This is a genomic window from Mesorhizobium sp. M0244 (assembly GCF_040321795.1).
Classification (GTDB): Bacteria; Pseudomonadota; Alphaproteobacteria; order Rhizobiales; family Rhizobiaceae; genus Mesorhizobium.
On the sequence record NZ_JAMYSE010000020.1, the window covers coordinates 1 to 57671 of the forward strand.

General features: G+C 62.0%; 51 protein-coding genes and 2 pseudogenes (1 of these 53 running past the window's edge). 35 read left to right on the plus strand and 18 right to left on the minus strand.

What is annotated here, in order from left to right:
- The 4 genes from NKJ08_RS14895 to NKJ08_RS14910 form a co-directional block, all read left to right on the plus strand.
- Nucleotides 1-588: oligopeptide/dipeptide ABC transporter ATP-binding protein (locus tag NKJ08_RS14895; RefSeq protein WP_352782163.1), on the plus strand; the 588-nt coding region annotated here is incomplete at its 5' end.
- Between the two features lie 13 nt (nt 589-601).
- The gene (locus NKJ08_RS14900; protein ID WP_352782164.1) at nt 602-1093 is read left to right on the plus strand and encodes a RidA family protein; all 492 of its coding nucleotides are present in this window, start codon (nt 602-604) and stop codon (nt 1091-1093) included.
- Nucleotides 1094-1123: 30 nt separating this feature from the next.
- Nucleotides 1124-2323 (plus strand): aminotransferase class V-fold PLP-dependent enzyme, encoded by a 1200-nt coding sequence (locus tag NKJ08_RS14905; RefSeq protein WP_352782165.1) that lies wholly within the window; start codon nt 1124-1126, stop codon nt 2321-2323.
- A gap of 57 nt (nt 2324-2380) precedes the next feature.
- Entirely contained in the window at nt 2381-3202 is an 822-nt protein-coding gene (locus NKJ08_RS14910; protein ID WP_352782167.1) for an IclR family transcriptional regulator, read from the plus strand.
- Nucleotides 3203-3405: 203 nt separating this feature from the next.
- Here the strand turns inward: NKJ08_RS14910 and NKJ08_RS14915 are convergent, their stop codons facing one another.
- From NKJ08_RS14915 to NKJ08_RS14930, 4 genes are all read right to left on the minus strand, one after another.
- Nucleotides 3406-4419: a hypothetical protein gene (locus NKJ08_RS14915; protein ID WP_352782168.1), complete on the minus strand. Its 1014-nt coding sequence runs from the start codon at nt 4417-4419 to the stop codon at nt 3406-3408.
- A complete protein-coding gene (locus NKJ08_RS14920) occupies nt 4416-4991 on the minus strand; it encodes a hypothetical protein (RefSeq protein WP_352782170.1) in 576 nt (191 codons plus the stop codon). Before NKJ08_RS14920 ends, NKJ08_RS14915 begins: the two co-directional genes overlap by 4 nt.
- Before the next feature lie 464 nt (nt 4992-5455).
- Entirely contained in the window at nt 5456-5788 is a 333-nt protein-coding gene (locus NKJ08_RS14925) for a hypothetical protein (RefSeq protein WP_352782172.1), read from the minus strand.
- Nucleotides 5789-5928: 140 nt separating this feature from the next.
- Nucleotides 5929-6417, minus strand: coding sequence for a hypothetical protein (locus NKJ08_RS14930; RefSeq protein WP_352782174.1), 489 nt, complete (start codon nt 6415-6417; stop codon nt 5929-5931).
- A 235-nt stretch (nt 6418-6652) separates the two neighbouring features.
- Here NKJ08_RS14930 and NKJ08_RS14935 point away from each other — a divergent pair, with 235 nt between their 5' ends.
- The 5 genes and pseudogenes from NKJ08_RS14935 to NKJ08_RS14955 form a co-directional block, all read left to right on the plus strand.
- Nucleotides 6653-9727: an AfsR/SARP family transcriptional regulator gene (locus NKJ08_RS14935; RefSeq protein ID WP_352782176.1), complete on the plus strand. Its 3075-nt coding sequence runs from the start codon at nt 6653-6655 to the stop codon at nt 9725-9727.
- A gap of 557 nt (nt 9728-10284) precedes the next feature.
- A complete protein-coding gene (locus tag NKJ08_RS14940) occupies nt 10285-10653 on the plus strand; it encodes a hypothetical protein (protein ID WP_352782178.1) in 369 nt (122 codons plus the stop codon).
- A gap of 329 nt (nt 10654-10982) precedes the next feature.
- The gene (locus tag NKJ08_RS14945) at nt 10983-12749 is read left to right on the plus strand and encodes a hypothetical protein (RefSeq protein WP_352782180.1); all 1767 of its coding nucleotides are present in this window, start codon (nt 10983-10985) and stop codon (nt 12747-12749) included.
- 9 nt (nt 12750-12758) lie between these two features.
- Nucleotides 12759-14201 carry a hypothetical protein gene (locus NKJ08_RS14950; protein WP_352782182.1) on the plus strand — a complete coding sequence of 481 codons (1443 nt, stop codon included), beginning with the start codon at nt 12759-12761 and terminating at the stop codon, nt 14199-14201.
- A 681-nt stretch (nt 14202-14882) separates the two neighbouring features.
- Nucleotides 14883-15086 (plus strand): annotated as a pseudogene (locus tag NKJ08_RS14955) (glycine zipper domain-containing protein); the annotation flags it as partial.
- A gap of 148 nt (nt 15087-15234) precedes the next feature.
- Here NKJ08_RS14955 and NKJ08_RS14960 read toward each other — a convergent pair.
- Genes NKJ08_RS14960 through NKJ08_RS14970 form a run of 3 tightly spaced genes read right to left on the minus strand, consistent with a single transcriptional unit; the run spans nt 15235 to nt 17170 of the window.
- Complete coding sequence (locus NKJ08_RS14960; RefSeq protein ID WP_352525553.1) at nt 15235-16143, minus strand: hypothetical protein; 909 nt, start codon at nt 16141-16143, stop codon at nt 15235-15237.
- Nucleotides 16140-16535: a phage holin family protein gene (locus tag NKJ08_RS14965; RefSeq protein WP_352525554.1), complete on the minus strand. Its 396-nt coding sequence runs from the start codon at nt 16533-16535 to the stop codon at nt 16140-16142. The genes NKJ08_RS14960 and NKJ08_RS14965 overlap by 4 nt, the downstream gene beginning before the upstream one ends.
- Nucleotides 16532-17170 (minus strand): hypothetical protein, encoded by a 639-nt coding sequence (locus NKJ08_RS14970; protein WP_352782184.1) that lies wholly within the window; start codon nt 17168-17170, stop codon nt 16532-16534. Before NKJ08_RS14970 ends, NKJ08_RS14965 begins: the two co-directional genes overlap by 4 nt.
- A gap of 629 nt (nt 17171-17799) precedes the next feature.
- Here NKJ08_RS14970 and NKJ08_RS14975 point away from each other — a divergent pair.
- Nucleotides 17800-18045 (plus strand): type II toxin-antitoxin system Phd/YefM family antitoxin, encoded by a 246-nt coding sequence (locus NKJ08_RS14975; protein WP_352525556.1) that lies wholly within the window; start codon nt 17800-17802, stop codon nt 18043-18045.
- Nucleotides 18042-18428, plus strand: coding sequence for a type II toxin-antitoxin system VapC family toxin (locus NKJ08_RS14980; protein ID WP_352525559.1), 387 nt, complete (start codon nt 18042-18044; stop codon nt 18426-18428). Before NKJ08_RS14975 ends, NKJ08_RS14980 begins: the two co-directional genes overlap by 4 nt.
- A 510-nt stretch (nt 18429-18938) precedes the next feature.
- On the opposite strand, the gene NKJ08_RS14985 is transcribed toward NKJ08_RS14980, so the two are convergent.
- The gene (locus NKJ08_RS14985) at nt 18939-19739 is read right to left on the minus strand and encodes an IclR family transcriptional regulator (RefSeq protein WP_352525560.1); all 801 of its coding nucleotides are present in this window, start codon (nt 19737-19739) and stop codon (nt 18939-18941) included.
- A 241-nt stretch (nt 19740-19980) separates the two neighbouring features.
- On the opposite strand from NKJ08_RS14985, the gene NKJ08_RS14990 reads away from it, so the two are divergent.
- Genes NKJ08_RS14990 through NKJ08_RS15005 form a run of 4 tightly spaced genes read left to right on the plus strand, consistent with a single transcriptional unit; the run spans nt 19981 to nt 24491 of the window.
- Nucleotides 19981-21033 carry a substrate-binding domain-containing protein gene (locus NKJ08_RS14990; protein WP_352782187.1) on the plus strand — a complete coding sequence of 351 codons (1053 nt, stop codon included), beginning with the start codon at nt 19981-19983 and terminating at the stop codon, nt 21031-21033.
- A gap of 19 nt (nt 21034-21052) precedes the next feature.
- Nucleotides 21053-22561, plus strand: coding sequence for a sugar ABC transporter ATP-binding protein (locus NKJ08_RS14995; protein WP_352776860.1), 1509 nt, complete (start codon nt 21053-21055; stop codon nt 22559-22561).
- Nucleotides 22558-23523, plus strand: coding sequence for an ABC transporter permease (locus NKJ08_RS15000; RefSeq protein ID WP_352776859.1), 966 nt, complete (start codon nt 22558-22560; stop codon nt 23521-23523). The genes NKJ08_RS14995 and NKJ08_RS15000 overlap by 4 nt, the downstream gene beginning before the upstream one ends.
- Nucleotides 23520-24491 carry an ABC transporter permease gene (locus NKJ08_RS15005; RefSeq protein ID WP_352776858.1) on the plus strand — a complete coding sequence of 324 codons (972 nt, stop codon included), beginning with the start codon at nt 23520-23522 and terminating at the stop codon, nt 24489-24491. The genes NKJ08_RS15000 and NKJ08_RS15005 overlap by 4 nt, the downstream gene beginning before the upstream one ends.
- Here NKJ08_RS15005 and NKJ08_RS15010 read toward each other — a convergent pair.
- Entirely contained in the window at nt 24465-25406 is a 942-nt protein-coding gene (locus NKJ08_RS15010) for an amidohydrolase family protein (RefSeq protein WP_352525566.1), read from the minus strand. The two genes, NKJ08_RS15005 and NKJ08_RS15010, sit on opposite strands and share 27 nt — an antisense overlap.
- A gap of 77 nt (nt 25407-25483) precedes the next feature.
- Here NKJ08_RS15010 and NKJ08_RS15015 point away from each other — a divergent pair, with 77 nt between their 5' ends.
- The 5 genes from NKJ08_RS15015 to NKJ08_RS15035 all read left to right on the plus strand — a co-directional run bounded on the left by NKJ08_RS15015 (nt 25484) and on the right by NKJ08_RS15035 (nt 29729).
- Nucleotides 25484-26803: an alanine racemase gene (locus tag NKJ08_RS15015; RefSeq protein ID WP_352782189.1), complete on the plus strand. Its 1320-nt coding sequence runs from the start codon at nt 25484-25486 to the stop codon at nt 26801-26803.
- Between the two features lie 49 nt (nt 26804-26852).
- Complete coding sequence (locus NKJ08_RS15020; protein ID WP_352454257.1) at nt 26853-27197, plus strand: RidA family protein; 345 nt, start codon at nt 26853-26855, stop codon at nt 27195-27197.
- A 9-nt stretch (nt 27198-27206) separates the two neighbouring features.
- A complete protein-coding gene (locus NKJ08_RS15025; protein ID WP_352776856.1) occupies nt 27207-28214 on the plus strand; it encodes a succinylglutamate desuccinylase/aspartoacylase family protein in 1008 nt (335 codons plus the stop codon).
- Between the two features lie 54 nt (nt 28215-28268).
- A complete protein-coding gene (locus tag NKJ08_RS15030) occupies nt 28269-29447 on the plus strand; it encodes a hypothetical protein (protein ID WP_352782191.1) in 1179 nt (392 codons plus the stop codon).
- Between the two features lie 192 nt (nt 29448-29639).
- Nucleotides 29640-29729 (plus strand): aromatic-ring hydroxylase C-terminal domain-containing protein, encoded by a 90-nt coding sequence (locus NKJ08_RS15035; protein ID WP_352776905.1) that lies wholly within the window; start codon nt 29640-29642, stop codon nt 29727-29729.
- Between the two features lie 154 nt (nt 29730-29883).
- Here NKJ08_RS15035 and NKJ08_RS15040 read toward each other — a convergent pair whose 3' ends face one another.
- The gene (locus NKJ08_RS15040; protein WP_352776854.1) at nt 29884-30960 is read right to left on the minus strand and encodes a tartrate dehydrogenase; all 1077 of its coding nucleotides are present in this window, start codon (nt 30958-30960) and stop codon (nt 29884-29886) included.
- A gap of 80 nt (nt 30961-31040) precedes the next feature.
- Entirely contained in the window at nt 31041-31631 is a 591-nt protein-coding gene (locus NKJ08_RS15045; protein ID WP_352782193.1) for a phosphatidylglycerophosphatase A family protein, read from the minus strand.
- A 231-nt stretch (nt 31632-31862) separates the two neighbouring features.
- On the opposite strand from NKJ08_RS15045, the gene NKJ08_RS15050 reads away from it, so the two are divergent.
- The 3 genes and pseudogenes from NKJ08_RS15050 to NKJ08_RS15060 all read left to right on the plus strand — a co-directional run bounded on the left by NKJ08_RS15050 (nt 31863) and on the right by NKJ08_RS15060 (nt 33469).
- Nucleotides 31863-32483 (plus strand): CDP-alcohol phosphatidyltransferase family protein, encoded by a 621-nt coding sequence (locus NKJ08_RS15050; RefSeq protein WP_352782195.1) that lies wholly within the window; start codon nt 31863-31865, stop codon nt 32481-32483.
- Nucleotides 32484-32554: 71 nt separating this feature from the next.
- Nucleotides 32555-32989 carry an antitoxin Xre-like helix-turn-helix domain-containing protein gene (locus NKJ08_RS15055; RefSeq protein ID WP_352776904.1) on the plus strand — a complete coding sequence of 145 codons (435 nt, stop codon included), beginning with the start codon at nt 32555-32557 and terminating at the stop codon, nt 32987-32989.
- Nucleotides 32986-33469: pseudogene (locus NKJ08_RS15060) on the plus strand (RES family NAD+ phosphorylase). The gene NKJ08_RS15055 and the pseudogene NKJ08_RS15060 overlap by 4 nt, the downstream one beginning before the upstream one ends.
- Nucleotides 33470-33507: 38 nt before the next feature.
- On the opposite strand, the gene NKJ08_RS15065 reads toward NKJ08_RS15060, so the two are convergent.
- The gene (locus tag NKJ08_RS15065; RefSeq protein ID WP_352782197.1) at nt 33508-34527 is read right to left on the minus strand and encodes an LLM class flavin-dependent oxidoreductase; all 1020 of its coding nucleotides are present in this window, start codon (nt 34525-34527) and stop codon (nt 33508-33510) included.
- A gap of 251 nt (nt 34528-34778) precedes the next feature.
- Between NKJ08_RS15065 and NKJ08_RS15070 the strand changes: the two genes are divergently transcribed.
- Both NKJ08_RS15070 and NKJ08_RS15075 read left to right on the plus strand, forming a co-directional pair.
- A complete protein-coding gene (locus NKJ08_RS15070; RefSeq protein WP_023679294.1) occupies nt 34779-35012 on the plus strand; it encodes an AbrB/MazE/SpoVT family DNA-binding domain-containing protein in 234 nt (77 codons plus the stop codon).
- Entirely contained in the window at nt 35009-35413 is a 405-nt protein-coding gene (locus NKJ08_RS15075; RefSeq protein ID WP_352525579.1) for a type II toxin-antitoxin system VapC family toxin, read from the plus strand. Before NKJ08_RS15070 ends, NKJ08_RS15075 begins: the two co-directional genes overlap by 4 nt.
- A 22-nt stretch (nt 35414-35435) precedes the next feature.
- Here NKJ08_RS15075 and NKJ08_RS15080 read toward each other — a convergent pair whose 3' ends face one another.
- The 5 genes from NKJ08_RS15080 to NKJ08_RS15100 form a co-directional block, all read right to left on the minus strand.
- Nucleotides 35436-35642 carry a hypothetical protein gene (locus tag NKJ08_RS15080; RefSeq protein ID WP_352525580.1) on the minus strand — a complete coding sequence of 69 codons (207 nt, stop codon included), beginning with the start codon at nt 35640-35642 and terminating at the stop codon, nt 35436-35438.
- Nucleotides 35643-35660: 18 nt separating this feature from the next.
- Nucleotides 35661-36803: a DegT/DnrJ/EryC1/StrS family aminotransferase gene (locus NKJ08_RS15085; protein ID WP_352525582.1), complete on the minus strand. Its 1143-nt coding sequence runs from the start codon at nt 36801-36803 to the stop codon at nt 35661-35663.
- A 252-nt stretch (nt 36804-37055) separates the two neighbouring features.
- Entirely contained in the window at nt 37056-37979 is a 924-nt protein-coding gene (locus NKJ08_RS15090; protein ID WP_352525584.1) for a carbohydrate kinase family protein, read from the minus strand.
- Nucleotides 37976-38422: an RbsD/FucU family protein gene (locus tag NKJ08_RS15095; RefSeq protein WP_352525585.1), complete on the minus strand. Its 447-nt coding sequence runs from the start codon at nt 38420-38422 to the stop codon at nt 37976-37978. Before NKJ08_RS15095 ends, NKJ08_RS15090 begins: the two co-directional genes overlap by 4 nt.
- Before the next feature lie 2 nt (nt 38423-38424).
- Nucleotides 38425-39654: an ROK family transcriptional regulator gene (locus tag NKJ08_RS15100; protein WP_352525586.1), complete on the minus strand. Its 1230-nt coding sequence runs from the start codon at nt 39652-39654 to the stop codon at nt 38425-38427.
- A 216-nt stretch (nt 39655-39870) separates the two neighbouring features.
- Between NKJ08_RS15100 and NKJ08_RS15105 the strand changes: the two genes are divergently transcribed.
- From NKJ08_RS15105 to bglA, 10 genes are all read left to right on the plus strand, one after another.
- Entirely contained in the window at nt 39871-40902 is a 1032-nt protein-coding gene (locus NKJ08_RS15105; RefSeq protein WP_352525588.1) for a sugar ABC transporter substrate-binding protein, read from the plus strand.
- Between the two features lie 107 nt (nt 40903-41009).
- Nucleotides 41010-42167, plus strand: coding sequence for an ABC transporter permease (locus NKJ08_RS15110; protein WP_352525589.1), 1158 nt, complete (start codon nt 41010-41012; stop codon nt 42165-42167).
- Entirely contained in the window at nt 42167-42949 is a 783-nt protein-coding gene (locus NKJ08_RS15115) for an ATP-binding cassette domain-containing protein (protein WP_352525590.1), read from the plus strand. Before NKJ08_RS15110 ends, NKJ08_RS15115 begins: the two co-directional genes overlap by 1 nt.
- 227 nt (nt 42950-43176) lie before the next feature.
- Nucleotides 43177-45645 (plus strand): glycogen/starch/alpha-glucan phosphorylase, encoded by a 2469-nt coding sequence (locus tag NKJ08_RS15120; RefSeq protein WP_352782201.1) that lies wholly within the window; start codon nt 43177-43179, stop codon nt 45643-45645.
- 146 nt (nt 45646-45791) lie between these two features.
- The gene (gene glgB / locus NKJ08_RS15125) at nt 45792-48008 is read left to right on the plus strand and encodes a 1,4-alpha-glucan branching protein GlgB (RefSeq protein WP_352776847.1); all 2217 of its coding nucleotides are present in this window, start codon (nt 45792-45794) and stop codon (nt 48006-48008) included.
- Nucleotides 48009-48044: 36 nt separating this feature from the next.
- On the plus strand, nt 48045-49310 hold the full coding sequence (gene glgC, locus NKJ08_RS15130) for a glucose-1-phosphate adenylyltransferase (protein ID WP_352525595.1): 1266 nt from the start codon (nt 48045-48047) through the stop codon (nt 49308-49310).
- A 3-nt stretch (nt 49311-49313) separates the two neighbouring features.
- Nucleotides 49314-50759: a glycogen synthase GlgA gene (glgA, locus tag NKJ08_RS15135; RefSeq protein WP_352782202.1), complete on the plus strand. Its 1446-nt coding sequence runs from the start codon at nt 49314-49316 to the stop codon at nt 50757-50759.
- Between the two features lie 3 nt (nt 50760-50762).
- The gene (locus NKJ08_RS15140; protein WP_352776845.1) at nt 50763-52391 is read left to right on the plus strand and encodes an alpha-D-glucose phosphate-specific phosphoglucomutase; all 1629 of its coding nucleotides are present in this window, start codon (nt 50763-50765) and stop codon (nt 52389-52391) included.
- A 234-nt stretch (nt 52392-52625) separates the two neighbouring features.
- The gene (gene glgX / locus NKJ08_RS15145; protein ID WP_352776844.1) at nt 52626-54632 is read left to right on the plus strand and encodes a glycogen debranching protein GlgX; all 2007 of its coding nucleotides are present in this window, start codon (nt 52626-52628) and stop codon (nt 54630-54632) included.
- Nucleotides 54622-56250 (plus strand): beta-galactosidase BglA, encoded by a 1629-nt coding sequence (gene bglA / locus NKJ08_RS15150; protein WP_352782204.1) that lies wholly within the window; start codon nt 54622-54624, stop codon nt 56248-56250. Before glgX ends, bglA begins: the two co-directional genes overlap by 11 nt.
- A 12-nt stretch (nt 56251-56262) precedes the next feature.
- Here the strand turns inward: bglA and NKJ08_RS15155 are convergent, their stop codons facing one another.
- On the minus strand, nt 56263-57671 hold the 3' portion of the coding sequence (locus NKJ08_RS15155) for a pilus assembly protein TadG-related protein (protein ID WP_352782206.1). It continues 376 nt past the right edge of the window; the window shows 1409 of its 1785 coding nt (coding positions 377-1785); its start codon lies off the right edge, out of view; it ends in the stop codon at nt 56263-56265.

Here is a 57671-nt window from a genome sequence, read left to right on the forward strand (position 1 = left end):
GCCGACAGGGTCGCTGCCCTGCTGACCCTGGTCGGCCTGTCGCCCGATCACGCCACGCGCTCCCCGCACGAAGTCTCCGGCGGCCAGCGCCAGCGCATCGGCATTGCGCGCGCGCTCGCCGTCGAGCCGGAATTCGTCGTCGCCGACGAGCCGGTCTCGGCGCTTGATGTGTCGGTGCAGGCGCAGGTGCTCAACTTGCTCGGTGAGTTGCAAAAGCGGCTCGGCCTGACGCTGCTGTTCATCGCGCATGATCTCTCGGTGGTCGAATACCTTTGCGACGAAGTGGTGGTGATGTATCTCGGCCGCGTCATGGAGCGTGGTCCGAGCCGTCTTCTCTACGCCGCGCCGCGGCACCCATACACCAGGGCATTGCTGGCGACGGCACCCGTACCCGACCCGACCCGCCGGCGCACCCACGTCGCCTTGCACGGTGACATTCCAAGCCCGATTGACCCGCCTTCCGGCTGCGTCTTCCGCACCCGCTGTCCGGAGGCAATTGCCGCCTGCGCCGGGATCATTCCGCCCCTCGACGATATCGGCGGCGGGCACCACGTGGCCTGCATCCGGCACAACGAAAAAACGATCTGATTGGAGTTTGTGTATGACTTTTTCCGAGCTCATGAAGCGACCGGAAAGCACGCCCTACGACCGGCTTGTGGCGCTTGGAATAACGCTGCCCGAGGCGCCGCCGCCGATCGCCAATTTTGTCACACACGTGCAGGAGGGCAAGCTGCTGTTCCTGTCCGGCCAGGGGCCGAGCGAGGCCGACGGCCGGGTCCATACGGGCAAGGTTGGTGCCGAGGTCACGGTCGATCAGGCCTATGCCCATGCGCGGCTGACCGGTGTCAACCTCATTGCCGTCATGCACGCAGCGCTCGGCGATCTACGCCGCGTGCGGCGTGTGGTGAAGTTGTTCGGCATGGTCAACGCCACGCCGGATTTCGCCGACCACCCCGCGGTGATCAACGGCTGCTCGGACCTGCTCATCGATGTTTTCGGCGAGCGCGGCACGCATGCCCGCTCTGCGGTCGGCCACGGATCACTGCCGGGAAGAATCAGCGTCGAAATCGAAGCCGTCATCGCCATTGATTGATCGGATCACGAATAGCCGGAGCACAAGACCATGCCTGTCGACGATATCCGCAGCCATCTGGGCCTCAGGCCCGTCATCAACGTCTCTGGCACGATGACCTCGCTCGGCGCCTCCATTGTCGTTCCCGCGGCTGTCGAGGCTGTGTCCGGCATTCTCACCGAGTTTGTCGAAATGGCCGATCTGCATCGCAAGGCCAGCGCCGTGATCGCCGAATTGACGGGCGCGGAGGCCGGCTTCATCACCGCGTCGTGTTCCGCGGCAATCACCCTGGCGGTGGCGGCCAGCATGACCGGCCCGGACCTTGCCGCGATCGAACGGCTGCCGGATGCCGCGGGACTGAAAGACGAGGTCGTCATCCAGTCCGGCCACATGGTCAGCTACGGCGCACCGATCAAACAGGCGATCCGTCTCGCCGGCGCCAAGGTCGTGCCGGTCGGTCAGGCGACCAGCGCCTCGGCATATCAGCTCTCAGGCGCCATCACCGAGCGCACTGCTGCAGCAGTCTACGTCGTGTCGCACCATGTCGTCGAGTATGGGCAAATCCCGCTGAAGATGTTCGTCGAAGCCGCCCATGCACGCGGGGTCCCGGTCATCGTCGACGCAGCGTCCGAATACGACCTGGCGGGCTTTCTCGCCAGCGGAGCCGATCTGGTGCTGTATTCGGGTCACAAATTCCTGGGCGGCCCGACATCCGGCATCGTCGCAGGCACGAAAGCGCGGGTGCGCGACGTCTATCTGCAGAACCGAGGCATCGGGCGCGGTATGAAGGTCGGCAAGGAAGGCATCGTCGGTGCGCTCGCTGCTCTCCAGGCCTGGAAAACGCGTGACCATGACGGTATCCGCGCTCGCGAACGCCGAGCGCTCGATTGCTGGGCGCAAGCGCTCGAGGGGCGGCCCGGCATCACCGCCGCCATCGTACCCGACCCGACCAGCAATCCGCTCGATCGCTTGAAGGTGTGGGTGAATGCCGCCGAAGCCCGCATTACGGCCTGGGATCTGGTCGACCGGCTGGCAGCCGGCAATCCGCCGGTGGTCGTCCGCGACCATGAGGTCGAGCACGGCTATTTCTTCCTCGATCCATGCAATTTACATCCCGACGAAGAATTCGTCGTGGCGGCACGGCTTGCCGAGGAGCTTGATGGCGCGCGCAAGTCGAATGCGATCATCGCCACACCATGGAACGAGCGTCTCATGGCCCGCGAGGCCACGATCCTCAACTGGCCGGATTGAGGGTGGCTGTGGTAAATGCCCCGGCTGCCTTACAGTGCACGCAAAACCGAGAATGCCATGCCCACGATAGCGCCCGACCTGCACCTGAACCCTGCCGAAGGCGCACGCGAACCCCGCCGCTCGCGCACCAGCGGTATCGACCGTGCGCTGCAAATACTCGATTATCTGCAAAAGCAGGGTCGGCCAGCAACGGCGTATGAGATAGCACACGACATCGGCGCCCCCCTGTCGACGATCTACGTCATCGTCGACGATCTGGTCGAAAAGGAACTGCTGGACCGCAAGGACGGCGGCCTGCTCTGGCTAGGCCCGCGGCTTTATCAATACGGCCTGACCTACGCTCGCACATTGGATCTGCTCAACGTGGCAACGCAGGAGATGCACGAACTGGCTCAGAGTTCGAAAGAGACGATCCAGCTATGCGGCCGTGACGGTGACCATATGGTCGTGCTTGCGATGGAAGAGGGCAAAGATCATTTCCAGGTTACATCTCGCGTCGGGACCCGGACGCCGCTGAACTGGACTGCGTCGGGCCGGCTGCTCGTCGGCCATTTGCCGGAAGCCGAACGCCGCGCAATTTTCGCCCGATCCGCGATCGCCTCTCCGACCGGACGGGCCGAGACGGACAAGGATGTGCTCGCTCGGGCGGCGGCCGCAGCACTGGAGCAGGGCCTGTCGATCCAGGCTGGTGAATCCGACTTTTCAGTTGCCTGCATTGCGGCTCCCATCCGTGACAACCAAGGAGCCTGCCGTGCCACGATCTCGATCGTCGTCCCGGACGTGAAGCTGAAGCAAAAGAACCCGGATTTGATTACGATGGTCAAGACCAGTGCGCGCCGCATCGAGTCGCGGCTCGGTTGGCGAACTGACCGGCCGTAACGAACGCCCGGCGCGGGTCGATAAAATCGCAGGACGGTGCGCTTCTGAACATCCCGAAACGACGGGGCCGAGTCTCCAGGCGTTCCAATCAAGCCTGCGCTCGCATCTTCAAGCTGGACGGTCTGGTGGTTTTCTGTGCCTCACAGGCTTGAGCAGTGAAACGAGAATGTCCTCTCTGGCCTGTTGATCAGACGCTCCCGTCATCAGGCAACCGAATACAGCGTCATCGCCGCATCGAAGCCGCGCTGACCTCTCGGGTCGAGGGCTGCCCTGATCCCCAGAGATCCGGGGCCTCGTGCGGTGTGGCCGCGCGCGCCGAGCCTCGCGTCGCCGAAGAGGCCCGAGGCGATGTCGAAGCCCAGAGTGTACATGCCGGGCGGCTCTGCAGTGCGGGCAGCCTTAAAGGCATCCGTCGAGGTCTGCTCCGCGATCTTCGCGCCGACGGTCGCGAGGCCGAGTTGCGCATTCCGGGCGACAATGAAGAACGCCGAATCCTCGCAGCCAACGCGCTCGTCAGCATCAAGGCCATCCATGAAAAGCTGCTTTCCCGGGCCCCATGGCGTGTCTGCGCCGGGCATCGCGACGCCAATATCAAACCCGGTCTTGGCGGGGCCGTCTGGCTCTAATTCTCGCATCTCGCTCAACAACGCGTCGCGGCTGACCATCATTTTTCCCTTGTCCGCATAAACGCTTTTCAGCCCCTTGGCGCCTTCCGGCAATGGATCGGGCGTCAGCCCTTGTGGGAAGCGCCGCTGCTGGTTCGCGGCGAAATCAACCGGCAGGCACGCTGTTTTAGGATCGTTGATCGCCGCGGCGGCGGCTTGCGCGATGATGTCTATATCGACTTGGAAACCACGGAATGCCTCCTGAACCGTCTGCAGGGTTGTCGGTGCCGTGAAGGTGAACTTACCTGGATTGAGCGTAATGAAGTCCATCAGGTTCATCTGGTCTAGCCGGCTGCTGCGCTCCTTCGCGCACTCAACCAGAACATCCTGAGCTTGCCGGACCTGCGCTGCGTTCGGCGGGATCGGTCCATCTGCGATGGAGATTGGAGCCAGGGTGACGAAATAAGGAACGGCATTGGCGTTCGGATCGGTCTGGAACGCGTTCAGCCATTGCTGGAGAAGCCCATACATCTGGCTGGGATCCGTTACGTCCCCCATGATCAGATTGATTTGGGCCGCCTTCGTGGTAGACGGTCGTGCGTACGTCTTCATGGAAAATGCCTCTGCATGCTCTCCATTTTCATCTTGGCGTCGGCAGAAAACAGCCCGTAGGACCCCGACAACTCCATCGAAACGGCTTGGGCCTCCTCGGAACTGGCTGTATCCATCTGCAGGACGGCTAGGAACATCCCGCCGCGGCCTACCCCGTTCACGAACATGTTTCCGTAGCGTGATTGGAAGAGTTCGGGATTGCTCGATATCGCCGCCGCCGAGCCGCTCAGCTTTGGTTCGTCGATGCCGTGAAAGGGCAGCGTTACCTTGGCGGAGATGAGCAGGAACAGCGAACTGCTCTGGATCTTTGAGCTTTGGGCGAAGTCAAATCTTCCTGACGCGGAGAAGCACCCGCACCCGCCGCTCGCTTCGACATTGATGCTCAGCGACTTTTCGAGTTCGGCGGTGGTGTGAATGCGGCGTATGTCGAATGAAGATATGGACCCCATTGCATCATCGACGCCGGAAAATGCGCCATCGACGACATGACCCATCGGACTACCCGTCGCAAGATCGACACCTTTTCCATAGTCGTAGCCGGGAGAGTAAGGTACGGTTACTTGAGTAAGCATTTCAATCTCCTGATTCGTCTATTGGCATTACTCTTGAATAAACCAGTTCAGCTGAGTATAATCTGGCACAATTGTGTCTACTGCCAGAGTGCAGGCTAACGGCCAGTTGGCGGCCGTCCTCCGCGCTATTTCTAGCAGGAAGGCTCAAGCGTTGTGGGGAGGCGCTATCCCAACCCATCTGTCGAGTTCCCTTTCGGAACCAAAATTACAGGGCCAGGCGCTCCGCCCCGGAACAACTCCCAGACGTCTTTGATGTCCATGACCTTCTCTGCAAGTCTTCAAAGAACGATCCGACCGGAATCGATCCATGCGTGTCAGGAAGCTCGATCGGAACCGGATCGCTCGCCGAGCTTGAGTTCGGAGCAGTTCCTGGCGCGGAGAAGCCACCACCTCACCGGAGGCACCAGACATCCAAAGCGGAGCAGGCGCGATCCCGCTTCGAGTGTGGATCGCGCATGCTAGAGCTAGTCTGATACGGATTGGACAAGGATGGTGATGTCGTAACTGGCATCCGCGCCCTGCACGTTTTTCACGGTTTGGAAATCCATGATCGCGGACAGGTCGATCATCCCTATCTCGTCATCGCCTGAAAGGTCGGTCTCGATAATATTGAGGTAGAATTCACCGGCTGGAACGACCTGGTTGATGTCGAGATTGTAGTCGTTTCCCGGAGTGAAGGATCCAATCGGGAAGCGAACAGGACCCATCACTCCAACGAGGTCGTCAGAGCCTGTATAATCATTCGTCGAATGACATTTGATGCGGCCTATGTTCAGAGAGTAGGGACGCATGGTCATTGCTCCATCAACTTGTTGCGAGATGGAATGCTCACCTGCCCGAGCTTACGAATGGCTTACGAGGTCGTCACAGCCCGCTGCTTTCTGCTCGCTGAGGTGTTGTCGGCGACCGTGGACATCACCTGATGCCTGTCGCGCGGTCAGTCGACCCGGTAAATGACGTAGTAGGCCGACCCCTCGATCGCCGAGCGGGCGATTTTGGCGATTGGACCCAAGCCTTGTTCTTCCTTCTCCATGGTGACGGAGCCGAGTGGATCATTGCCATTAAGAGGGCCGTCTTCATCCCAAAGAGAGAGATTCTGGCTATACTCGAACGGCAGCACGAGGCCGGGTTCGAACGACTGGTCCGCATTGACTTCCCTGGTGGTTCCGGGAGAGGGCCAGACAGCGTCATCGACATTGCCTTCAGTCCCGGTGGTGATGAACAGATTGTCCGGATCGGCCCGTATGGCGTCGATCACTCCAAGAACGCTTGGCAGTGACTTGATCCCTTGCAGCAGGCTGCCGGCGAAGTCGTTCTGGGACGGCGTCAGGCCCATGATGGCGTCGACCAGCGCCTGGTTGGCCGCGAAGTCGGTTCCGGTGGCGGGCTGGACACAATAGATGGTTTGAACGGTTGCGGTCGGCACGGGTTTTCTCCTTGAGTTGGAACGATGCCGACAGTGACGGAGCCGCGCTTACGTTTGGCTTACATGCTGAAATGACGCGCACTCGGCCCATCATCTGCTATAAGAGTGCAGCCTGGCGGATCTGGATGCGGCGGTGCACGGCGGCCCGATAGCAAAGCTTTCAATGCCAAGACCCGCGGGAATCTCGCGGCGGCCGCGTATTGCTGCACTGGTCGACAGGTGCCTGGAATCCGGCATGTGCTGGATTGCTGCCCCTGGCGGATACGGGAAGACCACCGCGGTCATCGATTACCTCCAGGAAAAGCGGGCTCCGCATGTCTGGTATCGCGTCGATGACGAGGACCAGGATATCGCCCGCCTGTTCTACTATCTGGCGATGTCGCCTGGGGCGCAGGAACTCAGTCTTCCTGTTTTCGGAACCGAATATGCGGAGGATGCTGCTGCATTCGCGCGTCTGTTCTTCCGCGCTTACTTGGCGCAGATGGCGCCGGACACGGTCATCGTCCTTGACGATATTCACCGTGCCGATACACCAGAATTCCGCGAAGTTCTGGCTGTCCTGCTGCGAGAACTGCCCAACACGGTCCGGTGCATCTGCATATCGCGTACACTGCCTGGTGGGGGCGTGGCCGAACTCGCGCTCGCAGGCAAGCTGCCGGTCATCGGCCAGACCGCACTGGAATTCTCGGAGGACGAAGCACGCTGCCTCGTCGGCCTCAGGGAACCAGGCCATGAGAAGGGGATCGATGTCACCGCCGCCAGGGGGTGGGCGGTCGGCCTGGTCATGATCGCCAACCAATCAAGTGCCCCGCAGTTGATGAGCGCCATGCCTCTGGGGCAGGGAAACTTCCAGGAGGTGGTCGGCAGACTGTTCCTGCAGAACGTTCCAGGCGACGACCAGAACACCCTGCTGAAGCTTAATCTGCTTCCCGAAATCAATTCCGGTCTTGCCGACGCCTTGCTCGGACCCAGAGTCGGCGGCCCGGTGCTGGAGCGGCTCTTCCAAATGCAGCTGTTGGTTACCCGAACAGGCCTCGGAAGCGGAGGATTCCAGTTCCACGACCTCCTGCGCGATTACCTGTCCAGGCTCTTCGAAGCGCGGCTGCCGCCGGAAGAGCAGGCAAGTCTGCGCGAAAGGGCAGCTCGGGTCCTGCGCGACGCAGGATTGGTCGACGCTGCCGTATCGATGGCTCTCCAAGCAGAAGCCTGGCCGCTTGCCCGCGAGTTGGTTATCGAGCACGCCGAGGCGATGCTGTCCCAAGGCCGCAGGGCTACCTTGATCGAATGGGGCACCAGATTTCCTGCTGAAGAACTGGAAGGCTGGCTTCTCCACTGGATCGGGGCCGCTCATGTTCCTGACGACGCCGCAGCCGAGCGATGGTTCTCGCGGGCTTGGGAGGCGTTCGAGAAGGACGGCGATTTGCGGGGGCAGTGGCTGACCGTGATCCGCGCCGTGCTCGTAAAGACAAGCAGCTGGCGGACGCACGGGGGCCTGGACGGGTGGACGCGAAGGGCAGCCGCCATCCTTCGCGGAAGGCAACCCGATCTTGTCCCGAGAGAGCGGATGCTGGTTGGTGTCGGCATGTTGCGCGCGGTGGATTACGGGGAGGCCGACGAGGAGACCGCACAGGCAGGAGTGAAGATGGCCGACGAACTCCTGCAACAGCTGTCGAACCCGACTGGTGAAGTTCCGGTTGACCTGAGATTGCTTGCCAGTGAAGCCCTTGTTGATCATGCGGTCTGGTCAGGGCGGCAGGACATCTTCGAACAGGCGGTCGACAGCGTCGCTTCCGAATTGAACGACCCGAAGGTGACGCCTTGGGTGCTCGGCATGTGGTTGGTCTCTTTCGGCGCCGCCAGCGGAAGGTATTTTTCATTCTCGAGGCGCGGGTTTCCATATGCCTCGGCCGAAGACGCCCTTCGCAAGGCAATCGAGATGGGCGAGAGGGAAGCCCTGAGAAGCGTCGAGTTCAGCGGTCTCTACCATCTCCAGCTGCTGCTCAAGCTGCGTAACGATTTCGCCGGCTTCGCAGATCTCGTGACGAGGCTCAGCAAAATCGCGGACAGCCGCTTCACAACTCAGGTGGCTGTAGTCGCCGATTGCCGAGCCGCCATGCATGCGCGGCAAGGCAGCTTCGTCGAAGCCTACAGGGATTGCGACACGTTCATGACCGCGATCGAAGAGGCGAACGAGCCGATGGTCGAGCGCTGGCCGCATTATGTCACCAAATTCCAGGTTCTTCTCGCCGACAGAAGGCCCGCTGAGGCCGCCTCGCTGTTGGCAGATATCGTCGACCGGCTGGACGGTGGCCCGCGGGAACGGGTGAAGATTTGCATTCTTGCCGCTGCCGGTTTTGAAGAGAAATGGAGGGGCGGAGCCGGTTATGAAGAGAAACTGACGGAGTTCATGACAGCCCTGAGGACCGTCAACCCGTCTGCAATCCTACTCAACCTGCCCGATCTCCTCGCCGAATTGCTGGCCGATGCACTTGACCGCGGAATCGAAGTGGATCTCTGCCATTCGGTCATTCAGACGCGGCGTCTCGTCCCGCCAATGAGACGGCCTGCCAAATGGCCATGGCCACTGAAGATCTTTGTGCTGGGCGGCTTCAGGATCGAGCTCGACGGAACTCAGTTCGATCTCGGATCAAAATCGCCGACGCGTGCCCTCGACATCCTGCGGGTTCTCGCCCTGGCGCGCGACCAGACCTGTCCCCTCGAAAGCATTCATGACTGGCTTTGGCCCGACCTTGACGGGGATCAAGCCAAACCGGCGTGCGAGCAAGCCCTTCACCGCCTGCGCAAGACGCTCGGCAAGGGCGACTTCATAGTTCAGAGGGAGGGGCGCATCAGTCTGCCCCCGGACAAGGTGTGGGTCGACCTTGCCGATTGGGAAACCCGTCTCAACCGCGGTCTTTCCCGGAAAGGGGATACGACAGTCCCCGAAAAGGAACAGCTTCTGGCGAGATTCCCCGGCCCGCCACTGTCGCCGGGTTCTCTTCCGTCTTGGGCGATACCGGTGGCCGACAAGGTTCGGGACGGCTATATCGACCTGGCGATCAACGTCGGAAGACATTGGGAGAATGCCGGAGAAGGTTTCCGGGCGCGAGAAGCCTACCTGAGAGCACTCGAGTACTACCCGGATTCGGAAAGAGTGTACCAAGCCCTCATCAGGGAACGTCTGTCCAGCAGTGATCCTGCCGCAGCTGTAGACGACTTCTCGCGTTACGAGAGGGCGGTTGGAGCGAACGGGGAATACAAATCCTCTCACGTGATCCGCACGCTGGTGCGCCCGTATCTGAAATCCTGAACGCCCAAAGACCCGAAGCCACCCGTAAGCTGTGTCTTGCCAGCGTGCTCCGAACCTCTTCTTTGCACGGCCCGATAATTTCACGGGCAATCCCTGGCCGATCGTGTGCGGGGCGGTTTTGTCCAACCAGCAATCCGGGTCGGAAACACTGAGACCCCGGAGCGATAAACTCTGCGCTTGGGCAGCGTGCCTGCGTAATGCTGGATTCTACCCAGCAGCGTGCAGGACTACTCGCGCAGCGAGCGGGCGGGCAAGATAGACCGGCGGAATCGGGCTTTCGATACAATCCACTCGCTTGTGGTTTCTTCCTGAGCGAATGGATCCAAAAAATTTCGATCTGTAAGCCATCCGTAAGCTGCGGTCAGAGAAACTCAATCCGTCGAAACCAAACAACCGCTTCGTCCGGCCCCTCGAGAGGCTACCCCGCTCGCGAAACCGCGCATGCAAGCAGCCCGATGAGGATCAAAAACATGTCTACATGGCAGGATAGAGCATACCGGATATTAAATCTTTTCGAGGGTTCGGCCGACGAAGCTGGTGACCGAACCTGGCAGATCATGAACCACGTTCTCGACGAGAACAATCAGGACGACTACATCAGCAGAGACTTCTACAACGTCCAGCAGACCGCAGGCGGGCTGCCGGAAGGCGTCACCTTCGAAGTCTTCCTGTCAGCGGTGTCCGGTCATGTCAGGGACGAGCTGCAGGGCGGAAGCTTCGACGAGGAGCTTGGCGATGATGACGTTCGCACGGCAGGCCTCTCTTTCGACGACAACATTCGCCGGCATATCCGGTTCCTCAACGGAGTGGTCCACCAAGGCGCTCCCGGCGAGGTTCATCTCGGACTATGGGAGAGAATTCTGCAGGCCCGCGACAATGGCCGGAGCATCCACTCGCTGTACCACGACTATCTCGTCGATGCCTAACCGGCCCAGACACTCACGGTTTTTGTCACAGGCACAGGTCCGCAGGAAGCCATCGCCCTAGCGACACGTGCCCGGAAGGGACAGCAGCAAACTTCGGCTGGGAGATGCTCGGCAGCCAAGGAGGCGGCTGGGCCCGGCAAGGACATTCCTGACCTGGTGATTGTCTGATCGGCCGATGTCCGAACGAGACGTAACTTGCTCTTGGGCCTGGGCTCTCGGATCGACGGAGCGCGGGCTTTGCACATCCGCAACCTGACGTTGGTCTTTCCCCCCGTCCGCGTGACGATCCATGGTCCAGCGCCGCAACAAACGAAACAAGGAGAGTTCTCATGCCTGGTAACGATCTTCAGGTCACCGGCGGCATCACGCAAGCACTGCTTGACGCGCTGAACCAGATACACACCGCCGTTGCGGCCCAGCTTGTGAATCCCGACGGCACGCCGTCTGGCTCGGCAGTCTACATGCACCTTCCAGTCGGCCAGCCGATTGACCCGAAGATGTATGCCAATCCCTGGACGCCGGCCGGCGGCAGCGCCTACGGCGCGGTTTCCACCACGGGCGCCTTCTCAGCACCACCCGCGCCCCCTTCGGCCGGAACGCCCGCGACGCCGGCCGGTCAGCTGTCCGCAATGCCGGCACCAGATCCCAGGCTGCAATTGGCGATCAGCAGCGCCTTCAACACGGCTCAGCGGGTTGATGACATGTTGATGGTCACCAACAAGGGGGTTGCGGTGTCGTGGCCTCAGCGCACCGTCAGTATCGAGTATTTCACAGCCCTGGCCGGCATGCAGGCGGAACCGATCCCTGAGCCCTCGACCGATATCAAGAAGCGCATCGCCGATGCCCAGAAGACATTGTATCTGATGGATGCCGACGGCAATTTTACCGGCTACACGCCGCGCCACACCGCCTACAGGCACAACCAGAAGGTGCTGGCAGATGCGCGCAGCGAGTTCGCGCTCGCTTACTCCCAAGCCATGTCCGATCCTATCCAGGGACAGGCATGGCCGGTCACCAGCGCCAGATACCAGAACGTCGTCGACCAAGCCTATAACGACTTCAAGGATATGGGCGGGCAACAGATCGACGACGCGATTGCAACCCTTCAGTCCGTCGGCGGCAGCGCCGCGGCCGCCCTGATTGCCAAGGCCCGCAAGATGTACGACGAGTATAGCGTTGGTCTCGGTGGCGCCGTGGCAATCAAGGTGCCCTGGTCGTATATCGATCCGGTCTCCTGGTGGGATCACACCAACGATGACTTCGGGGTGATGAAGATCACCGCCACATCGAAACAGTACCAGGCGAGCGGTGGCGGCGGCCAACACAGCTTCGGACACAGTTTTTACAACAACGAGTCGTCATCAACATCGGGGAGCGTCGGCTACAGCGTTCTGGGTTTCGGCGCCTCCGCCAATGCATCACATAGCGAGACCAGCCATAACGACGGGTGGAATGCCGACCAGTCCTCCTGGCAGTCGCATCAGGACAGCAGCTCTTCGGCAACTGTCACGTTCGAGTGGTTCATGGCCAGCATCGAACGGCCATGGCTGCTTGGCGATCTTTTCCACATGGACGGCTGGTATCTCGCCGGTCAGAAGAAGAATGCGATCAGCGACGGGACCATCGAAGGTCAGATCGGCGACGTGCCCAAGCTGCTCCCGATGATCCCGAAGGGTTTTCTGATTGTTCGAAACGTGAAGATTAGCGCTAATTCCTGGGGCAGCATGGGCAGCGCATTCCAGAGCGCCGTCGACAGCGCCAGCGGACACACTGAAAGCAGTTCCACCTCCTATGGCGGCAAGGTTGGTTGGTGCGGTATCGGCGGATCGGTCCAACATTCCAATTCGGACAGCAGCGGCGCATTCAGCAACCAGCACGATGCATCTCAGGGATTTTCCTTCAGCAGCAATGAACACGGTGGAACGCTTGAACTTTTCGGTTCGCAGATCGTGGGCTGGGTAGGCCAGATACAGCCGGCCGCGCCGCGCAAGGACGACCCTGCACTCAACGCCGGAGTCGTGGCCAACCCTGCGACAGCCGCCAATGCCGGGGCGCCTGTGACACCGGCCGACGCGCCCGCTGCTCCGCAAGGCTGAGGTGTCCCTGTGAGCACGAACAGCGATCAGCTCGCGATCCTTGGCCAGCAAGTGGTGGACACGTTAATCGCGACCTACAACCCCAACAATGACCCGTCGTTGGCGCTTGCCATTCATCCGGGGCAGGCGCTAGCCGATGGCATCGTCCAAAATGGCGTGACCAATCCGCTGCGGTTGTCGGAGTGGCTGGAAGACCAGTACGACTATCCGCTATGGCTGAAACGGTCCGATGCCTCCTTCGTTTCCGCCTCGTCTGTCGGCAGTCTTACCGCCAAGTCTGCCTATTTGGCGATGATCCCATGGGCGCAACCGGGGGTTCCGGTGGACGCTCCTTCCTATGCGCGCATCGCCGCGATGGTTGCCGAGGCACGAAAAGATATCGGGGACAATCCCGATGCGCTGCCATTCAGCTGCGAGCCGACAGATTTCGCCGAGCCCAGCTGCACGGCCTGGCATGTCTTCGATCAAAGGATATCCCGCACTGCCGCAACCACGACCGAGACACCCGGCGCGATTAAGGCAAACCCCCTCTTATGGAAGATGCGAGTGTTGACAAAAGAAGGGGTTTCGAACCTCACCGCAGTTTCCGAGGCGGTCGAACGGCGCAAGGCATTTGCCGCCGAATTAGCTATCGTGCCAAGGGTTCAGGCGGTCAGAAAGCTGCGCACGCAGCCACATCTCACGGACTACGCTACCCAGCCGGTCGAGTTTCTCGGTATCCAGGATGCAGCAGGCACCGCGGTCAATCTGAGCCAGTTCAGCGCGAACCATCTGGATGGTCTCACCGCTTCGCCGCTCCACGCCCGGGCGCTGGCCGACAACCTGCCAAGATTCAGTCGAATTCGCGCTGCCCGGCGACACCTCACAGCCCAGGCAGATCAAGTCTCGCCGCCCAGAGAGCAGCCAAATGCTTCAAACACGCAAATGCAGTTGGACACGTCGCTCGTGAACCGATTGGCCACAATCCAGCTTCACGATCTCATTAGAAACCCCGTCGTAACGGAGGTAACTACCTCGGACAGTGAACTGCATGTGCATTTCGAGTACTGCATGCTCACCATCAGCCGGCGGATCGCCGGCACGAGATGGTGGCATCCCGACCTCATCGACGAGGAGGATTGGTACGTACCGGGAATGAAGCGCGGCGACATGATCAAGGCTTCGACCGACGACGCCTATGCGCATTGCCTGCCTCAGGGCCTGCTTCTGGTTCGAAACGTGGAATTCAGCGGCTCGTGGACCGCCGAAGCCCGCACGACGATGCAAAACGCCGTCTCGTTTCTGGGTCCCTTCCTGATGCAGGCGCCAACCAGCTCTACATCCAGCACGTCCGACCTCGAACAGATGAGTGTGCTTGGCGTGGGCGTTCAGGTAATAGGCGAGCTTTGTTTTCCATTGCCGCCGCTCCCGCCGATGGATGATCCAGCGGAATCGGAACGTCCCGTTGTCTAAGCAATCCACGACGCTCAATGAAGAGGGCAAATGCGTTGTGGCCGAGCCGGGACGACGTACCCTAGGCGACCGATGTCATTGCGCTGCACTCTGCGGTGCTGGCACGCTGCGAGCAACAACTAGACCAACTTCAAACAGGGCTTGCCAAAGGCATTGCAGCTGGCGATTCCGAGGCGATGCGTGACTTGATCGAAACCGTTACTGCGTTTCGAGATCCATCGAGGGCCGGCGGAATTGAAGTCGAAATCGCTGGGCCTCTCACCGTACTCCTGACGAGAATGCCGTTCCTTACGGCGTCGAAGGACAGTGGGGAAAGGTGGTCGCGAGAGCGCGCTGTCGCCTTTCCCACAACCATCAGATCGGCCGTTCCGGCTTCGCAGGCAACTGAACGAAACGGGTAGTTCCAACCGCGATCAGAGTAGGGCCTTCGCGGTTCGCTTAGATTTCATACTCCGCTTCGAGTGAACGTCAAGATCAAAGCGTGGCGAGCTACTCGAAAACCATCGGCGTATCTGATGGGACACTGAGCTGTTTGCCATTCACAAAGAGACGCAGAGCCCAGCCCCTGGATTTTCAGCTAATTTCTTCGCGCGTCGGGGGAGTTAAAGTGCTTGCGTTCAACAACTCGGCACGTTGTAGGAACAGGGCTCTGCGCGACGTCTCAGCTCTGCGGGCTGCACCAACGCGGAAAAAGGCGCTGTAATCGGTGGTGTTGGCGGTGCCGCGCTCGGAACAGCAGCTGGCGGGAACGACGTGCGAAATGCGGTCGTTGGCGGTGCAATCGGGGCCGTCGCCGGTACGTTGATCGGAGCGGCGGCCGACCGCCGCGGATACTGTCGATACCGGGATCGGAACGGGCGAGTCTTCGAGGCGCGATGCAGGTGATCGCGTTTCGTGTCTTGCCCCGCCGTGACGCTCGCAGGGCGTGAACGATGCCTGACCCGCCCGCGAACGCAATCAAGAAAAGCAGACCGGCGGTCAGCCCAACAACACGTGACACCGCCAACGACCGACCCCGGCGCTATTGTGCAGTTCAGGGGGACTCGTCCGACTCCGGCAAACGATCGCGAATGGCTTCCTCGGTTTTGCTTGCCGTCGATTTTACGACTTCCCCGACGCGGTCGACCAACGTCTCGGCATCGCCGCTGGTGCCCTGTCGGTCAGCCTCTTCTTTTGCGGTCTCATAGGCTTCGGCGGCGACCTGCTTGGCCTGCTCCAGGCCCTTCTCGAAGACGTCCTCGGCACTGTCACGAAGCTTGTCACGGTAGGCGCCAAGTTGCTCGTCTTCCGTGGCGGTGTGAGGCAGCATCACGCCGATGGCGGTGCCCACCGCAAGGCCCACCGCGGCTATCGCCAGAGGTTCGCGCTGGAACAGGTCCTGCGCCGACTGACGCGCCCGTGCGGTCACATCGCTGGCGGCTGAGCCGAGCTGTCCTGCCGTGCTTCTCACTCCTTCTCTGGCGTTACCCGCAAGGTCTGCCACAGCTTTAGTGGCGCCGCCTGCAACGGAAGCAACCGAACCAGCGGCATCGGAGAGCGTGGTGCCGATTCCGGAACCTTCGCTCTCGGCACCGTACTCGTCGCCGCTCGAGCCCTGCCATCCCTCGCCGCCCAAGCTGCGCCGGTCAGAGAAATCCCTGGCGGGGTCAGGTCCTCTGCGGGTCTGATAGACACCTAGTGCTGAACTGTCCACGGACGTGCCCTTGCCGAGCATCAGCCAGGCCAGGCCGGCGCCGACCAAGGTAAGCGGCAGCGGATTGTCCCTGACCTGCGCCTTGAGGTTGGTGAGCATAGCGGATCCCTCACCGCTGAACATCCCGGTGAATTCGTCGATCAGCTGACCCGGTGTCATCTTGCTGCGGATCGAGTCTGCGGTATCTGCCACTTTGGCGCGGGCAATATCGGCATCGCGTTCCAGCTCGGCTGCGGATTTGTCGGTCATCTTATCTGTTCCTTGATCACGCGTGCGTCGCGCTTGAGTTGGTCTTGTGTGCGGTCGGGCGTCAGTTCGGAGGGAGCCATGCTTGCTTTGCCGGAGCGCAAGAGTATGACTCCCAGTATCGCCACCACGACGCCGACCAGCAGCGAAGACCATCCGGCTCCCAGTCCGGCGCTCGCCAAGGCAATCACCAGCGCCTGCAAAAGCACCATCAGGGCGGCGAGCAGGCAAATGGCGCCTCCTATCACCTCCACCGCGCCGGCGCCGGCCTTGCTCACCTTTTCCGACATTTCAGCCCGCAACAGCCTGCTTTCGGTTTGAAGCAGCGTTGTAACCTGCTGTGCCAGATCGCCGACAAGGGTTGTCAGGCTGCGAGTGTCCTGATTGTCGGTCATGGGTTTTGCTCCAGACTTGCATCGGCCCAGTCATCGCCGGACTGATCTGAGCGGGATAACGTAGGCTCAACTGGCTCTGCCGATCGCCGTCCGAACTCATTCGAGCTCGAATCCGTCTCGGACGCCCGGCCTGCTCCCGACTGATCCGGAGTCCCGGTCGAAGAAGATGGCGGCGAGCTCTTGATGAACCGTCCTAACGCCAAGCCAGCCAATACCGAGCCAGCGATCAGCGCCCCGGAGTTTTCACGGCCGAAGGACTGGATTTCGCCGAGCACCTCATCGAACGGCTTATCCTTTAATGAGGATGAAAGCCGCTCAAGCCCGCCTGCGGCATCGAGGGCGAACTTTGAAGCGGTCCGTTGATCATTATTGGCCAGATGCTCGCTTGCCGCGCGCAATGCACCGCTAAAGGCCTTCAAGTTGGCGCTCACGTCGCGTTGTGTTCCCTCTGCCTTGTCGAACAATGCTTGCTTGGCTTCCGAAGCGTAATCGCTGGCTTTCCGAGTGACCTCGTCGCGAGCGTCATGTAGCGCCTCGGTCGCGGTCTGCTTTTCTCGTTGTACTCTTTCCGAAAGCTCGCTTTTGGCTGTCTCGAAATCGGCCGTCTGACGGCCCTGATCGTTTTGGTGCTGCATGGTGTCTCCTAGTGGAATCCGAGGAAGGAGAGGATCGCAAGCACGACGACGACAAGGCCGATGAGATAAATGACACTGTTCATGGCGCAATCTCCTCCACTTCGCACAGAACTTGCCTGGGCTTCCTGAGTTCCCTTCCGGCGAATCTTTTTTGGTAAGCGCTGCCTGACCGTTCTGAGGCCTGCTTCGCCCCTGCGAAACGGCGTCACGAAAGACGTTTTCTCGCGCCGTCCGCAATGCCTCTGCGAGGGCCGTGATCGGCAAGCCGTGGCAGCTGCCACGGCTTTTCTTCACCAGTCGATCGCAGGCCGCGCGATCATCAGCACCTCAGGTCCTTCGGAAACAAGGCGTGCACAAACCGAGGCACCGATGACCCCATTCTCCGGCTGCGAGAAAGCATCGTTCATCCCAGCCAGGAAAGACGCTACCGCGCCGTCGGCTACGACATTAATCTCTCACGTGCCGCAGAAGGTCTGGTGCACACGCTCGTGCGGTGGTGGTGGATCGGCGTAGTGTGCCATCACCGGCTGCTCCTCGAAGGGACGGGCCAGGACGCACTTCTTACGGAGCCCACTTGAAGGTCAGGCACGAATAGACTAAGTTGGATAGACTAAGTCATAGGGCCTGCAATGCACACCGTCAATATCCACGAGGCCAAGACGCATCTGTCACGCCTTATCGACAGGGCGGCCAAAGGCGAATCTTTCATCATCGCGAAATCCGGCAAGCCGATGGTGAAGGTCATTGCGATAGACGCTCCTGCGGCCGGCGAAACGCGTCGCGTCGGGTTTATGGCCGGGCAGTTTTCTGTTCCGGACGATTTTGATCACATGGCCGGTGAGGAAATCGAGAAGCTGTTCGGCGGCGACGCATGAAACTTCTGCTCGATACCCATCTTCTGCTCTGGGCGGCGGGCGAGCCCGACAAGCTCCCGCCTGCCGCTCTCACGCAGATCGAGAATCGCGACAACGACCTGATGTTCAGCGCCGCAAGTCTGTGGGAGATTGCGATCAAACGCGGTCTGGGCCGCGCTGACTTTACGGTCGATGCGCGGCTTTTACGTCGGGGCCTGATCGACAATGGCTATCATGAGCTGCCCATCACCGGCGAGCATGCCATTGCCGTGGAGGGGCTTCCACCCATCCACAAGGACCCCTTCGATCGGATTCTGATTGCTCAATCGATCGTGGAGGGCATTACATTGCTGACCGTCGACGATCTGGTCGCGCAGTATCCCGCGCCTATCCGCAGTCTTTAACGAACCTGCGCCCTCAGAGCGCGCGCGGGGCGATACGGATTGATCGTGCCGTCGCCTGCGGTCGGCTGCTGGAGTTACCCGGCGGGTCAGAAGGGCCTTGCCGCAGCAACGACGGCTATCTCGAAAGCAAGATCGTCGATGCGCCGACATTCGAAGGCCCGCACGCCGGCGGTGGGTTCACCATGAGGAGTGTGAAAACCGTACAGGTTCGAGCCTTGCTCGAATTTAGCGAAAGATCAGGTGCAAAGGCTGGAGCAACACCCCGTAGCGATTGATGTCCGTGAGCAAGACACGCCTGTTGTCCAGTTGTCTCTGACCCTGGGCCTGTAGGCTACACAAGCGCAATCCGCCTCGCGCTGAAGATAGCCGGCACCCATCGGGAGAGGGAGGAGGGCGGGAGATAGGTGCCGGCCTAGACGGGAATCGGGTCCGCCGCCGCAACAGCGTAGCTGAGCCTTGGCTTGGTGAACGAACGGAGCCTATCCTGGACCTTCGCGCGCCGATTTTTTACTAGCTTCCCGCCAACGACAACCCAGTGGCGCGCTCGCATAGCAGGGCAAGCAATTCGCTGCGCCGCGCTTCCGGCGTGTCGACGGGCAACACGAAGCAAAGAGTCTTGTTGATGGCCCCGTTACCGTCGCGGATGGGCGCGGCCATGCACCACGTGAAGCGGTCGGCCAGAGCAGCCGTCTCGCTGAAACCTTGCTGGCGCGCAAGAGCGACATCGCCGAAGAACTCAGCTGGCGCAATGACGCGGCCGTCGGGAAGCGTGTAGTCGCCAGGCGGAATGAAGTCCCGTATTTCCTGCTCGCTCATATGGCCGAGCAGCAGTCTTCCGGACGCCGTCCACGGGATCGGCACCTCGACTCCGACATCGCTTGAAATCCGGAACGGGCCAGGCGAGTCCCGGCAATCAAGGACGACATATTTGTTCCCCCGCAGGCCGCACAGTTGGACGGTCTCGCCCGTCTCCGCGGCTAGTCTGTCCAGGGTTTCGATGATGCGCCGGTAATGGGCATTATGATGTGAGTAGGCCCAGCCGAACAGATGCATCGCCTTTCCGAAATAGACATAGCCTTCCGTTCCGACGTTCTCGAGCATTTCGGCTTCCAGCAGGCTGTTGACGATTTCATAAGTGGTTGAACGCGGCGCGCCGATCATCTTGGCGATATCGCCGACGCGCATCGGCGCTCGGTGCCGCAGAAGGGCCTCGAGTAGCATGATGACGCGGTCGATCCCGCGACGCCGTTCGCCATTGCGCGGCTCGGCGCCGGCTTGCGTTTCAATTAGACCAGTGACGCCATCGCTCATGTAGGCCGCACCCGCGCAAAAATCATTTCGGCCCTCGTCTCAAGACGCTTGAAAGATGTCAAGGCTCAGTCTAGCATCCCATTTGTCCGATATACAGGCTTATTGTCTGAAATATCGGACAATAACGAGCCAGGCGCAGAAAGTCCTGACGAGAAAACAGGCGGTTTCCGGGAAGCGGCAACCGGCGGGTTTTCTCGTCCCGACCCCGCACGTCCAGGCATAACTTCAGAAGGGAACAATCATGACGAAATCATCGTTTTTCGCGTCCGCCAGTGCCCTTTGCCTCGGTCTTCTCCTTAGCCTCGGCGCCGGTTCGCAGGCCAACGCCGCCGCTAAATGCATCAAGGGCGATCGCAAACCGCCATATACGATCGGCTGGGCCAATATCTATTCAGTGCCGACCTGGATGAAGCAGACACAGGGCACGATCGAAGCCGAAGTCGAGACTTTGAAGAAGCAAGGCTTGGTCGACAAGCTCGTCGTGACCGATGCCCAGGGTGACGCCAACGTCCAGATTCAGCAGATCCAGTCGATGATCGATTCCGATGTCGATGCCATCATCTTGATCGCTGGTTCGTCGACCGCGCCGGCGCGCGTGCTGGCGGACGCCTGCGCCAAGGGCATCGCCATCATCAACTTCGACAGCCTCGTCGATACCGACCAGGTGACCGCCAAGGTCAACACCGATTCCTCACAGTGGGGCGATCAGGCGGCCAAGTTCCTGATCGACGCCATCGGCGGCAAGGGCAAGATCCTCATCCTCAATGGCCCAGCCGGCGTTTCGGTCAGCGACGACCGGCGCAAAGGCGCCGATGCCGAGCTTAAGGCCCATCCCGATGTGAAGGTGCTTGCCGAGACGAACACGCCCTACAATGTCGCGCCCGCCCAGGAGGCCGTCACCAGCCTGCTTTTCGCCAACCCCGAAATCGACGGCATCCTGTCGCTGGGCGGCGCGTTGTCGGCGGGCGCCGTGCTCGCGCTCGACAAGCAGGGCCGCGACCAGGTGCCGATCACCGGCGAGAATGCGCGCCAGTTTCTCGAACTGTGGAAGGAAAAGGGCCTGAAGAGCTGGGCGACGATGCAGCCGAACTGGCTCGGCGCCTTCGCCACCTACACCGCCGTCCATGCACTGGAGCGCGAGGATGTGCCGGCTTTCGTCAAGATCCCGCTGCCGGTGATCGACAATTCCAACATCGACGAATACCTCGCCCGGGCGAAGGATTTCCCGGCTGACGGTTACATCTATTCGCCGTACGATGAGGATCTATTCAAGAAGCTGCTGGCCCAGAAATAAGCCCTGAAGGGTTGTAGCATTGACAACCACGGCTCCGCTTCTCGCCGCGCGGGGGGTGTCGAAGTCCTTCTTCGGCAACCCCGTTCTGCGCAACGTTTCCATCGCTCTCCAGCCGGGCCGCGTGCATGCGCTGCTGGGCGAGAACGGCGCAGGTAAGTCGACACTGATCAACCTTTTGTCCGGCGCCTTGCGCCCGGACGGCGGGGCGATCGAGGTCGATGGGCGCCCGGTCTCGCGCATGACCCCCGCTAATGCGCGACAGTCCGGGATCGCCGTTGTCCAGCAGGAACTCAGCCTGACAGCCAGCCTGTCCATTGCCGAAAACATCGGGCTCGGCGCCTATCCCAAGCGGTTCGGCTTGATCGACTACAACGAGCTTGCCGTCCGGGCCAGGGCCGCATGCGATCTTGTCGGGCTTTACGAACCGCTATCTACGCCGGTGGGGCACCTGTCGCTCGGCCGCCGGCAGATGGTGGAGATCGCCAAGGCGCTTTACCGCCGGCCGCGCGTGCTCATTCTCGACGAACCCACCTCATCGCTATCGGCAACTGAGACAAAAATCCTCACCGACCTGCTGGGGAGGCTTCGGGGCGAGGGCATCGCTATTCTCTATATCTCACACCGACTGAACGAGGTGATGACGCTGTGCCAGCATGTCACCGTGCTCAAGGACGGGACCTGCACGGCGGACTGCTCGCTGGAAGGAACCGATGCCGCCGGGCTGGTACGGCTGATGGTCGGCCGCGACCCCGGCGATCTCTTTCCACGATGGCGGCCTTCGCCATCGCCGGCCGACGCCATCTCGGTTCGTAATTTTTCGGCCGGCCTGATGCGCGACGTCGATCTCGACATCAGGACGGGCGAGGTGCTTGGCATTGGCGGCCTGGTCGGGCAGGGGCAGGAAGATCTGCTGCTTGGCCTCTACGGCGCGATCCCCGCCAAGACGGTATCCGCGACGGTAAACGGTGTTCCGGGTTTGCCCGGCGGCGTGCCGAAAGCCAATGCGCTCGGCCTCGCTTATGTCCCGGCTGACCGCAAGCGCGAAGGCCTGCACCTGATCCATCCCATCATCACCAATATGATGCTGCCCGCCTTCGCAAGGCTGCCGGCGCTGAAGCTGCGCAGCCGGCGTGCCGAGCGCGATATGGCAAGGGGCCTCGCCGCCCAGCTTGCCATCAAGGGCGACCTCGACCGCCCGGCGCAGGCACTCTCAGGTGGCAACCAGCAGAAGGTCGCGCTGGCGAAATGGATGCCACACGATCCGCTTGTGCTTCTCCTCAACGACCCGACGCGCGGTGTCGATGTCGAGACCAAGCGTGAGATCTACATGATGCTTCGCAAACTCGCCGCCGCCGGCAAGGCGATCGTGCTGCTCAGTTCCGACACACCCGAACTGGTGCACCTTTGCGACCGTGTCGCCGTGGTCCGCGAAGGCCGCATCGTGGCCATGCTCGAGCGCGACGCACTGAGCGAGGAAGCCATAGTTTCCGCCGCAATGGGCGCCGAACAGCAGAAAGTTGCGGCATGAGCACGGTTGCATCCTCAAGCCAAGCCGGCGCACTCTACTGGCCGGTTCAGCTGCGCCGCAATGTCGGCGTGCGCAGCCTGTTCGCTGTGGTCCTGGCGTTCGTCATTGCCTACGGTTTCCTGTTTCCCGGCCTCTTGACAGCGTCCGGTTTCGCCAAATTCACCCAGAGCTGGTTTCCGCTGGCGCTGGTCGCCATGGCCCAGGCGATCCTCATGCTCACCGGCGGTATAAGCCTGGCCATCGGTGCAATGGTCAGCCTGGGCGCGGTGATCGCTGCGACGACGATGACCGGACCGCTGGGCGTAGCCGGCGGTGCCGCAGCGGTGGCGCTGACCGGTCTCGGCATCGGTGCCGCGATCGGGTTCATCGTCGTGAAACTTCGGTTGCCAGCGATTGTGGTGACGCTCGCTGGCTCCTTTATTATCGGCGGCGCTGCGCTGCTCATCCTGCCGAGGCCGGGCGGCGCCATACCCGAGTGGCTGTCGGACCTGCTTGCCGGCAACACGCCGGCGGCATTCGTGCTGCTGGTACTCATCGTGCTTCTGTGGAAACTCTATCTCGCCACGCCGCTTGGTTTGAGCATCTATGCTGCAGGCGAAAATCCCGTCGGCGCCTACCGCTCCAGCGTGCCGGTCGACGGTGCCCGAATCGCCGCCTACGCGATTAGCGGCCTGCTTTGCACAGGCGCCGGCCTGTTCGTCGCCGCGCAAACGGGTTCGGGCGATCCAGTCATCGGCACGGCGTTCACGCTGAATTCCATTGCCGCCGCAGTGCTCGGCGGCATCGGTTTCCTTGGCGGCCAGGGTACCATGCGCGGCGCTCTTGCGGGCAGCCTGCTGCTCAGCCTGATGATCAGTGTCATGTTCTTCCTCGGCTTCACGCCGGTCGCCCAATATGTCGCCCAGGGCCTCATCATCATCGGCGCGGTCGCCATCCCGCAATTCCGCAAGGTGCAGCAATGACAGCACGGAAAGAGAGCGTGAGCGGCAGGCGCGCGCTGACGATTCTGCGCAGCCGGCCCTTCCTTACGATCGCTATAGTTGCGGCGGTGTGGATCGCGGCGAGCTTCGCTTCACCTGGCTTCGGCGCTTATGGGCATTTGCGCTATTTGGTTGAATTGGGCGCGGTGGTCGGCCTGGTTGCGGCGGGCCAAACTTTCGTGGTGATTGCCGGCGGCATCGACCTTTCCGTCGCGGCGATCGTCACTGTTAGCGCTGTCAGCCTGCCGCTGCTTTCGTGGCAGGCGGATCCGACAGGGCTCACCGCCGTTCTTGCAGTTCTCACGCTGACGACCGCAATCGGCCTGGTGAACGGGCTGGGCGTGGCGCTGTTGCGCGTTCATCCGATGATCATGACACTGGCGATGGCGACATTCCTGCAAGGTCTGCTGATCATCATCGCCGGCGGCAGTGCCGTGACCGCCGAGAACCCGCTGGTCCGCTGGCTCGGCAATGCGCGGCCGGTCGGTATTCCGGCAGGCGTGCTTTTGTGGGTGGTCATTTCAGTTATCGTTCTGACCACGATGCATGCGACATCCCTTGGCGCCCGGATATTCGCGATGGGCGCCAATCCGCTCGCCGCGGCGCTGTCCGGGGTTCCCGTCGCCTCGACCACGCTCGCGGTCTACGGCATCAGCGGCTTCTGTTCGGGACTTGCCGGTGTGTTGGTCCTCGGCATGAACGGACAAGGCTATGTCGGTATCGGCGATCCTTATCTGCTCGCCTCGATTGCCGCCGTGGTGCTTGGCGGCACCTCGATCCTCGGCGGGCTCGGCACCTATGCCGGCACCATCCCCGGCGCCATCCTGCTGGTTACGATCACGGCGCTGATCACCGTCGTCAACGCATCGCCCGGCTGGCGCAGTATCCTGTTCGGGTCGCTGATCCTAGGGCTGCTGCTTCTCTCAGGCAGAGAGCAGGCCCGCCGATGACATATCGTCCAGCCGATAAATGCGCCGTGCATTGCCGTAGAACAGTGCCGTCTGCTCGTCCGCGGAAAGCTCTCCTGCAATGGCCTTGAAGCTGTCATACACCGCATCGAACGATGCATGCAGGCCGGCGACCGGAAAGTCGCTGCCGAACATCGCGCGCCGGGTACCGAAACAGTCGATGCAATGCATGACAACCGACCTTAGGCTGTCGAGCGTCCAATCATGATCGTAGGCGACCAGATCCGATATCTTGATGGCGACGTTCTCGCGCTCCGACAAAAGCCGCAGCCCTTCGCGCCACACCCGCATCCCGTCCGCATCGCGATCGATCGGGCTGCCGCAATGGTTGAGAACAAAGAGCTGGTCCGGAAAGGCCGCTGCGAGGTGCGCCGCGCCGGTGAGCTGGCGCGGAAACACCATCAGGTCGAAAACCAGCCGGTGGCGCCTAAGCAGGGACAGGCCGGCACGCCAGGCCGGATCGTCCATGATGCCGTCACGGGGGGCAAAACGACGGGCGGGATCCGGATCCCAGCTCAGTATGTCGCGTATGCCGACGACACGGTCGAATGCCGCCTGCGCCTCGACCAGCGTCGGCGCTTGGCGGTTCGCCAGTGGTACGTGAACGACATAACGGGCGGCCACGCCGCGCGACTTGTCGAGGGTTTCAAGCCACCGCGTTTCACCGGCGCAGTCATCCCCGGCCCAACCGGCTTCAACATGGACGGTGGCGACGACATTGTGCTGGCCGGCGTCGCGCAAATAATCTTCAGGAAGGTAGTTTCGCCGCAAGGGGCCAAGCTCGCCCAGACCGCCGCGTTCGCCAGCCGTGGGCGTGAGCCAGGGATGGCGGCCGAGGCCGAGATCCCAAAGGTGATGGTGGGCATCGATGATCGGTCCGGAGTAACGCTTTGGCACGCATCTCTCTCATGGTGTGGCCGGCATCGAAAATCGATCCGGACTTCATCCTGCGAAAGCGAAAGGACTAGCATCGGATGACCGAAAACTCACCCGTACTGTCGCTCGCGACCCGTGAAAATTTCCTGCTCGACGATCGTATCCGCGGCGTGCCGCCTGGCACCCTCGGGCTGGACAGCAGCCTTGTCGCATCTGAGCGCTGGCATCCAGCGCATGGACGTATGTCGTTGCCGGTGTTGACCCTCGACGAGGAGGCCTTCATCGCCAATCGTGATCTGTTCCTGGGGTATGCGCGAGAACAGGGCGCCGTGATCGCCCCGCATGCCAAGACCCCGATGGCGCCTGACCTTGCCCGGTCCCTGATCGAGGCCGGAGCATGGGGCACGACCGTCGCCGACATAAGGCAGGCCACAGTGATGCTCAGAGCCGGGCTCTCTCGGCTGATCATCGCCAATGAGGTCGGCGGACCAGGTGGTGCGAACCGACTTGCTGTCCTTGTCGGCGCCTGGCCAAGCGCCGAGTTCTACGTTTTTGCCGACTCTTTCGACGCCGTGAATGCGCTTGCTGAAGCTTGGCGCGCCAATGCGACGCTGCCGCCATTGCGCGTGCTCGTCGAACTTGGTGCGGGGAGGGCAGGCGCCCGGACCACCGGCGAAGCCGAGGCGATCGCCGACGCGGTTGTAGCAGCCGGCGGGCGGCTGCTGATCGCCGGCGTCGCAACCTACGAAGGTGCCGCGGCGCAAGCCGATCCTGGCCGCACCGATGAGGCGATATCCGCCCTGTTGGCAATGACAGCCGATATGTTCCTGCGGCTCCGCGCCCGCGTCGGCGGCGACACCCCGCTGATCGTCACCGCCGGCGGCTCGGTGTACTTCGACAAGGTGGTCGCAGCGCTTTCGCCCCTCGTTTCCAGGGACGGCAATGCCACATTGGTGCTGCGCAGCGGCGCCATCTTCTTTCACGACCATGGCGTCTACGACAGGTCGCTCGGCGCACTCGATGCCCGCGACGGTTTTGCGATCGGCGGCGTCAGTGCTTCCGCACGAAATTCGTTCCATCCGGCTTTGCGCCTGTGGGCCGAGGTACTGTCGCGGCCGGAGCCCGGCCTTGCTATCTGCGGTATGGGCATGCGCGACGTGTCGTTCGACCAGGGCTTTCCGACGGTCGTGACCATCTTTCGTTCCGGCAAGCAGCTGCCGAAAGCGCGTGCCGAGATCTTCAAGCTCAACGACCAGCACGCCTTCCTGACAATTGCGTCGGGCGACGATATTGCCGTTGGTGACGTCGTTGAATTCGGCATCTCGCACCCCTGCACCTGCCTCGATCGCTATCGCGTGATCTTCGGCGCCGACGCGGCCGGGTATGTCCGCCACGCCTTTCCTACCTATTTCGGCTGACCAGATATCGCGGCCAATTCCAACAAAGAGAACCTCGAAAGGATCTGATATGATCAAGTACTTCCAGTCCGGCTCCCGCATGTCTCAGGCGGTCGTCTATGGCGGCCTCGTGCACATCGCAGGCCAGGTGGCAGACGACCGCAAGGCCGGCATCGAGGGTCAGACGAGCGACGTGCTCTCCAAGGTCGAGGCGCTCCTTGTCGAGGCCGGCAGCAGCAAGTCGAGGCTAGTGGCGATCAACATCTTCCTGCCGCAGATCGCCGATTTCGATGCCATGAACAGCATCTACGATGCCTGGGTGGATCCTGCGCGCCTGCCGGCGCGCGCCTGTGTCGAGGCGCGTCTGGCCGATCCCGACCTCCGCATAGAGGTCACTGCGATCGCAGCTGTCTGAGCCGCCGCCATGCACACCGGCCTCAGCCATACGCTCGACTTCGACCGGCACGGCAAGACACTCGGCCATCTCAGCATTCCGTTTTCGATCGACCGTTCGCCCTATTTCCAGGTCAAGGTCCCGATCTGCCTTGTCCGCAACGGCAAAGGCCCGTCGGTGCTTCTAATGGCCGGCAATCACGGCGACGAATATGAGGGCGAGCTGTCGCTGGCAAAGCTGATCCGCCGGCTCGATCCGAAGCGGATTAAGGGCCGCGTCACCATCCTGCCGATGGCGAACGTGCCGGCGGTGATGGCCGCAAAGCGCTGCTCGCCGCTCGACGGCGGCAATCTCAACCGCGCCTTTCCCGGCGACCCGTCGGGCACGCCGACCAGCCGGCTTGCCAATTTCCTCGAGACGGAGCTGTTCCCCAGCCACGACGTGGTCTTTGACATCCATTCGGGCGGCACCTCGATGGAACATCTGCCGACCGCGCTTGTCGAGCGCAACGCCGATCCCGAACGTCACAGGCGCGGGGTGGAGCTGATGCTGTCGCTCGGCATGCCATATGGCTTCGTGGCCGACAACGGCCAGGCCTCACCGACCTCCATGGGTGCGGCGCGCCGGGCCGGCGCCATCGGCGTCAGCGGAGAATTCGGCGGCGGTGGCACTGTCACGGTCGATACGATGGAGACTACCGCCCGCGCGATCGACAATCTGCTGATTGCGCTCGGCGTGGTTGAAGGGCCAGTTCTTGGCGCGGAGTCAAAGCCGTCGGCGCCGACGCGACTGCTTTCGCTTTCGCGGCATAGCCAAGGTCTCTATGCCACCCGCCGCGGCTGGTTTGAACCCGCCGTCAAGCTTGGCGACAGCGTGAACGCCGAACAACTGGCGGGCTGGTACCACGACCTCGAACGGCTCGACCTCGCCGAGGAAGCCCTGCACTTCGCCGAAAGCGGCATTGTGCTTTCGCGCCGGCTGCACACGATGTGCGAGGCGGGAGACTGCCTCATGCAGGTCGCCGAGCCGGTCGACTGATAAGAAGCCCTCCCGACCACACGCCCATGTCGGGATCAAGACTGAGGATAACCAATGCAACTCTCCATGTGGACCTATCCTTGGGATGTCCAGGATCTGGGCTTGGAGACGGTCGAGCGCGATCTTGTCGAGCGTGCCGGGCTCAACATGATCAGTCTGGCGACTTCGTATCACGCTGGCCGGTTCCTGCAGCCGCGCAGCCCGCGCCGGAAAGCCTATTTTCCGGAAGACGGAACCATCTATTTCAAGCCAGACGCGGCACACTGGGCCGACCTTGCCATCCAGCCCAAGGTGGCGGACGTGATCTCCGAAGGCGGCGACGTGCTTGGCGAGCTTGTCCGCAGACGAGACACCAATGGGCTGGGTGTTTCGTGCTGGACGGTCTGCCTGCACAATACCCGCCTCGGCATGCTTTATCCGCAGGCCGTCACCCGCAATGCCTTCGGCGATCCCAATTATTACAACCTCTGTCCGTCGCATCCGGATGCGCGCGCCTATGTCCGCGCGCTGGTCGCCGACGTTACGCACACTTACAAGCCGGACAGGATCGAGCTCGAAAGCCCGTCCTTCATGGGCTTCGCCCACGAATACCATCATGAGAAAGATGGTGTCGGGCTGACGCCGGAAGACGATTTTCTGTTGTCGATATGTTTTTGTCCGTCCTGCCTTGCGCGCGCGGCCGGGGCCGGCGTCGACGGCCAAGTAGCGCGCAAGCTCGTCGGGCAATGGATCGTCGAGACCTGCGAGCGCGCCGTGCCCGAACGGCGCTTTCCAGATTTTCCGAGGAGCGGCCTCGACACTTTTTTGCCATGGCCGGAACTCCATGGCTACCTGCTGTGGCGGTTCGAACCGGTGACCAGCCTGGTCGCCGAACTGCGCGAGGTGGCCGATCCGGCGACCCGCGTTGTCATCATCGATTTGAAAGACGGTTGGCTTGGCGGCTGCGATCTCGCGGCGCTCGGCAAGGTCTGTGACGGGGCAATCCTGTGTGCCTACGACATGCAGCCCGGCGATGTCGCCAGACTGATGGCGGCCGGACGCGCAGCCCTTGGCGCGGAAAAATTCCTCGGCGCCGGCTACCGGCTGTTCTATCCGGAAATGGCAGGCCCCGACATCCTCACCGCCAAGGTAAAACCTGCGATGGCGCTGGATGTCGACGGCATCAATTTTTACAATTACGGCCTTGTCCCTGCCGCACGACTCGATTGGGTGAGTGCCGCACGATCCGTTTGAAAAACCGATCCGTTGGCGCAGTCTGCTAGGACCGACCTCGCTTTGCCTTGGAGCTTTATGAGCGTGCCGACTATTCGCTTCGGTCACATTGGCCGGCGGCGGCCGGACAAGCTGGAAAGCATGGCCGTGAAGGTCCATGCGGATCGAAGATTATAGGCTCTAGCGTATTTTAGTCTTTATACGCTTCCGAGTATACGTAGCGGCGGTGCCGCCTTGGTCAGGCCGGACGGCTTTGTCGCGTGGCGGTCAACGCACGGTGTGCCTGATCCTGTACAGGTCTGATCGAAACACTTGATGGGTTCGGTTTCCACACACAGGCACACGAACACCATCGGTGAGCGGCGGCGAGTGCAGATGCCTGCCGCCTTCGGGCATGACTTGCTTGCTGATGCCATCACTGGGAATGACAGCGATGTCCGGGCGCTTGCTCCTTTTCCTACTCGTTGTCGCCGAGTAGTGCCGCGCAAACCGCTTCGGTGACCTTGTCGGTGGTGGCGGTTCCGCCGAGGTCGGGCGTGTGCAGTGAGGCGTCCGCGGTCACGCGCTCAATGGCGCGCATCAGGCGCGCCGCGGCAGTCGGCTCGCCAAGATGCTCCAGCATCATCACCGCCGACCAGAACGTGCCGATCGGATTGGCAATGCCCTTGCCGGTGATGTCGAAGGCCGAGCCGTGGATCGGCTCGAACATCGACGGAAACCGCCGCTCGGGGTTGAGGTTCGCAGTCGGCGCGATGCCGATCGATCCGGCAAGCGCCGCCGCAAGATCCGACAGGATATCGGCGTGGAGATTGGTGGCAACGATGGTGTCGAGCGAGCGCGGATTGAGGCTCATGCGCACCGTCATTGCGTCGACCAGCATTTTGTCCCATGCGACATCCGGGAAATCGGCCGCGACCTCACGGGCGATGTCGTCCCACAGCACCATGCCGTGACGCTGGGCGTTCGACTTGGTGACCACGGTCAACAGCTTGCGCGGCCGTGACCGCGCCATCTCGAAGGCGAAGCGCATGATGCGTGTTACGCCGGTGCGGGTGAAGATCGAGACCTCGGTGGCGACTTCCTCGGGCAGGCCGAGATGCGAGCGCCCGCCCTGACCGGCGTATTCGCCTTCCGAATTCTCCCGGACGATGACCCAGTCGAGATCGCCTGCCGCGACACCACGAAGCGGGCTCTCGATACCGGGCAAGATGCGGGTCGGGCGGACGTTGGCATATTGGTCGAAGGGCTGGCAGATCGCGAGCCGCAGCCCCCACAACGTCAGATGGTCAGGCACGTCGGGCGCGCCAACGGCGCCGAAATAGATCGCGTCGAAGGCCTTCAGCCGCTCAGTGCCTTCCTTGGGCATCATCACGCCGTTGACCTTGTAGTAGTCCGAGCCCCAGTCGAAGTGCTGCACTTCGAGATTGAAACCACCGTCGCGCGTGGCGCAGGCGGCCAGCGCACGAAGGCCGGCTGCTACGACTTCCTTGCCGATCCCATCGCCTGGAATGGCTGCGATTCTATAGCTTCGCATTGGTCCGGTCCTCCCCTTGTGCTGCTAAACTCCCATGGACCATCGTCCTGGCCGTTGGCAGTCGAGACCGAATGTCGCCGTTAAGGCAAATGGTCAATCAAGCCGTTCAGCAGGAGCAGCAGCACCCCGGCGGCCACAGCCGCAGCCGCGTCGTCCAGCATGATGCCGGCCCCGCCCTTGTCATGCGCGATACGGATGGGCCAAGGCTTGACGACGTCGAAAAACCGGAAAGCAAGGAAGCCTGCTGCCCACCACAGCGGGTCGAGCGGCAGCATGGAAAGTGTCACGGCGGCGCCGAAGGTTTCATCAATGACGACGATCTGCGGGTCCTCCGTCCCGGTACGGGTGACAACGTGCGACGACGCCCATACGCCGACGGCGAATAGGGCCGCATAGGTAAGCACGGTCAGCCAAGGCGATGCAGGTATCAGAGCCGCTGCAACAGCCACTCCAACCATTGCGCCGGCCGTGCCCGGCCATATTGGAGACAATCCTGCGCCGACAGAGGTTGCGAGCAGGTAGGCGAGCTTGGGTGGAAATTTATGCATCGAGTTTCGGCCGGCTTCCCACGGATGGCAAGCATCATAGTCACATCGTTCGGCTGCTGCCGCCAGACCGCGGTCGATTTGCACAACCGTCACAAGGGCATTGCCCAAACGGTGAAATGCCATCGGGCAGTTGTCGCTGTGCCCGGACGTTCTGTTTCGCCGTCAGCTTGGCAAGCACCTTAATCCGTTGGCCGCATTCGCCAAAAGAAATCGCTGTTGCGGCGAGTTGAGAACGTTGCCGAGCCCGGTTCTGCGCCCGCGTTGACCAAGTCGAACGGTAGCGACGGTGGAACAAACCCGCAAATTGCTGGTAAAGCTCCGTGAAACGACATCATCAGAGGAGCCGAGTCATCCATGATCGCCGGTCTCATGAAAAGTCGCATCGACCCGCTGTGGGAGCAGGCCGCCTCTCCGCTGATCGCGATCGGCATGACACCGAACCAGGTTACGGCCGGCGGGTTCGTGCTCGTCGCGCTGTCCTCGGGTGCCTACCTGTACCCCCAGTCAAGCGTGGCCTTCGGCCTGTGCCTGGCGTTTGCCTTCACCTTCGACGCCCTGGACGGCGCGGTCGCCCGCCGGAGGGATATGATCACCAAGGCCGGTGGCTATTTCGACGCAATGGTCGACCGGTACCAGGAACTGGCGGTCTTTGCGGCAATAGGCTGGGTCGCCGATCTGTGGGCGATCGCAATGTTCGCGTTCGCCGGCGGCATTCTCACGAGCTATGCCAAGGCGCGGACGGCGCTGGAAATCCCTGTCGAAAACTACGGGTGGCCGGATTTCTTCGAGCGGATGGAACGTCTGGTGTTCATTCTGCTCGCCGCCGACGGGGTCGCAACCGCCATGGGGGCCGCTTCGCCGTGGATTCTGGCGGGAGGGTTGGCGCTGTACGCGGTGCTGGCCAACGCCACAGCGCTGCAACGGATCAGTCGCGCATGTGCGATGCTCAAACGGGCGGACGGGAAGCAGCCGTGAGACCGCAGGAAAATACTTGCATTTGGCCTCACATGAGGCTATATCATGCTTCACATGAATGGAGAGCAGTGATGTTGGCATTTGGAAATATAGCCGACGTGCTGGGGCTGCCGCCCAAGGAGACGGCTGCACGGTCGCCATTCGGACTGATGGCTCGAATCGAACACGGATTGCCGTTGGGTGCGCTTGAACGCGTCTCACAATTGCTGGCACCGGCCGATACCCAATTCAAATATCGCCTCGTCCCAAAGGCAACTTATGAGCGCCGCAAGAGAGGTGCTCTTCGACTCTCGTCGGAAGAGGGCATGCGGGTGGCGCGGGTGGCGCGCGTATGGAACCTGGCGCTCGACGTTTGGCAGATCGAAGGTGAGGCTCGTGACTTTCTGTTTCGGCCTCATCCCATGCTGGAAGACCGGCGCCCGATCGACGTGGTCATTCAAAGCGAGATCGGTGCCGAACTGGTGCTCGATATCCTTTCAGGCCTGAAGTACGGCACCGCTGCTTGACGGCGCAGATACTCGATCGCACTCTGCAGTGCTTCAGGATCGGTGATCCAGCCGGCACATATCCGATCTTCGATGCGACGGGCTCGACGATAGCGCCTGGCCGCTGGAACACCGCCCGGCAGCCCGTTGATCTACACCAGCGAGCATTATTCGACGGCCTTGCTGGAAAAGCTGGTGCACGGCAGCGGCAGACTGCCGCCCAACCAGCATTACATCCAGATCATGCTTCCGCGCGGGCTGAGCTACGAAATCTTTTCTCAGCCGTCGTTGCCCGGATGGGACATGATGCCGGCAACGGTTAGCAAGGAATTCGGTGAGACATGGTGTGTCGAGCGCCGCAGCGCGATCCTGATCGTGCCAAGCGTCGTCGCTCGCCTCGACAACAACGTTTTGCTCAATCCGGCCCATCGGGAGTTTTCCCTGATCACAGCCAGCCTGCATCAACCCGTATACTGGGATAGCCGCCTGTTCGGCTCCTGAGCCGGGCAGAGGGGCAGGTTTCTACTCAACACATCGCGTTAGCGCCAACCCAAGCCCGGAGCGACATGGGTCAGGATCGCCTCGATGACATGGACGTTGTAGTCGACGCCGAGCTGGTTAGGAACGGTAAGCAGCAGCGTATCGGCCTCCACAATGGCTTCGTCGCCCTTTAGCTGTTCGATGAGCACGTCCGGCTCGGCGGCGTAGGAGCGGCCGAACACGGCGCGCCTGTCTGCCTCGATGTAACCGAACTGATCTCCGCTCTCATTGCCGCCGAAATAGGCGCGGTCGCGATCGTCGACTAGGGCAAAAATGCTCCGGCTGACCGACACACGCGGCTCGCGCGTGTGACCGGCCGCCTTCCAGGCCTCGCGAAAAGCCCGGATCTGTTCGGCCTGCTGGATGTGAAATGGCTTTCCGCCTTCGTCGAATTTGAGCGTGGAACTCTGCAGGTTCATCCCCAGTTTCGCCGCCCATTCTGCGGTGGCGTTTGTGGCGGCGCCCCACCAGATGCGCTCGCGCAGGCCCTCCGAGTGTGGTTCGACGCGCAGCAGGCCGGGCGGATTGGGAAACATCGGCCGCGGATTGGGCTGGGCAAAGCCTTTGCCCAGCAACAGTTCGAGCAGCACTCCGGTGTGTCTCCGGGCCATGTCGGCATCGCTCTCACCCTCTTGCGGAGCATAGCCGAAGTAGCGCCATCCGTCGATCACCTGCTCCGGCGAGCCGCGGCTGATGCCCAGCTGCAGACGCCCTCCGGCGATCAGATCGGCTGCGCCAGCGTCCTCGGCCATGTAGAGCGGGTTCTCATAGCGCATGTCGATGACCGCCGTGCCGATCTCGATACGGCTGGTCTTTGCGCCAACCGCCGCCAGCAGCGGGAACGGCGAGGCGAGTTGGCGGGCGAAGTGATGCACGCGGAAATACGCGCCGTCCGCACCCAGTTCCTCGGCGGCGACGGCCAGGTCGATGGACTGCAAAAGCGCGTCGGCTGCTGTCCGCGTCTGCGATTGCGGCGAGGGCGTCCAATGCCCGAACGAGAGAAAACCAATCTTCTTCATAAGAGAGCCAGCTTAGAGGGAGACAGATGCAGATTATGCTTCGGCGCGGAGCAAAGCATCCCAAAATTCCGCCCTGACGGGAATCTTCAAAGCCGCTCCGGCAGATTTGTGGAGAAGGGCAGGGGAGGAGTTTTGGCAGTTCTGAAGGCGAACGTGTGATCGCGAATGGCGGGATGAATGTGGATATAGCGGTTGAAATCCACCATGACCGGTAATACCTTGTTGGCTGTTGGTATTACCGAGGTGTGAACATGACCACCAAAGTCACAGCCAAGGGACAGGTGACCATCCCAAAGCCGGTTCGCGAACTGCTTGGGATTGTTCCGGGCAGCGGAGTCGATTTCCGCCGCGCCGATGACGGCAGCGTCGTGATAACGCGAAGTGACAAGAAGCAGCCCGCGAGCCGCTTCGCGAAATTGCGCGGCCATGCCGGCAAGGGCCTCGGTACCGCCGCGATCATGGCACTGACGCGTGGCGACGTGTGACGCTAGTCGACACCAACGTTCTGCTTGATCTTGTTACGGACGATCCGGACTGGGCGGACTGGTCGATCGCCCAGCTTGAGGCGCAAAGCCTGAATGGCCCGTTATTGATCAACGATGCTGTCTATGCAGAGCTTGCCGTCCGATACGAGCGCATCGAGGATCTCGACGCCTTTGTTGATGAAGCTGGTCTCGAAGTGGCTCCTATGCCACGGGCAGCACTGTTCCTCGCGGGAAAGGTTTTTACGCAGTACCGGAGATCGGGGGGATTGCGCACCGGCGTGCTGCCTGATTTCTTCATCGGTGCTCATGCCGCCGTCAATGGGCTGCCGCTACTCACGCGCGACGTTGGCCGCTACCGTACCTACTTTCCGTCGCTCAAGCTGATCACACCAAACTCGTGAATAGCCCGCCGAACACGGTCCGCTAGGAAGGTGCCGCGAACGCGAGCAATATCGCGATTAGGATCAAGAGCGGTCCCATCCATTTAAAGTGGGTCCCAAAGTTGGTCCACCATGCTTGCTGCTGGCCGGGTCGAGCTTGAGAGGGGTCCGCGAGAAATCCAAAGCCGACGCCAGCCATCCACAACCCGGCGCAGAACATGATGAACTCGTCGATGTAATCCGCGACCACTCTCTGAAACTTTCGAATTTATGCTGCCGCCACATGCGCCGAATTCGAACCGATATAGTTACGGATCGTTTCGATGATCCGGTCCTGGTCGGCCTCGCTCAGATAGGGATGCATCGGCAGGCACAGGATGCGCTTTGGCAGGTCTTCCGAAACCGCAAGACCGGTCGGCGTGCGCGGATAATCGCGATAGGCGAGCTGGCTGTGCAACGGTTTCACATAGTAGATGACCGACGGAATGCCCTTATCGCCGAGATGTGCCTTGAGCCCGTCGCGCTTCGGCGTTTCGATGGCGTATTGCGCCCAGGCCGAGCGGCCGCCGCCCAGATTACGCGCCGCCTTGACGATATCGCCGAGACCTTCGGCATAGCGATTGGCGACCGCTTGCCTTGCCACCATCTCGTCTTCGAGAATGGCCAGCTTCTCGATCAGGATCGCCGCCTGCAGCGTGTCGAGCCGCGAGTTGATGCCGACGCGGACATTGTCGTATTGCGTTTCGCCCTTGCCGTGGAAGGCGAACGAGCGCAGCTGTTCGGCCAGCGCATCGTCATTGGTGAACATCGCACCGCCGTCGCCGTAGCAGCCGAGCGGTTTTGCCGGATAGAAGCTGGTTGAGCCGACGGTGCCGAACGAGCCGCACATCTTGCCGTCAGCCGAGCCGCCGGTCGCCTGCGCCGCATCCTCGATGACCATCAGGCCTTCCCGGTTGGCGATGGCCACGATCGCCTCGTAATCGGCGGCGAGGCCGAACAGGTCGACGGGAATGATCGCCTTCGGCTTCAGCCGGCCTTCCGCCTTGATCATGGCGATCGCCGCCGCGAGACTGGCGATGTCGATATTGTAGCTGTCGGCATCGACGTCGACGAACACCGGTTCGGCCTTGGTCAGCGCCACCACTTCGGCTGTGGCGGCAAAGGTGAAGCTCGGCACGAACACCGCATCGCCCGGGCCGATGCCGGCAGCAAACAGCGGCAGCAGCAGCGCGTCCGTGCCGTTGGCGCAAGCGACCACATGCTTGGTGCCGATATAGGCGGCGAGCTTGTTTTCGAATTCGGTGACCTGAGGCCCCAGAATATAGCGGCCCTCGTCGACGACGCGGTCGATTGCCGCCTTCAGCCTGTCGCGGATGCGTTCGCGCTGCGCGCCAAGATCGATGAACTGCATGTCGGCCTCAAACGGTTTTAGCCAGATAACCGGCCGCTGGTAGCAGACTTGGCACGGCCGAGAAAGCCGCAGGGCAAAACCCAGAATTGCTCAAGTGTCGCAGCCTGTTACCTCTGATTTCCGATCTGCCCTCTTAAACGCGGGGAAATCCGGGATTCGGCCTGCTGATGTGGCCTTTGTATCCCGCCTCACCAGCTGGGCGAAACATAAAGTGATCGCCGGCAAGCAGTCCATGAGGCTGTTGTCAGCCGGTCAGGCGATTTCATGCCGCCACGGTGGGTTGGCGCCGGCCCGCGATACCGTCACCGCCGCGGCTTTGGCGCCGAGCGTCAGCGCCTTGTGGATGGCTTCTTCCGGCAGGCTGGCGATTGCCGTCTTCGATAGCAGGCCCTGCTCGTGCAAGGAGGCAAGAATGCCGGCATTGAACGTGTCGCCGGCGCCGACGGTATCGACCACCTTCACCTTGTCCGGCACGACCGTGACCCGGTGCTGGCTGCTGTAACCGACCGCGCCTTCGCTGCCGTGGGTGACGACGATCAGCTTTGGGCCGCGATCCAGCCAGTTGCGGACGACGTCCTCATGCGAGCCGGCTTCGCCGAACCAGTTCAAATCCTCGTCCGACAGTTTCACGATATCGGCCATCGCCATCATGCTGCGGATGCGCCTGAGGTGCCTGGCCTTGTCGGGAATGAAGTTTGGCCGGATGTTGGGATCGAGCATCGTCACGCGGTGCTCGTGCTCGCGCCGCATGAACTCCTCATAGGCCGATCCGGCGGGTTCCGAGATCAGGCTGATGGCGCCGAACAGCATCGCCTCGATCTCGCTGCCGAGTTCCGGCAGGTCCTCGATGGTCAGCATGCGCCCGGCCGTGTTCTCGTCGTAGAACGTGTAGGTCGCCTGGCCGTTGGTGAGCCGCACGAAGGCAAGCGTGGTCGGTCGTGGTGAGGTGTGCGCATAGGTCGAGCTGACCTTGCTGGCCCCCAGCGCCTCCCTGAGCTGGCCGCCGAACAGATCCGACGACAGGCCGGAGAAGAAGCCGGCCGGCGCGCCAAGCCGGCCGAGCGCAATTGCCGTGTTGAACACGGCACCGCCGACATAGGGGGCAAAGGCCGGCTCGCCGTCGGTTGTGGTGCGCGGCAGCATGTCGATCAGGGCTTCGCCGCAGCAGAGAATCATGAATTGTTGCTTTCCGGCGGATAGATCACGCCCTTGCGAATGATGATGTTGGCGTAGAGCCGCGGCTCGCTCGTCGCGACGATCGCGTGCGCGGCCTTGACCCGTGCATAGAAGTCGGGGCCGGCAAGCGCAACCACCTTGCGGCCCGGCGCACGTCTGGCGCAGATCGCTTCGATCTCATGATGAACCGGATCGGCGAGCAGGGGATCGCCTTTGGCCGAGGCGCGAAACAGCGCCTGCGGCACGGCGTCGTCGACAGGCAACACGCTCAATACGGCATCCAGCACCGGGACGAGATGATGACCGTCGGCGCGGATCAACCGTTGTGCCTGTTGCTCGGCCGGGTAGTTGCCGTCGACCAGCGCGATCTCGTCGCCATGGCCCATTGCGCGCAATATCGCCAGAAGCTCCGGGCCGAGCAGCGCCGGGATGCCGATCAGCATGCTCAGAAGCTCCGGGAAATCGTGGTCGAGCCGATGAGGAAGCGCTCCGATAGCGGCAGGCTGGCACCACCCAGCGCCCGCGCATGGATGCCGACCGTTCCCTCGCGAACGGCTGGAAGCCGCAGACCTTCGCCGTCGATCCTGCCGATGGCCTGGATGACCGCATCGACAAGCCGCCTGCGCACGCCGAGCGGCATCCATCCGTCGATCACCGCGGCTTCGAAATCGATGACGGAGGACGCCGCAACAATGGCATAGGCGAGCGCCTGCGAGGCGCTTGCGATCCAGTCGTCGAGCTCGGCGCCGATCTCGCCCCAGTCCTGCGGCGAGGTCCACAGATGCGACGCCTCGACGCCACGCGCGTTGAGCGCCTTTTCCAGCGTGGCGATCGAGGCCACGTCGATCAATTGCGTCGGCTTGCCGTCCGGCCCGGGCACCGGCATCGAGCCCAGCGCGCCGGCATTGCCGGTTGGGCCGCCAAAAAGCCGGCCGTTCAGCACGATGCCGCCGCCGGCAAAGGCGCCGATATAGAAATAGACGAAATCGCGCGCCGCGCCCGCCGTCTGGCCGAACACGAGCTCGGCGCCGCAGGCCGAGGTGGCATCGTTCTGCAGATAGACTGGAAATTCGCATTGCGCCTGGATGTCGCCGCGAATATCGCGATGGCGCCATTCGTCCATGATTTCGCGCGGCGCGCCGGCGGTGTCGGCCCAGTTCCACAATTCGAACGGCATCGCGATGCCAAGCCCGGCAATGCGTTTGTCCTGCGCCGGGGTGAGTTCGCCGCGCATCTTCTTCATGCCGCTTGTGACGAATTCCACCGTCTCGCGCGGCGCCGGATAGCGGTAGGAATGCTGCAGCATCGAGCGTACGTTGCCGAGGAAATCGATCAGCACCAGCTCGGCGCTGCGGCGGCCGATCTTCAGGCCGATGAAATAGGCGCCGTCGGGATTGAGCGCCATCGGGATCGAGGGCTGGCCGATCTTGCCGCGCAACGGCGCCTGGCGGACGAGCAGGTCGTCCTCCTCCAGCTCGCGCATGATGACCGAGACCGTCTGCGCCGAAAGGCCCGTCATGCGTGCAATGTCGGATTTGGCCAAGCTGCCGTGCTGGCGCACCAGCGACAGCACCAGCCGCTCATTGTGGTCCCGCATGCCGCTCTGGTTGGTTCCGCGGTGAATATGGCTTTCGGCTGCCTCGGGCGAACCGTGCCTCGCAATGCCGGTCTCCACCCTGTTCCTCCGTCGTTACCCTCAATGCTTTTGGGTCAGAATGGGGGAACGATGCAAGGCTGTCAATAATAAATAAGAGTGATTTAATTATTGACAGGCGATCGCGATTGGTGTTTCGTCAGCATAAGGGCGCTCGACTGGGAAGAGTGCGCGAACGCCTGCATGATGGCTCCGGGTGGCCCGGTGCTGCATGGCTTGTCTGGGAGGAGTACCTTGATGAAAACGTCCGTACTGAAGTCTGCGTTGCTCGGCGCGACCGCAAGTGCCCTTGTTGTATTGGCCGCTCCTGCATACGCCGCCGACATCGGCGCCTGCCTGATTACCAAAACCGATACCAATCCCTTCTTCGTCAAGATGAAGGAAGGTGCCACAGCCAAAGCCACCGAACTCGGTGTCAGCCTCAAGGCCTATGCCGGCAAGGACGACGGCGACAATGAAGGCCAGGTCGCAGCGGTCGAAACCTGCATCGCGGATGGCGTCAAGGGCATTCTGATCACCCCTTCGGACAGCAAGGCCATCGTTCCGACGATCAAGAAGGCGCGTGACGCCGGCATCCTCGTGATCGCGCTCGATACACCGCTTGACCCGATCGATGCCGCCGACCAGACCATGGCCACCGACAACTTCGAAGCCGGCCGGCTGATCGGCGCCTACGCCGCCGCCAAGCTCGGCGACAAAGCCAAGGATGCCCGTATCGGCTTCCTCGACATCAATACCAAGCAAGTCACCGTTGACGTGCTGCGCGACCAGGGCTTCATGAAGGGCTTCGGCATCGACGTGAAGGATGTCAACGTGATCGGTGACGAGGACGATCCGCGCATTGTCGGCCACGACTATACCAACGGCAATCCGGAAGGCGGCCGTCAGGCCATGGAAAACCTTCTGCAGAAGGACCCCACGATCAACGTCATCCACACCATCAATGAGCCCGCGGCCGCGGGTGCCTATGAAGCTCTCAAGGCGGTCGGCAAGGAAAAAGATGTTCTCATCATGTCGGTCGACGGCGGCTGCCCGGGTGTGAAGAATGTCGCCGAAGGCGTCATCGGTGGAACCTCGCAGCAGTACCCGCTGCTGATGGCGTCGATGGGCGTGGAAGCCATCAAGAAGTTCGCCGACTCCGGCGAGAAGCCGAAGGTGACGGAAGGCAAGACCTTCTTCGACACCGGCGTCACGCTGATCACCGACAATCCGGTGGAAGGCGTTCCCTCGATCGACACCAAGGAAGGCCTGGCCAAGTGCTGGGGCTGATTTGACACGCGCTGACTAAGAGCGCGAATATCGTTTTCGTGCGGGAGGGCGGTCTCCAGGCCGCCCTTTTGCGCGAAGGAGGAAACAACATCGCGGGAGGAATCGAGATGACCGACGCATCGGCGAGCGCCGGGCGACCGCAAGAGTACGAGAAGGTTCTCGCTGACAGTGACGCGTCCGTGGCGAGCTTCGATACCCACAGCAAGTCGCCGATTGAAAAATTCCAGCATGCGCTCCATGCGAACCAGGCGGCTGTTCCGCTGATCGTGCTGGTGGTGTCGATCCTGATCTTCGGTATCCTCGCCGGTCCCAAATTCTTCAACTGGTTCGCGCTCACGCTGATCCTTCAGCAGGTGGCCATCACCGGCATCATCGGGGCGGCGCAGACCCTCGTCATCCTCACCGCCGGCATCGATCTTTCGGTCGGCGCCATCATGGTGCTGTCGTCGGTGGTGATGGGGCAATTCGCGTTTCGCTATGGCTTGCCGGTTCCGTTGTCCCTTCTCTGCGGCTTCGGTTGTGGCGCGCTGTGCGGTTTCATCAATGGCGTCCTTATCGCCTACATGAAGCTGCCGCCCTTCATCGTGACGCTTGGCACCTGGCAGATCTTTTCGGCTGCCAACTTCCTCTATTCCCGCAACGAGACGATCCGCGGCCAGGACGTCGAGGCCCAGGCTCCGCTTCTGCAATTGTTCGGCAACAAGCTCAAATGCGACGGGCACCTCTGGCAGAACTTCGTGTGCGACTACGTACCGCCGGTCAGATGGCTGTTTGACGGCCTGTCCCTCGTCGGGGCGACCATCACGCTCGGCGTCGTCACCATGGTGCTGCTCGTCTTGCTGCTCTGGTATATCCTCAATTACACGGCCTGGGGCCGCCACGTCTACGCGACGGGCGACGATCCGGACGCGGCCGATCTGTCCGGCGTGCGCGTGCCGCGCATGCTGGTCCAGGTCTATACGATCTCGGGCTTGATCTGCGCCTTCGCCGGTTGGGTGCTGATCGGCCGCATCGGCTCGGTGTCGCCCACGGCGGGCGCTTTCGCCAACATCGAATCCATCACCGCCGTGGTGATCGGCGGCACCTCACTGTTCGGCGGCCGCGGCTCGATCCTCGGCATGATCTTCGGTGCGCTCATCGTTGGCGTCTTTCAGCTCGGACTTCGGCTTATTGGCACCGATCCGCAATGGACGTTCTTCCTGATCGGAGTTCTCATCATCGGTGCCGTCGCGGTCGATCAGTGGATCAGAAAGGTTGCAGGCTAATGTCGCGCGAACCCATCCTCACAACCCGCGGTCTGGTCAAGCGTTACGGCCGCGTTACCGCGCTCGACAATGCGGATTTCGATCTCTACGCCGGCGAAATCCTCGCGGTGATCGGCGACAACGGTGCCGGCAAGTCGTCGCTCATCAAGGCGATCTCCGGCGCCATCACCGCTGATGAAGGCGAAATCCGTCTTGACGGCAAGGTTACGTCCTTCAAGTCGCCGATGGAGGCACGCGATGCCGGCATCGAAACCGTCTACCAGAACCTCGCCCTGTCACCAGCGCTCTCCATCGCCGACAACATGTTCCTTGGCCGTGAGATCCGCAAACCTGGCTTGCTCGGCCAATGGTTTCGGATGCTGGACCGCCGGGCGATGGAAAAGCGCGCCCGCGACAAACTCTCCGAACTCGGCCTGATGACCATCCAGAACATCAGCCAGGCCGTGGAAACGCTCTCGGGCGGCCAGCGTCAGGGCGTAGCGGTGGCGCGCGCTGCCGCCTTCGGTTCGAAGGTCGTCATCATGGACGAGCCAACGGCGGCCCTCGGCGTCAAGGAATCTCGCCGCGTGCTCGAGCTGATCCTCGACGTCAAGAAGCGCGGCCTGCCGATCGTGCTCATCTCGCACAACATGCCGCATGTCTTCGAGGTGGCGGACCGCATTCATATCCATCGATTGGGCCGTCGCCTCTGCGTCATCGATCCCAAGCAATATACGATGTCCGACGCCGTCGCCTTCATGACCGGAGCGAAGCTTCCGCCAGAGGCGGTGCTGGCGGCCTGATGCATGTCGCCCAAAAGTGCGCAGCGGTTTGGGACAACGACATGCAAAAACAAGAACGTGAAGCGCGTCGGTTTGGATCTCTGCGGCGCGCTTTAATTTGCCAAATTGCCGCGGGGTAAGCCGACCCGTCGCCGCCTAATCGATTGAACATATAGCGATATGCGCTAGCATGGGCTGGGAGGAACGGTGAAAGCCGGTATGATCATAGCAACCGCACGAGAGGCAGCATGACGCGCGCGATGACAACCGAAGCTCCTCTGCCCACACTCGAAAACCCGGATCCCAAGACACTCGCCGACGAAGTCTTGCAGGCCCTCAAATACAGGGTCGGCAAGGGCACCAGCGTTGCAACGCAGTACGATTGGCTCACCGCCTCGATCAAGGTTGTGCGTGACCGCATCGTCGATCACTGGATGCAGGCGACGCAAGAGGCCTACGCCCAGCAGGAAAAGCGCGTCTATTACCTGTCGCTGGAATTCCTCATCGGCCGCCTGATGCGCGATGCCTTCTCCAATCTCGGCCTGATGGACAATATGCGCGAGGCGCTGTCGTCGCTTGGCGTCGACCTCGACATCATGGCTGCGCTCGAACCGGACGCGGCCCTTGGCAATGGCGGTCTTGGCCGGCTCGCCGCCTGCTTCATGGAAAGCATGGCGACCGTCAATATCCCCGCGCATGGCTACGGCATTCGCTACGCCAACGGCATGTTTCGGCAGGAGATCCATGACGGCTGGCAGGTCGAACTGCCCGAGACATGGCTCGATCACGGCAACCCCTGGGAGTTCGAGCGCCGCGAGCGCTCCTTCGAGGTCGGCTTCGGCGGCTCGGTGGAATCGATCACCTCGAAGGACGGCAGGCTCGAGCGCCATGTCTGGAAGCCGACCGAACATGTTCTGGCTGTCGCCTACGACACGCCGGTGGTTGGCTGGCGGGCCAACCGCGTCAACACGCTGCGGCTGTGGTCCGGCATGCCGATCGATCCGATCCTGCTCGACAAGTTCAACGCCGGCGATCACATCGGCGCACTCGCCGAAAGCAACAAGGCCGATGCCTTGTCGCGCGTCCTTTACCCGGCCGATTCCCACAAGGCCGGCCAGGAGCTGCGGCTCAGGCAAGAGTATTTCTTCTCCACCGCCTCGCTGCAGGACATCGTCCAGCGCCATCTCAGCCAGTATGGAGACCTTAAGTCGCTGCCCGACAAGGCGGCGATCCATCTGAACGACACCCACCCGGCGATCGCCGTGGCCGAGCTGATGCGCCTGTTGATGGATGTCCACGGCATGGATTTCGACCAGGCCTGGAGTATCACCAAGCGCACCTTCGGCTACACCAATCACACGCTGCTTCCCGAAGCGCTCGAAAGCTGGCCGGTGCCGCTGTTCGAGCGGCTGTTGCCGCGCCACATGCAGATCGTCTACGCCATCAACTCCGAAGTGCTGCTCGAGGCGCGCGCCTCCGACCAGTTCTCGAACGAGCAGATCAGCCACATCTCGCTGATCCAGGAAAATGGCGAGCGCCGGGTGCGCATGGGCAATCTGGCCTTTGTCGGCTCGCACTCGATCAACGGCGTCTCGGCGCTGCATACCGAGCTGATGAAGGAGACGGTGTTTGCCGATCTCCACAAGCTCTACCCGGACCGCATCAACAATAAGACCAATGGGATCACGCCGCGGCGCTGGCTGATCCAGTGCAATCCCGGCCTCACGGCACTCACCCGCGAGGCGATCGGCGACGGCTTCCTCGACGACATCGACGAGATAAAGGGGCTCGACCCTTTTGCCGAAGACGCCGCCTTCCGCGACAAGTTCGCTGCCGTCAAACGGGCGAACAAGGCACGGCTGGCCAATCTCGTCGCCGACCGGCTCGGCATCAAGGTCGACCCATCGGCGCTGTTCGACATCCAGGTCAAGCGCATCCACGAATACAAGCGCCAGCTCTTGAACATTCTCGAAGCGGTCGCGCTTTACGACCAGATCCGCTCCCATCCGGAGCGCGATTGGATGCCTCGCGTCAAGTTCTTCGGCGGCAAGGCGGCGCCCAGCTATCACAACGCCAAGCTTATCATCAAACTTGCCAACGACGTCGCCAGGGTCATCAACCGCGACCCGGCGGTGCGCGGCTTGCTGAAAGTGGTGTTCGTGCCGAACTATAATGTCAGCGTTGCCGAGATCATGATGCCGGCCGCCGATCTTTCGGAGCAGATATCGACCGCCGGCATGGAAGCGTCCGGCACCGGCAACATGAAGTTCGCGCTGAACGGCGCGCTGACCATCGGCACGCTCGACGGCGCCAATGTCGAGATCAAGGAATGCGTCGGCGACGACAACATCTTCATCTTCGGCCTGACTACCGATGAGGTCGCCGAGCGGCGCAACAATGGCTACGATCCGCGCGCCGTGATCGAGGGATCGCCTGAATTGGCGCAGGCGCTTGCCGCGGTTTCGTCCGGGGTCTTCTCGCCTGACGATCCGGACCGTTATCGGGACCTGATCAACGGCCTCTACCAGAGCGACTGGTTCATGGTCGCTGCGGATTTCGATGCCTACGCCGCCACCCAGCGCGATGTCGATGCCGTCTGGCGCAACAGCCCGGACTGGTACGCCAGAGCCATCCGCAATGTCGCCCGCGTCGGCTGGTTCTCGTCCGATCGAACGATCCGCCAATATGCGAAAGACATCTGGCACGTGCCCGCCTGATATGATTGCATGAGGCCACGAACAATGTAGCCCTAGTGGAGTGAATTTGACCTTCGCATCCGATGGAGGGTCATGCGGCATGCGAATGTCGAATTAAAAACTCCACTAGAAACATACACTTGGTGCCCGGGGAGGGTCACTGCCTGATGAGCAAGCCGCGCGCGACCGTTGCGACAAGCGGGCCGGATGGACTGGCGCCAGCCGGCGATGTCGCGGCGATTGTCGCCGGCACGCATGGCGACCCGTTTGCCGTGCTCGGGGTGCATGAGGCGGAGAAGGGCTTTGTCGCCCGCTGCTTCGTCCCTCATGCAGAGTCCGTCACCGCCTATACGCTGACCGGCAAGAAGGCTGGCGAGCTGTCGAGGCGCGACGATCGCGGTTTCTTCGAAGGCAGACTGTCGCTGCGCAAACGCCAGCCGCTGCGCTATCACGCCAGGAATGCCGGCGCTGACTGGTGGCTGACCGATCCCTATTCTTTCGGTCCCGTACTCGGCCCGCTGGACGACTATTACATCGCCGAAGGGTCGCATCTCAGGCTGTTCGACAAGCTCGGCGCCCATCTCATCGATCATGAGGGTGCGTCCGGCGTGCATTTCGCCGTGTGGGCGCCCAATGCAAGGCGCGTCTCGGTGGTCGGCGACTTCAACGAGTGGGACGGCCGCCGGCACACCATGCGCGACCGTCGCGATACCGGCATTTGGGAGCTGTTCATTCCCGACATCGGCGCTGGCCGCCCTTATAAATACGAGATCATCGGGCCGGATGGCGTGAGATTGCCGCTCAAGGCCGATCCGTTCGCCTTCAAGTCCGAACTGCGCCCGGCCACCGCTTCAGTGACGGCGCTGCCGCCGGCGCATGAATGGGGTGACGAGGCGCACCGGAACTACTGGCGCAATGCCGACCTTAGGCGCGAAGCCGTATCGATCTACGAGGTCCACGCCGGCTCATGGCGGCTTCACGACGATGGCAGCTTCCTGTCATGGGACGAACTCGCTGACCGGCTGATCCCCTATGTCGTCGAGACGGGTTTTACCCACATCGAATTCATGCCGATCTCCGAACACCCTTATGACCCGTCCTGGGGCTACCAAACGACGGGTCTTTATGCGCCGAGCGCCCGCTTTGGCGATCCGGACGGTTTTGCCCGCTTCGTCGACGGCGCCCATCGTGCCGGCATCGGCGTTATCCTCGACTGGGTGCCTGCGCATTTCCCGGTTGACGAACACGGGCTGGCAAAGTTCGACGGCACCGCGCTCTATGAGCATGCCGATCCGCGCAAAGGCTTCCATCCCGACTGGAACACCGCGATCTACAATTTCGGCCGTCGCGAAGTGGTTTCGTTCCTTGTCAACAATGCGCTGTTCTGGGCCGAAAAATACCACATCGATGGTCTGCGCGTCGACGCGGTCGCCTCGATGCTTTATCTCGATTATTCGCGCAAGGCGGGCGAATGGATACCCAACGAGAAGGGCGGGCGCGAGAATCTCGAGGCGGTCAGTTTCCTCCAGCGTATGAACAAGGAGGTCTACGGCCACCATCCCGGCGTGATGACGATCGCCGAGGAATCGACCTCGTGGCCGAAAGTCTCGCAGCCGGTGCATGAAGGCGGACTGGGCTTCGGCTTCAAGTGGAACATGGGCTTCATGCACGACACTTTGGAGTATTTCTCCAAGGAGCCGATCTTCCGCAAGCATCACCACAACGACATCACCTTCGGCCTGGTCTACGCCTTCAGCGAGAATTTCGTGCTGCCGCTGTCCCATGACGAGGTCGTGCACGGCAAGGGCACGCTGCTTAACAAGATGGCCGGCGACGACTGGCAGAAATTCGCGACGCTGCGCGCCTATTACGCCTTCATGTGGGGCTATCCCGGCAAGAAGCTGTTGTTCATGGGCCAGGAGTTCGCGCAGCGCCGCGAGTGGAGCGAGGCGCGCGCGCTCGACTGGAACCTGCTCGATTTCCGGCTCCACCGTGGCGTCTGGCAGACGGTGCGCGACCTCAACTATCTCTACCGCTCGCGCCCGGCGCTGCATGCCCGCGACTGCGAGCCGGAGGGCTTTTCCTGGCTGATCGTCGATGACAGCGCGAATTCGGTGTTTGCCTGGCTGCGCAGCGCGCCGGGCGGCAATCCGGTCGCCGTCATTTCCAACTTCACGCCGGTGCCGCGCGACAATTACCGCGTGCCGTTGCCGCAGCCCGGAAAATGGCGCGAGATCATCAACACCGATGCCACGGACTATGGCGGTTCCGGCAAGGGCAACAGCGGCGCCGTCGAGGCCCAGGCGGAAGCGGGAGGAGGCATTTCGGCGACGATGCTTTTGCCGCCGCTGTCGACGATCATGCTCGAATTCGTCCCGGACTGAGCTATGTCCTTGAACGAATAATGTGGGAGGATAAGAATGGCTGAAATAAAACGAACCCAGCCGCTGGCACGCGACGCCATGGCTTATGTGCTGGCCGGCGGCCGCGGCAGCCGGCTCAAGGAACTGACCGACCGCCGCGCCAAGCCGGCGGTCTATTTCGGCGGCAAGACGCGCATCATCGATTTCGCGCTGTCCAACGCGCTCAATTCCGGTATCCGCCGCCTCGGCGTCGCCACCCAGTACAAGGCGCATTCGCTGATCCGCCATTTGCAGCGCGGCTGGAACTTCCTGCGGCCCGAGCGCAACGAGAGCTTCGACATCCTGCCGGCCAGCCAACGCGTCTCGGAAACGCAATGGTATGAGGGCACCGCCGATGCCGTCTACCAGAACATCGACATCATCGAGGCCTACGGGCCGGAATACATGGTCATCCTTGCCGGCGACCACATCTACAAGATGGACTACGAGCTGATGCTTCGCCAGCATGTCGAGGCTGGCGCCGATGTCACCGTCGGCTGCCTCGAAGTGCCGCGCATGGAAGCCACCGGCTTCGGCGTCATGCATGTCGACACCAAGGACACCATCATCTCCTTCATCGAAAAGCCCGCCGATCCGCCCGGCATTCCCGACAAACCGGATTTTGCGCTGGCCTCGATGGGCATCTATGTGTTCAAGACCAAGTTCCTGATGGAGCAATTGCGTCGCGATGCGGCGGAGCCCGGCTCGAGCCGCGACTTCGGCAAGGATATCATCCCCTACATCGTCGAGCACGGAAAGGCGATCGCCCATCGTTTCGCCAAATCCTGCGTGCGCTCGACCGCCGAGAACGAGGCCTATTGGCGCGACGTCGGCACGGTCGACGCCTATTGGGAAGCCAATATCGACCTGACCGACATCACGCCGGAACTCGACCTCTACGACCGCGACTGGCCGATCTGGACGTATGCCGAATTGAAGCCGCCGGCAAAGTTCGTCCATGACGAGGATGGCCGCCGCGGGTCGGCCGTCTCGTCCCTCGTCTCGGGCGATTGCATCGTCTCGGGCGCTTCGCTGAAGCGAAGCCTGATCTTCACCGGCGCGCGCATCAATTCCTATTCGACGCTGGAGGAGGTCGTCATGCTGCCCGACGTTCATGTCGGCCGCAACGCCAGGCTGAAGCGCGTGGTCATCGATCACGGCGTCAGGATTCCGGAGGGGCTGGTGGTCGGCGAGGATCCCGTCCTCGACGCCAAGCGTTTCCGCGTTTCGGAAAAAGGCATCTGCCTGGTCACGCAGGACATGGTCAACAGGCTGGGATCGTAGTGCATGCAGGTTCTGTCGGTGACGCCCGAGATCTTTCCGCTGGTCAAGACCGGCGGGCTCGCCGACGTAACCGGCGCCTTGCCCGTGGCACTGGCCGGCAACGGCGTCGCCATGCGCACGCTCGTCCCCGGCTATCCCCAGGTGATGGACGCCTTCAGGAAAAAGAAGGCGGTTCAACAATATCCGCTGCTGCACGGCGGCAAAGCTTCGGTGCATGCCGTCCAGATCGCCGGGCTCGACCTGTTCGTGCTCGACGCGCCGCATCTTTTCGACCGTCCCGGCGGCCCATACGGCAATGCGACCGGCGCCGACTGGCCGGACAATTGGCGGCGGTTCGCGGCGTTGAGCCGGGTCGGCGGCGACATCGCCGGCGGCGCTATCTCGGGCTACCTGCCCGATATCGTCCATGCCCATGACTGGCAGTCGGCGATGACGCTCGCCTACATGCGCTACGGCAAGGCGATCGGCACGCCGTCGATGATCACCGTGCACAACCTCGCCTTCCAGGGCCAGTTCGGCGCCGGCATCTTTGGCGAGCTTGGCCTGCCGGCGGCGGCGATGGCGCTCGACGGCGTCGAATATTATGGCGGCGTCGGCTTCCTCAAGGCCGGCCTGCAGGCCGCCTGGGCGATCACCACGGTCAGCCCGACCTATGCGCAGGAAATCCGCTTGCCCGAATTCGGCATGGGCCTCGACGGGCTGATCAACATGCGCTCCGTCGATCTCCATGGCATCGTCAACGGCATCGATACCGAGATCTGGAACCCGGAAACTGACAAGCATCTGGTTTCCAACTACACAGCAAAGACGCTCAAGGCGCGGATGCCCAACAAGGCCGCGGTCGAGGATCGCTTCAACCTCGATCGCGACGACAGCCCGATCGTTTGCGTCGTCAGCCGGCTGACCTGGCAAAAGGGCATGGACATATTGGCGGCGGCCGTCGACGGTATCGTCGCGGCAGGTGCGCGGCTGGCAATCCTCGGGTCCGGCGATGCCGGTCTCGAAGGCGCATTGCTTGCAGCCGCAGCCCGCCATCGCGGCCGCATCGGCGTCGTCGTCGGCTATGACGAGGGGCTCTCACACACCATGCAGGGCGGCTGCGACGCCATTATCATCCCGTCGCGCTTCGAACCCTGCGGGCTGACGCAGCTTTACGGGCTGCGCTATGGCTGCGTGCCGGTCGTCGCGCGCACCGGCGGCCTTGCCGACACGGTCATCGATGCCAACGAAGCCGCCATCTCGGCCGGCGTGGCGACCGGCTTCCAGTTTGCGCCGGCCAATGCCGGCGCCCTGCTGCATGCCATCCGCCGCCTTGTCGAGGCGCATGCCAACCCCACGGTCTGGACGTCGATGCAGCGGCAAGGCATGAAGGCCGATGTGTCGTGGGACAAAAGCGCCGAAAAATATGTCGAACTTTATCGCTTGCTGCTTTCGAAAAGGGCTGCCTGACGCATGATCCGCACTGTCGCTACCAAACCCTATACCGACCAGAAGCCCGGCACCTCCGGGTTGCGCAAGAAAGTCCCGGTGTTCCAGCAGGAGCACTATGCCGAGAACTTCATCCAGTCGATCTTCGACGCGCTGGAAGGGTTCGAGGGCAAAACCCTGGTGATCGGCGGCGACGGCCGCTTCTATAACCGCGAGGTCATCCAGAAGGCCATCGCCATGGCCGCGGCAAACGGCTTCGGCAAGGTGATGGTCGGGCAGGGCGGTATATTGTCGACGCCTGCCGCTTCGCACGTCATCCGCAAATACAAGACCTTCGGCGGCATCATCCTGTCGGCCAGCCACAATCCGGGCGGCCCGCATGAGGATTTCGGCATCAAATACAATGCCGGCAATGGCGGCCCGGCGCCGGAAAAGCTGACCGACACGATCTTCGAAAAAACCAAGGTGATTTCCAGCTTCAAGATCGCCGATATAAACACGGTCGATATCGATACGATCGGCACGGTGAAGGCGGGTGACATGACCGTCGAGATCATCGATCCGGTCGCCGACTATGCCGAACTGATGGAAAGCCTGTTCGATTTCGACGCCTTGCGGCTTCTGTTCAAATCAGGCTTCCGCATGCGCTTCGATGCCATGCATGCGGTGACCGGTCCCTATGCCAAGGAGATCCTCGAAAACCGGCTCGGTGCGCCCAACGGCACCGCCCGTAATTTCATCCCGCTGCCGGATTTCGGCGGCCACCATCCCGATCCCAATCTGGTCCACGCAAAACACCTCTATGACGAGATGATGGGACCGGACGCGCCCGATTTCGGCGCCGCCTCCGACGGCGACGGCGACCGCAACCTGATCATCGGCAAGGGCATTTTCATCACCCCATCGGATTCAGTGGCCATGCTCGCCGCCAATGCCCATCTGGCGCCGGGCTACAAGGCGGGGCTGAAAGGCATCGCCCGCTCGATGCCGACCAGCGGTGCCGCCGACCGGGTCGCCGAAAAACTCGGCATCGGCATCTATGAAACGCCGACCGGCTGGAAGTTCTTCGGCAATTTGCTCGATGCCGGCATGGCGACGATCTGCGGCGAGGAAAGTGCAGGCACCGGCTCCAACCATGTCCGCGAAAAGGACGGCCTGTGGGCCTTGCTTTTGTGGCTCAACATCCTTGCCGTGCGCGGCGAAAGCGCTAAGCAGATCGTCACCCAGCATTGGGCGGCCTACGGCCGCAATTACTATTCAAGACACGACTACGAGGAAGTCGAGACCGATCGCGCCAATGCGCTGGTCGACGAACTGGGCGCCAAGCTGGGCTCGCTGCCTGGCACCAGCGTGCGCGGCATGACGATCGCCAGCGCCGACGATTTCGCTTATCACGATCCGGTCGACGGCTCGGTCAGCAAGAACCAGGGCATCAGAGTATTGTTCGAAGGCGGCTCGCGCGTCGTCTTCCGCCTGTCCGGCACCGGCACCTCGGGCGCGACGCTGCGCCTTTATGTCGAGCGCTACGAGCCGGACAAGAGCCGTCACGATCTCGACACCCAGGAGGCGCTTGCCGATCTGATTGCGGCGGCGGACGACATTGCCGGGATTCGCAGCCATACCGGCCGCGCCAAGCCGAGCGTGATTACGTGAGCCTATCCGCGTTGCCGATCGGAGGGCTGGTTTCCTGGCGCAGAAGCTTGACAGGTCGGATGTGCTTGCGCTGACGGATCGCACGCCTTGGAAATCGGCCAAAACGCCCATCGCTTCGTCATCCTGGGGTCTGCGCGACGGAGCTTCGCTCCTGCTTCGCCCAGGGATGACGAAGTTGGGAAGGCCTCGGCCAATCCCGAACCTTTGCGATGCTCCACAACAAGGTTGGCGCGCGTGAGCCAGCTCGGCGCAACCATCACCAAAGAAGGCATTCGCTTCGCCGCATGGTCCTCGTCGGCTCGGCGCATCTGGGTCTCGATTTTCGACGAGCGAGGCAACCGCGAGATCGACCGGCTTGAGCTCCAGCCCGAAGGCGAGGGCGTGCATACGCTCTTTGTTGCCGGTCTCGCCGCCGGCACCCGATACGGGTTCCGTGCCGACGGCGACTACGCGCCGGAACAGGGTTTCTGGTTCGATCCCGACAAGCTGCTGGCCGATCCCTATGCCGTCGAGATCGACAGCCCCTACAGATATGACAGCCGGCTGGCCGCGCGCCGGAGCGAGGGGGCCGACACCGCGCCGCTGATGCCGAAGGCGATTGCCGGCGCCTTGCCGGAACCCTTGGCCGCCTTGCCGCCTCTGTTTCGGCCCGGCGGCCTCATCTACGAGGTGCCGGTGCGCGCCTTCACAAAACTGCATCCGGACATTCCCGAGAAGCAACGCGGCACCATTGCAGCCCTCGCTCATCCCCTTGTTATCGAGCATCTGCAAAAACTCGGTGTCGCAGCCGTCGAGTTGATGCCGGTGACTGCATCGATCGACGAACGGCATTTGCCGCCGCTCGGGCTGCGCAATGCCTGGGGTTATAATCCCGTGACCTTCATGGCGCTCGATCCACGACTGGCGCCCGGCGGTCTGGCCGAGTTGCGCGGAACGGTCGTCGCGCTGCGCGACGCCGGCATCGGCACCATCCTCGACCTGGTGTTCAACCACACTGGCGAAAGCGACCGGTTTGGGCCGACGCTGTCGCTGCGCGGGCTCGACAACCGCGCCTACTACCGGCACGCGCTGGACGGCACGCTGGTCAATGAAACCGGAACCGGCAATACGGTCGCCTGCAGCCATCCGGTCGTCCGGGAAATGGTCCTCGACACGCTTCGCCATTTTGTCCAGCACGCCGGCGTCGACGGATTCCGCTTTGATCTGGCGACGATCCTTGGCCGTGTCGACGGCGTTTTTGACCCCGATGCGCCGCTGCTGAACGCCATTCGGAACGACCCTGTTCATGGCGACCGGGTGCTGATCGCCGAGCCTTGGGACATCGGACCGGATGGCTATCAGCTTGGCAATTTTCCATGGCCCTTCCTCGAATGGAACGATAAATACCGTGACGATATCCGCCGCTTCTGGCGCGGCGACAGCGGCATGATCGGTGCGCTGGCGACCCGGCTGGCGGGGTCGTCCGAGGTCTTTGCCAGGGCAGGCCAGGCGACCAGCCGCAGCGTCAACTTCATCGCCGCGCATGACGGCATGACGCTGGCCGATATAGTTGCCTATGAGCACAAGCACAACGCGGCCAATGGCGAACAGAACCGCGATGGCCACGACAACAACCTGTCCTGGAACAATGGCGTCGAGGGCGAGACCAACGACCGGGAGATCGATACGGCCCGTTTCGATGACCGGTGCGCGGTGCTGGCGACGCTTTTTGCCTCGCGCGGCACGATCATGCTGACGGCGGGCGACGAATTCGGCCGCACCCAGCGCGGCAACAACAACGCCTACGCGCAGGACAATGACATCACCTGGCTCGACTGGGCCGGGCGCGATCAGGCGCTCGAGCAGTACACGGTTCTGCTTGCCGCTATGCGTCGTGCCGCGCCGGCGCTTTTGGACACAAGCTTCCTGACCGGAGAGCCGCCTGCGGGCTCGGAAATGCCAGACGTCGCCTGGCTGGCGGAAACCGGCGTGCCGCTCGACGAGGCAGCCTGGCATGACGCTAGGCGGCATCGGCTGGTCATGGTTCTCGGTGGCGATGAGGACAGTCGCCTTGCGGTGATCATCAATGGCGACCGCCGGGCCTGCATGTTCACGCTGCCGGAACGGGCGGGTTTTCATTGGCGCCCAGCCATCGAAACGGATAGTGGCGATATCTCACGGCCGGTGTCGGGGCGAACGGTCATATTCATGATCGAACGCAGCGCCGCGCAGGCGGGCGCAGGGGAGAGCCATGATGGCTGACAATGCCGAATGGTGGCGCGGCTGCGTCATCTACCAGATCTATCCGCGCTCCTTCCAGGACACGACAGGCCACGGCAGCGGCGATCTCAGCGGCATCACCTCGAGGCTGGCCCATGTCGCATCGCTCGGTGTCGACGCAGTTTGGCTGTCGCCTTTCTTCAAGTCGCCCATGGCCGACATGGGCTACGACGTTTCGGATTACTGCGCCGTCGATCCGATGTTCGGCGCATCAGAGGATTTCGACGCGCTGGTTGCCGAGGCGCACCGGCTCGGCCTGAAGGTGATCATCGACCAGGTCTTGTCGCATTCGTCGGATCGGCACGAATGGTTCGTCGAGAGCCGCGCCAGCCGCGACAACCCCAAGGCCGACTGGTACGTCTGGGCCGATGCGAAGCCCGACGGTAGCGCGCCCAACAACTGGCTGTCGCTTTTCGGCGGTCCTGCCTGGGAATGGGATGCGAGCCGCAGGCAGTATTACATGCACAATTTCCTTGCCTCGCAGCCGGACCTGAATTTCCACAATCCGGAGGTGCAGGACGCCTTGCTGGAAACGGTACGGTTCTGGCTCGAACGCGGCGTCGACGGGTTTCGGCTGGATACGGTCAACTACTATGTCCATGACCGCTGGCTGCGCAGCAACCCGCCTTTGGCGGAAAGCGTCGCCGGCACCAATACGGCAACCAGCACCTATCTCTATCAGGAGCATCTGTTCGACAAGAGCCAGCCGGAAAACCTGGCTTTCCTCAGGCGATTCCGGGCGTTGCTTGACGAATATGAAGGCCGCGCCGCCGTCGGCGAGATTGGTGACGAAAGCCGTTCGTTACAGACGCTCGCTGCCTACACCGGCGGTGGCGACAAGCTCCAAATGTCCTACACGTTCGACCTGCTTGGCCCGCAATTCTCCGCGGCGCATATGCGCGGCTGTGTCGAGGCCTTCGAGAGTACGGTGTTCGACGGCTGGGTTTGCTGGGCGTTCTCCAACCACGATGTCGTGCGCCATGTGAGCCGCTGGACAAGGCCGGGCAGCGATCCGGACAGGGTGGCGAAATTCTCGATTGTGCTGCTTTCTTGCCTGCGCGGATCGATCTGCCTCTACCAGGGCGAGGAACTCGGGCTGGACGAGGTCGAACTGGCGTTTGAGGATTTGCGGGATCCTTTCGGCATCCGCTTCTGGCCGGGGATCAAGGGGCGGGATGGATGCCGCACGCCGATGGTCTGGGAGGCTGGCGCCGACAATGCCGGCTTTTCAACCGGCAAGCCGTGGCTCCCAATCGCGGCAAGCCATCGCGCCCGCGCGGTCGACGTCCAGGCCGGCGTGCAAACCTCCGTCCTGGCGAGCTACCGGGCGATGCTGGCCTTGCGCAAGCAGCATCCGGCGCTGGTTCGAGGCTCGATCCGGTTTTTCGATGCCGAGGGCGACGTCCTTGCCTTCATTCGAGAAGGCGGTGACGAAAAGCTGCTCTGCGTCTTCAATTTTGCCGACGAGCCGGCCAGCTGGCCATTGCCGCAGGATCTGGATGCGATAGAGCCGATAGATCTTGGCGGTACTGCCGGCGTCTTGCAGGAAAGAACTCTGTCGCTGCCGCCGCTCGGCTGCTTCCTCGGTCGGATCGGCTGACCTCTATTGATCTTATTGAACGAGTACGGAGCGCCCGCAAGTCGCACCGACAACCCGCACATCGGCCTCGCCGACATGCACGCCAAGCGCCGCAAGCACGTTATAGACCAGTGCGTCGACTGGCGCCGTCACGCCGTTCAGAAGCGTTACCACCGCCGGCTTAACTGTTCCGAGCAGCGCGGTCACGTCCAGCCCGAGGCCCAGCGCATTGACCGAGAGCGACAACCCGCTGACCAGTGACGTGGTAAGCGATTGCGTCAGGTTCTTTGTGGCAACAGTTTTTATCGTCTTGTTGGCGATATCGGTGCTGTCGAAGGTCAATGTGGTCGGGTCGTTGTTGGTAATAGCAAGTGATGAAGAACCCTTCACATCGAGCAGATTGAGGGTGAGCAGCAGAAGCTTCACGCTTACCTGTGCAATCGTGGCATCGGAGAACGATTGCGGGTTGCTGAAATCGGCGAAGGCGGATGAGCTGTTGTCGGCGTCGCTGGCGGCAAGGTGCAGCGAGGCCACGCCGGGCTGCGCGGCAATGGAAACCTTCAGGCTTTCTGGCCGGCCCGTCGGGCAGCTGATGTCGGTCAGCTTGGCTTCCGCATAGGCCACTTCGGCATGCAGCGGCAGGTTGACCGACAGCAGACTGACGCCGCCGCCGAGATTGGAACTGCCGATACCGACGGTGGCGACCAGCTTGATTCGTGTCTGGGCGGTGCGCACCACGGTGCCCTTTTCACCGACCGCCAGCCAGGGCGAGTATTGCATGGGTTCGCCGATGGCGATGGCAAGCGTGGTGGAGGTAAGCCCCGGAATGGTGGCACCGAGATTGACCTGGACCTGGTTTGAGCCATTGGCCAGCGCAGCGGCGGCGCCGAGCATGCCCATCGCGCTTGCGTCGACGGAAAAGCCGGCCGGCTTTTGCCCAAGCCCGAGGCTGCCAATCGAACCAAGATCGACAAGATGATTGAGCGGTATCTTGACCGTGTTGGTGGCCCTCGACGCGATCGTCTGCAGCACAAGTTTGCTCGAACTGCCTGACCCAGAAGCGTTGGCCATCGCGGTCGCGATCTGGCCTGCCGTTGCTTTCGAGGCTAGCACGTCGGAATAGGTGACGCCGGTCAGTTGCAACTGCACCGCAAGGGCATCGATGAACGAAAGCACGTTGACGTCGGCCGAAATCAGCGCGTTGTAATCCATAACGGAGAGCGAGATGTTGCCGCCTAGCAGCCCACTGAGAAGCGCGTTGAGAATGCCGCCATTGACGCTGAGAAGCCTGGACCCAACCGAGAACATGGCTTGCGGGGTGATACTGGCGGTGGCTTCGGTGCCGACGACCGGTGTGGGGATGAGCGAGCTGGCGAAGTACCGGGCGGGGATTTTGCGCAGAGTGACGCGAACGGCGTTGTAAGGCGTTTTGCCGGCTTCGA

Coding starts and splice junctions, on each gene's coding strand:
- NKJ08_RS15025 (WP_352776856.1), top strand. CDS start 27,207: ATGCACACCGGCCTCAGCCATACGCTCGACTTCGACCGGCACGGCAAG.
- NKJ08_RS14960 (WP_352525553.1), bottom strand. CDS start 16,143: ATGACCGACAAATCCGCAGCCGAGCTGGAACGCGATGCCGATATTGCC.
- NKJ08_RS14945 (WP_352782180.1), top strand. CDS start 10,983: ATGCCTGGTAACGATCTTCAGGTCACCGGCGGCATCACGCAAGCACTG.
- NKJ08_RS15055 (WP_352776904.1), top strand. CDS start 32,555: ATGTTGGCATTTGGAAATATAGCCGACGTGCTGGGGCTGCCGCCCAAG.
- NKJ08_RS14920 (WP_352782170.1), bottom strand. CDS start 4,991: ATGCTTACTCAAGTAACCGTACCTTACTCTCCCGGCTACGACTATGGA.
- NKJ08_RS15140 (WP_352776845.1), top strand. CDS start 50,763: ATGATCCGCACTGTCGCTACCAAACCCTATACCGACCAGAAGCCCGGC.
- NKJ08_RS15050 (WP_352782195.1), top strand. CDS start 31,863: ATGATCGCCGGTCTCATGAAAAGTCGCATCGACCCGCTGTGGGAGCAG.
- NKJ08_RS14900 (WP_352782164.1), top strand. CDS start 602: ATGACTTTTTCCGAGCTCATGAAGCGACCGGAAAGCACGCCCTACGAC.
- NKJ08_RS15120 (WP_352782201.1), top strand. CDS start 43,177: ATGACGCGCGCGATGACAACCGAAGCTCCTCTGCCCACACTCGAAAAC.
- NKJ08_RS14980 (WP_352525559.1), top strand. CDS start 18,042: ATGAAACTTCTGCTCGATACCCATCTTCTGCTCTGGGCGGCGGGCGAG.
- bglA (WP_352782204.1), top strand. CDS start 54,622: ATGATGGCTGACAATGCCGAATGGTGGCGCGGCTGCGTCATCTACCAG.
- NKJ08_RS14990 (WP_352782187.1), top strand. CDS start 19,981: ATGACGAAATCATCGTTTTTCGCGTCCGCCAGTGCCCTTTGCCTCGGT.
- NKJ08_RS14925 (WP_352782172.1), bottom strand. CDS start 5,788: ATGACCATGCGTCCCTACTCTCTGAACATAGGCCGCATCAAATGTCAT.
- NKJ08_RS15115 (WP_352525590.1), top strand. CDS start 42,167: ATGTCGCGCGAACCCATCCTCACAACCCGCGGTCTGGTCAAGCGTTAC.
- NKJ08_RS15095 (WP_352525585.1), bottom strand. CDS start 38,422: ATGCTGATCGGCATCCCGGCGCTGCTCGGCCCGGAGCTTCTGGCGATA.
- NKJ08_RS15045 (WP_352782193.1), bottom strand. CDS start 31,631: ATGGCATTTCACCGTTTGGGCAATGCCCTTGTGACGGTTGTGCAAATC.
- NKJ08_RS14965 (WP_352525554.1), bottom strand. CDS start 16,535: ATGACCGACAATCAGGACACTCGCAGCCTGACAACCCTTGTCGGCGAT.
- NKJ08_RS15005 (WP_352776858.1), top strand. CDS start 23,520: ATGACAGCACGGAAAGAGAGCGTGAGCGGCAGGCGCGCGCTGACGATT.
- NKJ08_RS14940 (WP_352782178.1), top strand. CDS start 10,285: ATGAACCACGTTCTCGACGAGAACAATCAGGACGACTACATCAGCAGA.
- NKJ08_RS14970 (WP_352782184.1), bottom strand. CDS start 17,170: ATGCAGCACCAAAACGATCAGGGCCGTCAGACGGCCGATTTCGAGACA.
- NKJ08_RS15085 (WP_352525582.1), bottom strand. CDS start 36,803: ATGCAGTTCATCGATCTTGGCGCGCAGCGCGAACGCATCCGCGACAGG.
- NKJ08_RS15030 (WP_352782191.1), top strand. CDS start 28,269: ATGCAACTCTCCATGTGGACCTATCCTTGGGATGTCCAGGATCTGGGC.
- glgC (WP_352525595.1), top strand. CDS start 48,045: ATGGCTGAAATAAAACGAACCCAGCCGCTGGCACGCGACGCCATGGCT.
- NKJ08_RS14935 (WP_352782176.1), top strand. CDS start 6,653: ATGTGCTGGATTGCTGCCCCTGGCGGATACGGGAAGACCACCGCGGTC.
- glgA (WP_352782202.1), top strand. CDS start 49,314: ATGCAGGTTCTGTCGGTGACGCCCGAGATCTTTCCGCTGGTCAAGACC.
- NKJ08_RS15070 (WP_023679294.1), top strand. CDS start 34,779: ATGACCACCAAAGTCACAGCCAAGGGACAGGTGACCATCCCAAAGCCG.
- NKJ08_RS14985 (WP_352525560.1), bottom strand. CDS start 19,739: ATGAGCGATGGCGTCACTGGTCTAATTGAAACGCAAGCCGGCGCCGAG.
- NKJ08_RS15000 (WP_352776859.1), top strand. CDS start 22,558: ATGAGCACGGTTGCATCCTCAAGCCAAGCCGGCGCACTCTACTGGCCG.
- NKJ08_RS15090 (WP_352525584.1), bottom strand. CDS start 37,979: ATGATTCTCTGCTGCGGCGAAGCCCTGATCGACATGCTGCCGCGCACC.
- NKJ08_RS15020 (WP_352454257.1), top strand. CDS start 26,853: ATGATCAAGTACTTCCAGTCCGGCTCCCGCATGTCTCAGGCGGTCGTC.
- NKJ08_RS15110 (WP_352525589.1), top strand. CDS start 41,010: ATGACCGACGCATCGGCGAGCGCCGGGCGACCGCAAGAGTACGAGAAG.
- glgB (WP_352776847.1), top strand. CDS start 45,792: ATGAGCAAGCCGCGCGCGACCGTTGCGACAAGCGGGCCGGATGGACTG.
- NKJ08_RS15105 (WP_352525588.1), top strand. CDS start 39,871: ATGAAAACGTCCGTACTGAAGTCTGCGTTGCTCGGCGCGACCGCAAGT.
- NKJ08_RS15040 (WP_352776854.1), bottom strand. CDS start 30,960: ATGCGAAGCTATAGAATCGCAGCCATTCCAGGCGATGGGATCGGCAAG.
- NKJ08_RS14905 (WP_352782165.1), top strand. CDS start 1,124: ATGCCTGTCGACGATATCCGCAGCCATCTGGGCCTCAGGCCCGTCATC.
- NKJ08_RS15065 (WP_352782197.1), bottom strand. CDS start 34,527: ATGAAGAAGATTGGTTTTCTCTCGTTCGGGCATTGGACGCCCTCGCCG.
- NKJ08_RS15015 (WP_352782189.1), top strand. CDS start 25,484: ATGACCGAAAACTCACCCGTACTGTCGCTCGCGACCCGTGAAAATTTC.
- NKJ08_RS14910 (WP_352782167.1), top strand. CDS start 2,381: ATGCCCACGATAGCGCCCGACCTGCACCTGAACCCTGCCGAAGGCGCA.
- NKJ08_RS14915 (WP_352782168.1), bottom strand. CDS start 4,419: ATGAAGACGTACGCACGACCGTCTACCACGAAGGCGGCCCAAATCAAT.
- NKJ08_RS14975 (WP_352525556.1), top strand. CDS start 17,800: ATGCACACCGTCAATATCCACGAGGCCAAGACGCATCTGTCACGCCTT.